Here is a 56,176-nt window from a genome sequence, read left to right on the forward strand (position 1 = left end):
GGCCACCAGATTAACGGGGTTGATGGCTGCCGCATCGTTGATCCTGCGAGCCACCACCTCACCCAGGCAATGAGTCAGCGTGCTGAACCACTCAGGGCGGGCATCATGATCAAAGGAGAGATTACGCCAGCCTTCCTGGCGCTGGTCCAGAAACTGCGGCAGGCTCAGGGGCTCGCCAAAATTGACCCACACCTGACCGAAGCGCTTGCGCAAGGCCCCTACGGCCTTGAACACATCAAAGATAGATTCCTTCTTCTTGGTCGCTCCCCGCAACTCGCCCAGGTAAGTGCGGCCTTCAAAGACCCGCTCGTAGCCAATGTACACTGGCACGAACACCAGCGGACGACGGGAGTCCCGCAAAAAGCTGCGCAGGGTAATGGCCAGCATGCCGGTGCGTGGCTGCAGCATCCGTCCCGTTCGCGAGCGACCGCCTTCTACAAAGTATTCGGTCGAGAAGCCCCGGGAAAACAGGGTGTGCATGTATTCATTGAAGACAGCGGTATAGAGCGCATTGCTCTTGAAGCTACGGCGCATGAAGAAGGCACCGCCACGGCGCAAAATATTTCCCACGACGGGCATGTTTAGGTTGATACCTGCTGCGATGTGTGGAGGCGTCAGTCCATTGTGAAATAACAGGTAGGACAGAAGCAGATAGTCCATGTGGCTGCGGTGGCAGGGCACATAAACGATCTCGTTGCCCTGCGCCACATTCTGGACGCGCTCGATATGATTTACCCGCAGCCCTTCATAGAGCTTGTTCCAGAACCAGGTCAAGATGACTTCAAGGCAGCGTACTACCGGATACGAGAAGTCCGAGGCTATTTCCTGGGCATACTCCAAAGCCTGCTGCTCGGCTTGTGCATGAGATGTGTTCCCATGCCTGGCTTCATGTTCGATTGCCTCACGAACCTGGGGGGCCTGGATCAGGCTTTTGACCAGATTGCGCCGGTGGGAGATATCAGGGCCGATAACTGCCGTTTTCAGGTTGCGAAAGTGCACCCTCAGAATACGCAGCACCATGCGCTGCGTACGCTCCTGTCCTTTGTTCTGGGCAACGAGGCGACTCAGATGGATAGGATCAGAAAACAACACTCGCGTCATGCGGCCCAGGAAAAGGATACGTGCCAGTTTGCGTAGTCGGCCTGCAATGACCCAGTTATCTGTCCAAAGCAACTTCCAAAGGCTTGTTTCACGGTCAGGCGACTGCCCCCAGAACACGCTGACAGGTACGATCTGGGCATCTTCAACTGTGCTTTGGCCAACAGCTTCAAGCAGTCGGGTAAGGCAGGGTGGAACGTTACGCCTGGTAGGACGACCCAGCCAGTCAGGTGAGGGCGTTGTATAGATATAGGCATTCGGTTCGACCACATCCCCAATCGTTACGGGTGTTACCGGACGGGGCAGGCCATTTTTGATGCATTCGGCATCCAGGACGGCCAGATCGCTTAGCGAATGCTCCTGCAGAACATAGATCACCGGCTTGCTGCGGTCGAGCTTGAGGGTTACTGCTGACTGATTGATGGTCTGCGAGCGAACCCAGGTGTACAGCAGGCGTTTGAAGGCAGCAAACAGCATGCGGCGAAAAGGGGAGCGATTCATGACATGTACCTGAAATTCAAGCGAGCAGTGTGCCGTAATGGCCCGATGGCGCAAAGCCCACGATCATCAGACTGAAACACTCGTCAGCAAAACTAAAGAGGCTCAGGCACTGCTTGATTGGCGCTCTTTTTTTGACATTTCGATTACGCAATTTGTTGTTATAAAGCACGAATTTTGTGCTTTCAGCTACGATTAATACGTAATTAGCACCAAAAAAGAGCATAAAGCATTTTAGTGATAAAACCTGTTGCAATTGCCTGGAAACTTTTGCTTTATACGCCGGTACGGCGGAAACGAGCATCAGTTGTTTGGCCTGGAAGGCCATGAGGATGACTCGGATCGGCTGGGGAGCTGTCCTGCAAGGGCACAGATAATAATTGCGAAGCTTGGAGAGTGGTAATGGCTGAACGTGAGACCGGAACCGTCAAGTGGTTCAATGACGCCAAAGGTTATGGATTCATTCAACGTGAGAGTGGCCCGGATGTGTTTGTTCATTACCGCGCCATCCGTGGCGAGGGGCATCGCTCGCTGATTGAAGGCCAAAAGGTGGAGTTTTCTGTGATTCAGGGCCAGAAAGGTCTACAGGCCGAAGACGTCTCCAAGCTTTGAATCCTGAAAAAAAGCCCGTCAGTTGAGCTGACGGGCTTTTTATTACTGGCAAATCTTCAGGTTCGCCAGATGATTTCTTCTATGCCGGCTGAGGTGACTTTTATCCAGCGATCGGCATCATCTTCGCCCTGCTCCTCTTCCCAGCTCCCAGGGGCGCACCGTACCTGGATATCCAGTGCGGCAGCGGCTGCCTTGGCGCAGGCCAGATCGTCTTCCCAGGGGGTTGCATCGCTTTCCAGTAGAAGGCTGTTCCATTTGCCGACAGCTTTGGGTAGCCAGGTTACTGGAATCACAGTGCCCTGGTAGTCGACCGTACACTTGTAGGTTTGCCCCTGCTGGCGCCACTCGCTGCAGGTACCCAGCGCCTGGCTCAGCCACTCGGTAATGGCAGGCTGGTCGGCATCCTTGAGGTAGATTTCAATGTCTGGCTGGCGCATGGTTAATCTCGATAGGGCTTTCAGGTCCGGGTAATCCAATCGTAGCGTACGGCAACGGTGACCTCGAAGGGTTCAGCCAGTACGCGTTCGCGACGCTCGGCATTAACACGCCAACCATGGGGTGTCATGGATAGCAGATCGGCTCGGGCTTCGCGAGTTTCCAGACTGAGGCGAAAATTCAAGGTTTCACTGTCGGCCAATGTCAGCGCCGAAGGTAAGCCCTGCAGGTGCTTGGCCTCGTCGTAATCACGCACATCATCGTACAGCCGCTGGCGCAGTTCGATCAGATGATCACGCGCCGGACCAAGGCGCAGTACGCCGCCGCCGGGCGTCAGCAAGCGTACGGCTTCAGACCAGTCAATCGGACTGAATACGCTGGTCAGGAGCTGGCAGCTTGTGTTGGGCAAGGGGATACGGGCCATGCTGGCAACCAGCCAGTTCACCTGCGGCGCCCGGCGACTCGCCCTGCGTACCGCCTCACGGGAGATGTCCAGCGCGTAACCATCGCTCTGTGGCAGTGCTTCTGCCAGACGCATGGTATAAAAACCTTCGCCGCAACCAATATCGACCCAGCGAGCCGGTGCTTTTTCCTGTGCCAGTTCCGCCAGACGCTGCGCCAGCGGAGCATAGTGGTCAGCATCGAGAAAGCGGCGACGCGCCTCAACCATCTCGGCATTGTCGCCAGGGTCACGGCTTTTCTTGTGCTGTACAGGCAGCAGGTTCAAATAGCCCTGGCGTGCACGGTCAAAACGGTGGCCTTGCTCACAGACAACACCTTGTTGTGCCTCGGTCAGCTGGGCCGAGCAGAGGGGGCAGATCAACATCATGCCAGCAGCCTTACCAGGGTCTGGTAGTACACCTCGGTCAACAAATCCAGGTCACTGGCCAATACTCGTTCATTGACCTGATGGATCGTAGCGTTAACAGGCCCGACTTCAACCACCTGTGTGCCAAGCGTGGCAATAAAGCGACCATCCGAGGTCCCGCCGCTGGTAGAGGCTTCTGTTGTAAGACCGGTAACCGCCTGGATGCTCGAGGCGATAGCGTCCAGCAATTCGCCAGGCTCGGTGATGAAGGGCAGGCCCGAAAGAGACCAGTCAATGTGCCAGTCAAGGTTATGCTTGTTCAGGATAGCCTCAACGCGCGCCTTGAGTCCCTCTTCGGTCGACTCGGTCGAAAAACGGAAGTTGAACAGGGCATTCAGCTCGCCCGGGATTACGTTATTTGCGCCTGTGCCCGAGTTCAGGTTGGAGATCTGGAACGTGGTGGGCGGGAAAAAGTCATTACCGGCATCCCACTGCTCAGCTGCAAGTTCTGCCAGCGCGGCTGCGGCCAGATGAATGGGGTTGCGGGCCAGATGAGGGTAGGCCACGTGGCCTTGCTTGCCACGAATCGTCAACTTGCCGTTGAGCGAACCGCGGCGACCGTTCTTGACGACGTCGCCCAGAAGCGTCGTACTGGAAGGCTCGCCTACAATGCACCAGTCCAGGCGTTCATTGCGTGCACGCAGACGCTCGACAACCGCGCGTGTCCCGTGCAGGGCAGGCCCTTCTTCATCACTGGTAATCAAAAAGGCAATGGCGCCTCGATGGTTGGGATGATCGGCTACGAAGCGTTCGACCGCGATGATCATGCTGGCTAGGCTGCCTTTCATGTCCGCTGCGCCACGCCCCAGGAGCATGCCGTCTGCGTCGACCTGAGCATCGAAGGGGCCTTGTTGCCAGGCCTCGACCGGCCCGGTCGGCACAACGTCGGTATGCCCGGCGAAGCACAACACCGGACCTTCGCCTCCCCGGCGTGCCCAGAAATTATCGACGTTTTCGATACGCATGGGCTCAAGCGCAAAACCTGCTGCTTCAAGCCGCGTCATCATCAGGGCTTGGCAGCCCTCGTCGACCGGTGTGACGGAGGGGCGGCGGATGAGCTCGCAGGCAAGCTCGAGCGTCGGGGTAAGGGTCGTCATGGATGAATCCTGAAGCAGCAAGGGCACGAAAAGTTGTCCATGGTAAAGCAAAACGCCATAAGGAGCGTCGCTCTTCGGTGATCAACAATGCCGTGGCATGTCTTTATACTATTAGCTCGTTGAGTGAGAGCCGTTATGAATATTGATCAACAACGCTTTGGTGGCATTGCCCGCTTGTATGGTAACGATGCGCTCGAGCGTCTGGCTGCCAGTCATGTTGCGGTAGTCGGTATTGGTGGCGTAGGGTCCTGGGCGGCCGAGGCCCTGGCGCGCAGTGGCGTTGGCCGTATCAGTCTGTTCGATCTGGACGATGTCTGCATCAGCAATACCAACCGACAAATCCATGCGCTGGAAGGACAGGTGGGGCGGGCCAAGGTCGATGTGATGGCTGAGCGCATCCGGGCAATCAACCCGGCGTGCGCCGTGCATGCCGTGGCGGATTTCGTCACTCGGGAGACCATGGCGGATTACATCACCTCGGAGATGGATCTGGTGCTGGACTGTATCGATAGCGTCGCGTCCAAGGCTGCTCTGATCTCATGGTGCAAGCGCCGCAAGATCAACATCATCACAACCGGTGGAGCGGGTGGTCAGATCGACCCGACCCAGATTCAGGTCGTCGATTTGAACCGGACCTATAACGATCCGTTGGCATCCCGCGTGCGTTCACTGCTGCGCCGCGACTATGGGTTTTCACGTAACCCCAGCCGGCACTACAGCGTGCCGTGCGTGTTCTCGACTGAGCAGCTGCGTTATCCCAAGCCGGATGGCAGCGTGTGCCAGCAGAAAAGCTTTGTAGGAGAAGGGGTACGACTGGATTGCTCTGGCGGTTTTGGTGCGGTCATGATGGTGACCGCAACCTTTGGCATGGTGGCCGCAGCCAAGGCGGTAGATAAACTGATCGCCAAGCCTTCAAAGCCAAAGACGGTCTAGGCCCTTCGGCTACATTTCCTGCTCGGGTTCCTTTTCAGCGATACCGGGCAGGTGCATGCCGCTCTTGGCCAGCTGTGAGCCTTCCATCTGCGGCTGGGTCACCCAGGTCAGAATGTCGTAATAGCGACGAATATTCTGCACGAAGTGCACCGTTTCGCCGCCTCGGGCATAGCCGTAACGGGTCTTGCTGTACCATTGCTTCTGACTGAGTCGTGGCAGCATGCGTTTGACGTCCAGCCAGCGATTAGGATCCAACCCTTCGTCCTGCGCCATCTTTCGCGCATCTGCAATATGCGCACTGCCAATATTGTAGGTTGCCAGGGCGAACCAGGTCCGATCCGGCTCCTTGATCGACTCGGGAAGCTCGCCGCGAATCTGATTGAAATACCGGGCGCCGCCCTCGATGCTCTGGAAGGGGTCGAGCCGGTTGGACACGCCCATGGCCTGGGCTGTGTTGTTGGTCAGCATCATGAGGCCGCGTACCCCGGTTTTTGAGGTCGCATCAGCCTGCCACATCGATTCCTGATACCCGATGGCAGCCAGAAGCCGCCAATCGACCTCCCGTTGCTGTGCGGCCTTGCGGAAGTGCTTTTCATAAACAGGTAGGCGTTGTTGCAGGTGCTGGGCAAAGGTGTAGGCGCCTACATACCCCAGAACATCCACATGACCGTAGTAGCGCTCCTTGAGGTGCTGAAGTGTATTGTCCTGCTTGGCCTTGTCGATAAAAGCGTTGATGGCTTTCATCAAGGTACCGTCTTCGCGCTCGGCTGTTACCCAGGCGAGGCTTTGCCCATCTCCGAGATCAAAGGCGACGCGCACGTTGGGAAAGTAGACCTGATTCATGGCCAGCTCGTTGGAGTCGACCAGCGTAAGATCGATCTGGCCCTCATCGACCATCTTCAGCAGGTCAGCCACCTCGACCTGATCGGACTCTTCGTAGGTAAGATCCGGCTGCTGGGGTTTGAGCGCGGCCAATTGTTCCGCCTGGCTGCTTCCCTTGAGCACCATGATGCGCTTGCCTACCAGATCGCTTACCTGTGCAGGGCGCCGTGAGCCATTGCGGTAGATGACCTGCGGAACAACGTCAAGATAGGGATGTGAGAAGTGGAACTTCTCCTGCCGTGCCGGGCTGGGCGTCAGGCCTGCCGCTGCCAGGACTGGTCCTTCAGCACTGTCGAGACGGTTGAAAAGATCATCCAGGTTATCTGCAGTTTCGATCTGCAGTTTGAGCCCCATACTGTCGGCGAAGCTTTTCACCAGCTCGTATTCGAAGCCGGTATCACCGTTACGGTCCTGGAAATAGGTCGCCGGGCTGTTGCGGGTAATAACGCGTAGAACACCCTCCTTCTGTATCCGTTCCAGGGTAGAGGGTTGTTTGGGAGGAGCTTCGTCAGGCTCTTCGCACCCCTGGAGCAACAGAAAGATCGCAGTCGCCATGATGCAGGCGATTCGTTTCAGGCAAAGCGCATGGTGTGCAAACATCCACTCAGTATACGCAAAGCTATCCAAGTGCCATACCAGGGGAGCGCCACAGAATTTTCTATTGCCTGGATTCCACTCGTAACCAATTTTTGCTAAGCAAGGCCAAAATATCCGAGTGAAATAGGATCGGTCGCGATGATTCCAGGGTTTCCAAGGGGCGTCTTCAAGTCATCGAGAGGTCGTTATTTCTGGAGCGAAGTGCTTCTCTGGACGGCTGCATGAGTCGGTTTGACGCAGCATTAGCGAAACCTTTGTCGCCTAAAGGTGTCTCGCCGGGTCCTTTGCGGTAGAATACCGGCCCCTGAAATTCCTCTAGCCCCGAGGCTGTCCTACGATGCTGATCTTGCGCGGCGCTCCCGCTCTTTCTTCGTTTCGTCACGGCAAACTGCTCGACCAACTGACCCGTAAAGTGCCGGGTGTTTCCGGACTTTATGCCGAGTTCGCTCATTTTGCCGAGGTGGTCGGCACGCTTACCGCTGAAGAGGAGCACGTGCTTGAGCGCTTGCTCAAATACGGACCCAGTGTTCCGGTACAAGGGCCTGTAGGCCGGCTGTTCCTGGTAGTCCCGCGCTTTGGCACGATTTCGCCGTGGTCCAGCAAGGCCACTGACATCGCCCATAATTGCGGTCTGGCCAAGATCGAGCGCATCGAGCGGGGCGTCGCCTATTATATTGCCGGCGATCTGTCCGATGCCGATGTTCAGGCTGTGGCTGCCACCTTGCATGATCGTATGACCCAGCTCGTACTGGGAGGTCTGGATGAGGCTGAAGCCCTGTTCAGTCATGCGACGCCCAAGCCGCTGACGGTCATCGATATCCTGAATGGCGGCCGTGCCGCGCTGGAAAAGGCCAACAGCGAACTAGGTCTTGCCCTGGCGGATGACGAGATCGATTACCTGGTCAAGAGTTTCCAGGGACTGGGTCGTAATCCCCATGATATCGAGCTTATGATGTTTGCTCAGGCAAACTCCGAGCACTGCCGTCACAAGATCTTTAATGCCAGCTGGGATATCGATGGCGAAGGCCAGGAAAAATCCCTGTTCGGTATGATCAAGAACACCTATGAAATGCACCGTGAAGGCGTCTTGTCTGCCTATAAGGATAACGCTGCGGTCATCGAGGGATTTACTGCCGGTCGTTTCTATCCTGACCCGCAGACTCGTCAGTACAGCGCCAATCAGGAGCCCATTCATATCCTGATGAAGGTGGAAACCCATAACCACCCGACGGCAATTGCACCATTCCCTGGCGCCTCTACGGGTTCGGGTGGCGAAATCCGAGACGAGGGGGCGACCGGTCGTGGTGCAAAACCCAAGGCAGGTCTGACCGGTTTCACGGTTTCTAACCTGAATATCCCAGGTTTCGAGCAACCTTGGGAAAAGCCATACGGCAAGCCCGAACGCATCGTGACACCACTCGATATCATGATCGAAGGGCCATTGGGCGGCGCGGCATTCAACAACGAATTTGGCCGCCCGGCACTGGCAGGTTACTTCCGTACCTTCGAGCAGGCGGTTGAAACCCCACGTGGCGAAGAGGTCCGGGGCTATCACAAGCCGATCATGCTGGCGGGCGGTATGGGTAACATCCGTGCCGACCATGTCCAGAAAGGTGATATCTCCGTAGGTGGCAAGCTGATTGTCCTGGGTGGCCCGGCCATGTTGATCGGCCTGGGTGGAGGCGCTGCCTCGTCGATGTCCACTGGCTCCAGCTCGGCAGACCTGGACTTCGCTTCCGTGCAGCGTGAAAACCCCGAGATGGAGCGCCGCTGCCAGGAGGTGATCGACCGCTGCTGGCAGATGGGTGACAAGAACCCTATTACCTTCATCCATGACGTAGGCGCAGGCGGTCTATCCAATGCCTTCCCTGAGCTTGTCAACGATGCCGGTCGTGGCGGTCGCTTTGAGCTGCGCAACGTACCTAACGACGAGCCCGGCATGAGCCCGCTCGAGATATGGTGCAACGAGTCCCAGGAACGCTATGTGCTGTCCGTGGACGCCGAGAACTTTGAAACTTTCAAGGCCATTTGTGAGCGTGAACGCTGCCCGTTCGCGGTAGTTGGCGAGGCTACTGAAGAGCGTCGTCTCACGGTAGCGGACAGCCATTTTGAAAATAATGCGGTCGACATGCCGCTAGATGTTCTTCTGGGCAAGCCTCCACGTATGCATCGCTCCGCTACTCGCGAGGAAGCGCTGGGTGATGACTTTGACGGTGCTGGCCTGGAACTCAAGGAGGCGGTAGAGCGCGTTCTTCGACATCCAGCCGTTGCCAGCAAGAGCTTTCTGATCACCATCGGTGACCGGACCATTACCGGCCTGGTTGCACGTGATCAAATGGTTGGTCCCTGGCAGGTTCCAGTGGCTGACTGCGCGGTTACAGCGACCAGCTACACCGCCTATACCGGCGAGGCAATGGCCATGGGCGAGCGTACGCCCTTGGCATTGCTGGATGCGGCAGCGTCTGGCCGCATGGCGGTAGGTGAAACACTGACCAACCTGGCGTCGGCGCGTATCGAGAAAATCAGCGATATCAAGCTTTCCGCCAACTGGATGGCAGCTGCCGGACATCCGGGTGAGGATGCTCGCCTGTACGATACGGTAAAGGCAGTGGGTATGGAGCTGTGCCCGGCTTTGGGTATCACCATCCCCGTGGGCAAAGATTCCATGTCCATGAAAACCCGCTGGGAAGAAAACGGTCAAGACAAGAGCGTGACGTCGCCTCTGTCGCTGATCGTGACGGGCTTTGCTCCTGTGCAGGATATTCGTCAGACCCTGACGCCTGAGCTGCGCATGGATAAAGGCGAAACGGACCTAATCCTGATCGATCTTGGCCGAGGCCAGAACCGCCTGGGCGGTTCAATTCTGGCGCAGGTTCATAACAAGATCGGCCACAAGACACCTGATGTGGATGATGCAGAGGACCTCAAGGCTTTCTTTGCAGTCATCCAGGGGCTCAATAAGGACGGGCTCATCCTGTCCTATCATGACCGTTCCGATGGTGGCCTGATCACGACGCTCGTGGAGATGGCATTTGCCGGTCACTGTGGCCTGTCTCTGAAACTGGATGCCTTGGCCGCTACTCGTGATGAACTGACCCGCGCCTTGTTTGCCGAGGAATTGGGTGCTGTGATCCAGGTGCCTCAGGATTTCACATCCGAAGTGCTGGCGCAGTTCACCGCTGCAGGTCTTGAGGATTGCGTGGCGGTCATTGGCCAGCCGGTAAACGGTTACGAGGTCAATATCACCTATAACGAGCAGAACGTCTTCAAGGCCGAGCGCCGCTCGTTGCAGCGTATCTGGAGCGAAACCAGCTATCAGATCCAGCGACTGCGTGACAACGCTGACTGTGCTCAGCAGGAATACGACGCATTGCTCGAAGAGAACAATCCGGGCCTGTCTGCCAAGCTGAGCTTTGATCCGAACGAAAACATCGCTGCACCTTATATCAAGACAGGTATACGGCCTCAGGTCGCGGTTCTGCGTGAGCAGGGCGTTAACGGTCAGGTCGAAATGGCTGCAGCGTTTGACCGTGCCGGCTTTGCCTCGGTAGACGTGCACATGAGCGATATTCTTGCTGGTCGTGTCGATTTGAATGACTTCAAGGGTGTCGTTGCGTGCGGCGGTTTCTCCTACGGTGACGTCTTGGGTGCCGGTGAGGGATGGGCCAAGTCGATTCTGTTCAACGCCCGTGCACGTGATGCGTTCCAGCAATTCTTCGAGCGTACGGATAGCTTTACGCTAGGCGTCTGCAACGGCTGCCAGATGGTCTCGAACCTGCGCGAGCTTGTTCCGGGCAGTGAATTCTGGCCACGCTTCGTGCGTAACCGCTCAGAGCAGTTCGAAGCGCGTATTGCCATGCTACAGGTACAGGAATCGCCATCCCTGTTCTTTGCGGGCATGGCAGGCTCGCGCATGCCGATTGCCATTGCGCACGGTGAAGGCCATGCCGAGTTCAGGGACGCCGCGGCCCTGCAGGCAGCAGATGCCTCTGGCACCGTCTCGTTGCGCTTCGTTGACAACCATGGGCGTGTCACCGAGACGTATCCGGCCAACCCCAACGGCTCGCCGCTGGGTATTACGGGCCTGACCAGCCGTGATGGTCGCGTCACCATCATGATGCCGCACCCTGAACGCGTTTTCCGCGCAGTTCAAAATTCCTGGATCCCGCGTGATTGGCAGGGCGAGGACGGCGGCTGGATGCGCATGTTCCGTAATGCGCGTGTCTGGGTAGACTGATAAGTCCGAGAAGGCCGGTCATACTGTTTCAGGTATGACCGGCCTTTTTGCATCTGGAGGATTTATGTACAAGTTATGCTTCTATGTGCCAGGCAGCCATCTGGAGTCCGTCAAGGACGCGGTATTTGCTGCAGGAGGTGGTCGCATCGGTAATTACGAGGCGTGCTGCTGGCAGGTCTTGGGAGAGGGGCAGTTTCGCCCATGTGCTGGAAGCAACCCTTTTCTAGGGAAGATTGGCGAGCTGGAGCGCGTGGCAGAATGGAAAGTAGAGCTGGTCGTGACCGATGACTATGTAAAGCAGGCTGTCGAGGCGTTACGCAAAGCCCATCCCTATGAGACGCCAGCCTATGAGGTGTGGCAGCTGGCGTCATTCTAGGTCAAGGCCGAACGTTGTGACTCCTGTGCTTCAAGGTGTGTACCGGAGCTTCAGGGGCGTATCTCGATCAACGTACCGTCCTTGACCAGCGTCCAGATTTCACGCATATCCGCATTGGTTAGTGCAATGCATCCATTCGTCCAGTTCAGCGAAGAGAAATACCACTCCGGGTATTCTTCATCGATAGGGGTGCCGTGAATCATGATCATGCTGCCCGGTGGCACGCCTGCTGCTTTTGCGCGTGCCAGGTCCTGTGCATTGGGGTATGAGATGTGCATCGACAGGTTGAACTTGTCGCTCGTCTTTCGCCAGTCTATCCAGTAGAAGCCTTCTGGCGTGCGCTGATCGCCTTCGCGAAACTTGGGGCCCTTGGGGAATTTGCCCAGTGATACCCGGTAGGACTTGATGGTTTCGCCCTTGCTGAGCAGCTCAAGCTTGTTCATCGACTTTATGACTAGCACCTTGTCGATTGTCCGCCCATCAAGTGTTGTTGTCGTGCTGGCAAGGCAGAGGGTAGAGAAAAACAGGCAACAGAAAGCAGTAAGCCAATACATCCGGCGCATTTGAAAAATAATCCCTAGCTAAGCGACTGCAGAAAGCAGCCAAGGCGTGCTGCTGTTCACTCTGTATATATCAGCTGGAACTAGCGTTCCAGCATGGGTGCGATGCCTTCATGATGCACTGAATAGTGACCGGTTCGGCGATCAGCAAAAAAGCATTCTAGGGTACGCGCAATGGTCGGAAAAGCGAGTGACGACCAAGGGATATCTGCTTCGTCAAACAGGGCTGTTTCCAGGCTTTCTTCACCAATGCCAAACGACCCGCCGACAAGCTCGCCGCGGAACAGCATATAGACCTGATTGATATGGGGCAGGTCGAATAAGGTATAGAGCTTGAGGTTGCCGACGTTAGCGCAGGCTTCCTCCCAGGTCTCACGGGCGGCGGCCTGTTCGATCGTTTCGCCGTTTTCCATGAAGCCGGCCGGGAGTGTCCAGTAGCCGCGGCGAGGTTCAATGGCGCGGCGACATAAAAGTACTTTATCTCCCCAGACGGGCAGGCATCCCGCCACAATGCGAGGGTTCTGGTAGTGCACCGTGTGGCACTGTGTGCAGATGTAGCGAGGGCGCGTATCCCCCTCGGGAATGCGCTGAACCAGCGTGCCGCCGCAATAGTTACAGAATTTCATGATGCCTCCTCGTCGTCCTGCCATCTTGCGAGGAGCTAAGGCTGCAAGCAAGGGGTTGGGCAAGCTGGATATTCCATGCCATGATGCCTCAAGAGTAAGCGTGTGGAGAAAGCATCGTGGATGAGTTGCTCCATCGATTGCGGCATTATCGACCGCGTCACCTGGAGACTGATCGTACACACCCCGAAGCCGCCGTATTGTTGCCTATTATTCGAGGTGATGATCCTGAGCTGGTTCTGACGCTGCGCGCCAGCAATCTGTCGACGCATGGGGGAGAGGTCGCATTACCAGGTGGGCGACGTGATCCGGAAGATCCGGACCTTATTCATACAGCGCTGCGTGAGGCGTATGAGGAGATTGGTCTGCCGCCGGGGCTGGTTGAAGTAGTCGGGCCGTTGAGCCCCTTGATTTCTTATTACGGGATCAAGGTAACGCCTTATGTCGGCATTATTCCCGATTACGTGGAGTACACGCCCAACGACGCTGAAATCGCAGCCGTATTTACGGTTCCGCTCAGCTTTCTGTGCGAAGTGCCTCCAGAGGTCACGCCGAGGATCGATGAGCAGGGGCGACGTTCCTATATCCCAAGTTATCAGTACGGTGAGTATCGGATCTGGGGCCTGACGGCTGCCATTATCGTGGAGCTGGTCAACCTGCTTTATGATGCCGGCATTTCGCTTCATGAGCCGCCTCATTCAGTTGAGAAATGATGCCTTTTGATGCACTTCTGCCATCAGGCCAAGTAGAATTCATGCCAACGATACGTTATCAGGCCGCTGCCTGTACGAGATGACAGCCTTGGACATGAATGAAAACGAAAAGCCTGTTCGCTCTCCCTGCGTGCAAGTCTGTGTGCTGGATGAGGCCGATATGTGCACAGGATGCCAGCGCACCGCTCAGGAAATATCTCAATGGGGACGTATGACCAACACCGAGCGGCGTAGGGTCTTGCAGCTGTGTGAGGAACGTGCCTGCGCCGCTGGCCACTATTTCTAAGGGCACCTCAGATAGCGATCGAGTGCGTTGTCGCTATGGGGCGGCCCGGTTAAACCCATGACTGTATACACCAGAGGATGCTGCATGACCCAGATAGGAACTCCATTGTCACCTACCGCCACTCGCGTTCTGTTATGTGGCTCTGGTGAGCTTGGTAAAGAAGTTGTCATCGAGCTACAGCGTTTGGGTGTGGAGGTCATTGCCGTCGATCGTTATGCCAATGCACCGGCCATGCAGGTAGCCCATCGTAGTCATGTCATCAATATGCTGGATGGCGCCGCGCTTCGCGCGATCATCGAGCAGGAAAAACCTCATTACATCGTGCCCGAGATCGAGGCAATTGCCACGGCAACCCTCGTTGAGCTGGAGGGTGAAGGGTATACCGTCGTGCCTACTGCACGCGCTGCGCAGCTGACCATGAACCGCGAAGGTATTCGCCGTCTGGCTGCGGAGGAGTTGGGTTTGCCCACTTCACCGTATCACTTCGCGGACACCTTTGAAGAGTATGCCGCTGCCGTCGAATCTGTAGGCATGCCCTGTATCGTGAAGCCGATCATGAGCTCCTCCGGCAAGGGGCAGAGCGTTATCAAGTGCAGCGAAGACATTCAGGCCGCCTGGGATTATGCTCAGGAAGGCGGACGAGCGGGTAAGGGACGCGTCATTGTTGAAGGCTTTATCGACTTTGACTATGAAATCACCTTGCTGACAGTCCGTCATGTCAATGGAACATCGTTCTGCGAACCTATTGGTCATCGTCAGGTAAAAGGTGATTACCATGAGTCCTGGCAGCCGCAAGCGATGAGTCCCAAGGCACTTGCTGAGTCCGAGCGTGTCGCCAGGGCGGTTACCGAGGCGCTGGGCGGGCGTGGTCTGTTTGGTGTTGAGCTGTTTGTCAAAGGCGATCAGGTGTGGTTCAGTGAAGTCTCTCCACGTCCCCATGATACAGGCTTAGTAACGCTGATTTCTCAGGATCTCTCTGAGTTTGCCCTTCATGCCCGTGCCATTCTGGGATTACCGATACCGGTCATTCGCCAGTTTGGTCCATCAGCCTCTGCCGTACTGCTGGTTGAAGGACAATCTACCCAGACAAGTTTCGGCAATCTGGGTGCAGCGCTAAGTGATCCGGATACGGCCCTGCGCCTGTTTGGCAAGCCTGAAGTGGCAGGGCAGCGCCGAATGGGCGTGGCACTGGCTCGAGATGAGTCGGTGGAAGCGGCCCGTGAAAAGGCGACCAAGGCGTCGCAAGCCATCAGCGTAACGCTTTAATCCTTCGGGACGACAGCCCTGCCTGCACAGGGCTGTCGCTTGATTACAATTCCCGATCTCGTGTTTCCTTAAGGCACAGTACGGCAATCAAGCTGATCAGCGCCGCTGCGGAAACATAACCTCCTACCCAGCTCAAGCCTCCGGTATCGGCTAGCTTCTGCGCAATATAAGGCGCTACCGAGGCACCCAGGATACCGCCAAGGTTATACGCGGCCGAGGCGCCGGTATACCTGACGTGGGTGGGGAAAATCTCCGGTAACAGCGCACCCATGGGTGCGAACGTCATGCCCATGAGAAATAGCTCCAGCGCTAGGAAAAGCGCAATGCTACCTGTTGAGCCATGGGTAAGCAGCGGCTCCATGGCAAAGCCTGACAGCAGGGCGGCGGCTGCACTGATTGCCAGAACTGGTTTGCGGCCATAACGGTCGGCAAGCCAGGCCGACAGAGGTGTAGCCAGAGTCATGAACAGAACGGCAAAGCACAGGAGCCCTAGAAAGCCCTCTCGGCTGAACCCTAGTGTTTTAACGCCATAGCTCAGCGAAAACACCGTTGAGATATAGAACAGCGCATAGCACACCGCCATGGATAAGGCGCCCAGCAGCATGGGATGCCAGTGCTTGGTAATTGCTTCGGTTAATGGAAGACGTAGCTTTTCGTGTCGCTCCATGGCTTTGGCAAACACTGGCGTTTCACTCAGTTTGAGGCGGACATAAAGACCAACCATTACCAAGGCGGCGCTCAGGATGAAAGGAATTCGCCAGCCCCAGGCCTTGAATTGCTCGTCCGATAGCAGCACGGCCAGCGCGAGAAACAAGCCGTTAGCCGCAAGAAAGCCGATAGACGGGCCCAGCTGAGGAAACATGCCAAACCAGGCTCGCTTGTTCTTCGGCGCATTTTCCGTTGCCAGCAGCGCGGCGCCACCCCATTCTCCGCCCAGCCCAAGCCCTTGGGCGAATCTGAGAACGCACAACAGCACGGGGGCCCAGCCACCTATGCTGGCATAGCCAGGGAGCAGGCCGATCAGCGTGGTCGAAACACCCATCAAGAGGAGCGAAGCCACTAGAGTGGATTTTCGACCAATCCGATCGCCGAAATGGCCAAACAGTGCAGAGCCGAGAGGACGGGCCAGGAAAGCGATGCCAAAGGTGATGAATGCGCTGAGTGTTTGCGCAATCGCAGATGTTTGTGGAAAGAACACCGGGCCGATGACGAGTGCGGCGGCGGTAGCGTAGACATAAAAATCGTAAAACTCGATAGCCGTGCCGATAAAGCTTGCCGTTGCGATACGGACTGTAGAGTTTGCAGGCGCGGCAGGCGAAACAGGTTCCGCCTCGTAGGTTGCAGTAGCAGTCATTGGATGTCCCAGGCGCTGTCGTTTTTTATGGCCTGACTCGTACGCTTGCCCGGGTAGGGCACAGGTGCGTAATCATCCGGTGCGGATGTGAATCGTTAGCCTGTTATGACGCGGCTCTATCGGCGAGGGGGTAACCGCAGAGAGAGACGTTTAGCTGGGTAAGCCTTTGGATTATGGACAAGCCTTGCCGTTTCCGGCAAGGCTTGCGAGGGACGAGGTGCCTATGAGGCGATCTTCAGATATGCAGGATGAATTCACGCACCAGCTTGCTGCCGAAATACGCGAGCATCAACAGGCAGAAGCCGGCCAATGTCCAGCGGATGGCCTTGTGTCCACGCCAGCCCATGCGATGACGCCCCCACAGCAGGACGCCAAACAGGACCCACGCCACACAGGACAGAACCGTCTTGTGTACCAGGTGCTGGGCAAGCATGTCTTCGAGAAACAGCCAGCCGGAAATCAGGGACAAGGACAATACAGCCCAACCCGCCCACAGAAAACCAAACAGCAGGCTTTCCATGGTTTGCAGAGGGGGGAAGCTCCGGATCAGCCCCGATGGGTGCTTGTTCTTGAGCTGCCTGTCCTGAATCAATAGCAGCAACGATTGAAAAACAGCCAGTGTTAACAGACCGTAGGCAACAATCGAGAGCAGTACGTGGGTTAATATGCCCGGTGTAATATCGATCGGTTGAACAGTGCCCGACGGTAACACGTCAGCCAGGAGCGTCGTGATGGCTCCTAGAGGATAAATCAGTACCAGTAATGTCTGTAGCGGCATGCGGATGCAGCCGAGCAGAATCAAAAGTATGGCTACCGCCGCGATCAGGCTGGACGCATCAAAAAAGTCCAGCGAAAGACTGCTGGGTAGAATCAGCTGAATGAACAAGGCCGCGCCATGGGCGAGCAACGCTACTACGCCCAACGAGACCAAAAGGGTATTGTTGGGACGCTTGCGCGTGGTCAGACACACACTTTGATAGGCCGTGGCGACACTATAGAGAAGGGCAGCCGTCAGGCTGGGCAACAGGGATGACATAAATCCTTGAATCACTGAGCCGAAAGCAGATGAGTTTGGCACAGATGCCAGTGTTCAAGGAAGACTGTAGACGATGCCAGCCGACGTCCTCTTCGTTATACTTCACAACCTGCCGCCAGTTTTGGACGCATTTGCATGTTTGAAAACCTGACAGATAGACTCTCACAGAGCCTTCGCCATATCACTGGCAAGGCAAAATTGACCGAAGACAACATCAAGGACACGCTGCGTGAAGTGCGCATGGCGCTCCTTGAGGCGGACGTGGCGTTGCCGGTCGTCAAGGATTTCGTCAATAAGGTCAGGGACCGTGCCGTAGGCACTGAAGTCTCCAAGAGCCTCACTCCTGGCCAGGCCTTCGTGAAAATCGTTCGAGCCGAGCTCGAAGAGCTGATGGGGGCTGCAAACGAAGATCTGGCTCTCAATGTCTCTCCACCGGCCGTTATTCTCATGGCCGGTCTGCAGGGTGCAGGTAAGACCACTACAGCAGGCAAGCTGGCGCGCTTCCTGAAAGAGCGCAAGAAGAAAAGCGTTCTTGTTGTCTCTGCTGACGTCTATCGTCCTGCCGCGATCAAGCAGCTGGAAGCCTTGGCTCATGAGGTCGGCGTTACGTTCTATCCCTCCGATATCAGCCAAAAGCCTGTTGCGATCGCCGAAGCCGCTGTGCGTGAAGCCAAGCTCAAGTTCATTGACGTCGTAATCGTGGATACCGCTGGTCGTTTGCATGTCGATGCAGAAATGATGGCTGAAATCCAGCAGGTTCATGCCGCGATCAAGCCTGCCGAAACGCTGTTTGTTGTAGATGCCATGACGGGTCAGGACGCGGCTAATACCGCCAAGGCCTTCAATGACGCGCTTCCCTTGACAGGCGTCGTGCTGACCAAGGTCGACGGTGATGCCCGTGGCGGTGCGGCATTGTCCGTGCGAGCCATTACAGGCAAGCCGATCAAGTTCCTGGGTATGGGAGAAAAGAGCGAGGCGCTGGATCCTTTCCATCCTGATCGTATTGCTTCCCGTATTCTGGGTATGGGCGATGTGCTCAGCCTTATCGAGCAGGCCGAGCAGAACCTGGATAAGGAAAAAGCCGAAAAGCTGGCCAAGAAGCTCAAGAAGGGCAAAGGGTTCGATCTGGAAGACTTCCGTGACCAGCTTCGCCAGATGAAGAGTATGGGCGGCCTTGGCTCGCTTATGGACAAGCTTCCTACCATGATGGGTGGTGTCAATTTGTCCCAGATGGGAAATGCTCAGGGAGCAGCCGAAAAACAGTTCAAGCAGATGGAGGCTATTATCGACTCCATGACGCCTGCTGAGCGCCGTGATCCAGAAACGATCAGCGGCTCGCGTAAGCGTCGAATCGCCATGGGTTCCGGAACCCAGGTACAAGATGTAGGCCGCCTCATCAAGCAGCATAAGCAGATGCAGAAAATGATGAAAAAGGTGACCTCCAAAGGCGGCTTGTCAAAGCTTATGCGTGGCATGGGTGGCATGTTCCCAGGAGGAATGCCCAAGCTGTAAATCCCCAGGTTGCTGCCGTTGGGCGATCAGCCCTGCATAAGATAGGGAAAAAGAGTTTGCAATCGCTCGGATTATCCTTAGAATATGCGGCCTTTCGGGCCTGAGGCCCAGCGTGCGTAACATTTGTAAAGCACCGACTACAGGAACAAAGTTCACATGTTAACCATCCGTCTTGCCCGTGGTGGCTCCAAGAAGCGCCCCTTCTATCACCTGACCGTGACCAACAGCCGTAACGCCCGTGATGGTCGTTTCGTTGAGCGCATCGGCTTCTTCAATCCGGTTGCTTCCGGTAATGAAATCCGTTTGTCTGTTGACTCCGAGCGCGCTAGCTACTGGCTGAGCCACGGTGCACAGCCGTCTGAGCGCGTTGCTCAGCTGCTCAAGGACTCTGCTAAGGCAACTGCCTGAAATTTATGAGTCAGACGCCTGCGCCTGAAGAGGACCTGGTTGTCCTCGGTAAGATTGTCTCGGTGTATGGCGTGCGTGGCGAAGTGAAGGTCTATTCCTTCACCGACCCCTTGGACAATCTGCTGGAGTATCGTCATTGGACGCTGCGTCGTGATGGCGAAATCCGCAAGGTAAGTTTGGTAAAGGGCAGCCTTCACGGCAAAGTCCTGACGGCCAAGCTTAAAGGTCTGGATGATCGCGAAGAGGCACGAGCCCTTTCAGGGTTCGAAATTTGTGTGCCTCGCCATGAGCTTCCAGGCCTGAACGAAGGTGATTACTACTGGTATCAGCTCGAAGGGCTGAAAGTGATCAACCAGGAAGGGCAGATGCTCGGCGTGGTGGATCATCTGCTTGAGACTGGTTCCAACGATGTCATGGTGGTAAAGCCATGTGTCGGCAGTCTGGACGATCGCGAACGCCTGTTGCCCTATGTTTTGGAGCAATTCGTCAAGTCGATTGATCTAGTGGCAGGTGAGATGCGGGTTGACTGGGACGCGGATTTTTAAATCATGCGTGTCGACGTCATCAGTATCTTTCCTGAAGTATTCACAGCCGTCCGTGATTTCGGAATTACCGGTCGTGCGGTCAAGCAGGGGTTACTTCAACTCAATTGCCTGAATCCACGGGACTATACCGAAGACCGGCATCAGACTGTTGATGATCGTCCTTTTGGGGGTGGTCCCGGCATGGTGATGAAAATTCAGCCATTGGAGCGGGCATTGAATGATGCACGCAGCAAGGCTGAGGGCTCGGTAAAAGTAATTTACCTTTCCCCTCAAGGGCGACAGCTGTCGCAGCAAGGGGTAAAGAAGCTGGCGAAAGAAGAACACCTCATTCTGATCGCTGGTCGTTACGAAGGTATCGACGAGCGCTTTATTGAAGCGCACGTTGATGAAGAATGGTCGATTGGTGACTATGTGCTGTCTGGCGGCGAGCTGCCAGCAATGGTCCTGATCGATGCGGTGACGAGGCTACTGCCTGGAGCGTTGGGGCATGTAGATTCCGCCGAGCAGGACTCGTTTACGGACGGTCTGCTCGATTGTCCTCATTACACTCGACCTGAGGTGTATGAGGGACGGCGGGTACCTGATGTGCTGCTCAGTGGTAATCACGAGCATATCCGGCGTTGGCGTTTACAGCAGTCCCTTGGAAGGACCTATAAACGGCGCGCTGATCTTCTGGAAAGACGCTCGCTTTCTGGAGAAGAGCAGAAGCTGTTGGCGGAATTCCTTCGTCAACAGGACGATAGTTAACGTATCGATGGCAGGTCTGACGGCTTGTCTTAGGAGCACACTAGCATGACCAACAAGATTATTGCACAGCTTGAAGCTGAACAAATGAACAAGGAAATCCCGGCTTTCGCGCCCGGTGATACCGTAATTGTTCAAGTAAAAGTAAAGGAAGGCGACCGTCAGCGTCTGCAGGCCTTTGAAGGCGTTGTAATTGGCAAGCGTAACCGCGGCCTGAACAGTGCTTTCACCGTTCGCAAGATTTCCAACGGTGTAGGTGTAGAGCGTACCTTCCAAACTTACAGCCCCATGATCGACAGCGTCAGCGTCAAGCGTCGCGGTGATGTTCGTAAAGCCAAGCTGTACTACCTGCGCGAACTGTCTGGCAAGGCAGCACGTATCAAGGAAAAGCTGGCTTAATTCAGCGATTCCACAAAAAAGCAGCCCTAGGGCTGCTTTTTTGTTGCATGTATGAAAAGTCAGTATGGTGAGTTAGCTAAGCGAGTTCCCAGATGTCCATGACCCCTAGAGAGCAAGAAATCGCACGCCGAACAGAGATGTCTGAAACGCGCGTGGCCAAAGCGGTATTTCCTCCTGATACCAATCATCATCACACGTTGTTTGGCGGGCAGGCGATGGCGTGGATGGATGAAGTCTCTTTCATTACGGCGACACGGTTTTGCCGTTTGCCGCTGGTAACGGTATCGACCGACCGTATCGATTTTAATCACGCCATTCCAGGTGGCTCTATCGTTGAGCTGATTGGTCGAGTGATAAAAGTGGGTAATACCAGCATCAAGGTGGGTGTCGAGGTTTACCTCGAGAGTATGTATAACGAAGGACGTGAACTGGCGATCAATGGTGCGTTTAGCTTTGTTGCGATCGATGAGGATAAGCGTCCCGTCGCTGTTCTGCCGGACTTCCCTCAACACTCCTGAGTTGTAACACTGCTGATGCGAGATCATCCGTACATCAATCGATTTTTGGATGCCTTATGGCTTGAGAAAGGCTTATCCGAACACACGCGTGACGCCTATTCCAATGATTTAGGGCAGTTCAACGCCTGGTTGACGGAGCAGGGCGTTTCGCTTGAAAAAGCTGGTCGAGAGATGATTCTTGATCACTTGGCCTGGCGGCTGGACAAGGGTTACAAGGCACGCTCAACGGCGCGTTTTCTATCGAGTGTTCGTGGTTTTTACCGATATGCGGTTCGTGAAGGACTGATCGATGTTGATCCTACGCTACAGGTCGATATGCCTCGCCTTGGCGCGCCTCTACCCAAAAGCTTGTCCGAGGCAGATGTCGAGGCATTGCTTGCCGCACCGGATACTGATGACCCGCTGGGCTTGCGTGATCGAACCATGCTGGAGGTACTGTATGCAACAGGTCTTCGAGTCAGCGAGCTGGTTGGGTTGACGCTTCAGCAGGTAAATCTGCGACAGGGCTCGATGCGGGTGTTTGGCAAGGGAAACAAGGAGCGTCTGATTCCTTTGGGGGAGGAGGCTATCAATTGGCTGGAGCGGTATGTGAAGGAAGCGCGCGGCCTGTTACAGAACGGGTTGGCATCTGATGTGCTGTTTCCGAGCCTGCGTGGGACTGAAATGACACGGCAGACCTTTTGGCACCGCATCAAGCTGCACGCCCAGGTGGCCTGTATCGATAAGCCGCTTTCACCCCATACGCTGCGCCATGCCTTTGCAACCCATCTGCTCAATCATGGTGCTGACTTGCGTACCGTACAAATGCTTTTAGGGCATTCAAGCCTTTCGACAACCCAGATTTACACACATATCGCCCGGGCTCGTTTGCAGGCTCTGCATGCGGAACATCATCCTCGCGGTTAAATTGTAGGGTCGGCCTCTGTGGTAGGCTGGCAGCTATTGTTCACAGGAGTTATTCATGCGCATTACTCGTTTGGTGCTGGCGGTTTGCCTGGGGCTCGCAAGTACTTTTGCAATGGCTGAATCCGAGCAGGCTATCCGTAAGACCTTGAGTGCATTACAGCCTGATCTGGGTATCGAGTCGATTGGAAAAAGTCCTTTTGAAGGCCTTTATGAGGTTCAGCTCAAGGGCGGGCGTATCCTGTATGCCAGTGCTGATGGGCAATACATCGTTCAAGGATACCTGTACCAGTATAAGGACGGTCACGCCGTTAACTTGACGGAACAGGCTGAAAATGCAGCAGTGGCCAAGCAGATCAATGGTTTGGACAAGCAGCAGATGGTCGTCTTTCCAGCCGTGGGCGAGACGAAAGCTCACATTACCGTTTTTACGGATACCACATGCCCTTATTGCCAGAAACTACACGCCGAAGTTCCCAAGTTGAACAAGCAGGGTATCGAGGTGCGTTATCTGGCATTCCCGCGTCAGGGTTTAAATTCGGCGGGGTATAAGCAGCTTGAGGCAGTATGGTGTTCTAAGGATCGGGCCGAGGCGATGGAGCGCATGTTCGAAGGTAAGGAAATCAAGGCTGCCTCCTGTGATGATCCGGTTGCGAAGCAGTTTACTCTGGGGCAACAGATTGGCATTCAGGGCACGCCTGCCATTATTCTTGCCAATGGACATATGATCCCTGGTTACCAGCCAGCGTCAGAACTGGTAAATGACGCGCTGGCAGCCGGTAAATAGGTATAGTGCAGTCATGACGGCCGAGCTAAGCTCGGCCGTTTGGTCTTGACGATAAGCCTGAGCGATACGTGGCAGCCAAGCGGCGTGCTTGAGGTAAACTCCGTTTCCAAGTTTTTATCAGCCCGGGTGTTCTACCGAGGCCTACAGCAGGGGAATAAAGCGTGAAACCGGTAAAAGTGGGTATTTGCGGACTGGGTACCGTGGGTGGCGGTACTTTCAATGTGCTCAAACGAAACGCTGAAGAGATTGCACGTCGTGCCGGCCGTGGTATTGAAGTAGCACAGATTGCTCAGCGTCGTCCTAATCCCAAGTGTGATACCGGTATTACCCCGATTACCGACGATGTGTTCGCTGTGGTGGATAACCCGGAAATCGACGTGGTGGTCGAGCTAATTGGTGGTTACACAGTGGCCCGTGAATTGGTCATGCGTGCAATCAACAACGGCAAGCATGTGGTTACCGCAAACAAGGCGTTGATTGCAGTGCATGGCAACGAGATTTTTGCCAGGGCGCGTGAAAAAGGCGTCATCGTAGCCTTCGAAGCGTCGGTTGCTGGAGGCATTCCTGTTATCAAAGCTGTGCGTGAGGGCCTTGCGGCTAACCGCATCAATTGGGTGGCGGGAATCATCAACGGTACTGGCAACTTTATCCTGACCGAAATGCGCGAAAAGGGCCGTACGTTCGAAGACGTACTCAAGGAAGCCCAGGCGCTCGGTTATGCCGAGGCGGATCCAACCTTTGATGTTGAAGGTATCGATGCGGCGCATAAACTTACTATTCTGGCATCCATTGCCTTTGGTATTCCGCTTCAGTTCGATAAGGCCTACACCGAAGGCATTACCACGCTGACCACGGCCGACGTTGGTTATGCCGAGGCGCTGGGTTATCGCATCAAGCACCTGGGCGTTGCGCGCAGCACCGAGAAGGGTATTGAGCTACGTGTTCATCCCACCCTGATTCCAGCCGATCGCCTGATTGCCAACGTAAATGGGGTAATGAACGCCGTCATGGTTAACGGTGATGCGGTGGGTTCGACACTGTTTTATGGCGCGGGCGCTGGTATGGAGCCAACGGCTTCCTCCGTAGTGGCTGATCTTGTCGATGTGGTACGTGCCATGACGTCAGATCCGGAAAATCGCGTTCCGCACCTGGCCTTCCAGCCTGACGCTTTGTCCGATCATCCGGTATTGCCTATCGAAGCCTGTGAGAGCGCCTACTACCTGCGTATCCAGGCCAAGGACCATCCAGGTGTGTTGGCCCAGGTGGCAAGTATCCTGTCGGAGCGTGGCATTAATATAGAGTCGATCATGCAGAAGGAAGCCGAGGAACATGACGGCTTGATTCCCATGATTCTGCTGACCCACCGGGTACATGAACAGCATATGAATGAAGCCATCAAGGCGCTTGAGTCACTTGAGGATGTGGTAGGGGCTGTTGTTCGTATCCGAGTCGAACATCTGAACTGATCCAGGCCGGCCGGATGATGGATCCGGCTATCAGCTGCTCTAATTGAAGGTTAAATCGATGCGTTACATCAGCACCCGCGGCAATGCGCCAGCGTTGAATTTCGAAGACGTTCTGTTGGCTGGCCTGGCCAGTGACGGAGGTCTGTATGTGCCGGAAAATCTGCCGCGGTTTACTCAGGAAGAGATTGCTTCCTGGGCTGGGCTGCCTTACCACGAGTTGGCATTCCGCGTCATGCGCCCGTTCGTTGAGGGCAGTATCAGCGATACCGACTTCAAACAGATTCTTGAGGAAACGTATGGTGCATTCGCTCACAGTGCGATTGCGCCGCTGCGTCAGCTCAATGCCAATGAATGGGTGATGGAGCTTTTCCATGGCCCAACCCTGGCATTCAAGGATTTCGCACTACAGCTGCTGGGCCGTCTGCTGGATCATATTCTGCTCAAGCGGGATGAGCGCGTCGTGATCATCGGCGCCACTTCGGGCGATACGGGGTCTGCTGCTATTGAGGGCTGCCGTCGTTGCGAGAATGTAGACATTTTCATTCTGCATCCTCACCAGCGTGTATCTGAGGTCCAGCGCCGTCAGATGACGACCATCCTTGGCGAAAATATCCATAACATCGCCATCGAAGGCAATTTTGATGATTGTCAGGAGATGGTGAAGGTGAGTTTTGCCGATCAGAGCTTCCTCAAGGGCACGCGTCTGGTTGCCGTAAACTCGATCAACTGGGCGCGCATCATGGCCCAGATCGTTTACTACTTCCATGCAGCGCTGCAGTTGGGTGCCCCGGCGCGCTCTGTAGCGTTCTCGGTCCCGACCGGTAACTTTGGCGATATATTCGCAGGATACCTGGCGCGTAACATGGGGCTGCCTGTAAGTCAGCTTGTTGTAGCAACCAATCGCAACGATATCCTGCATCGCTTCATGAGCGGCAACAAGTATTTCAAGGAAACGTTGCACGCCTCGCTATCGCCCTCCATGGATATCATGGTGTCGTCCAACTTCGAACGTTTGTTGTTCGACCTGCACGGACGTAACGGTGTGGCGTTGGCCGAGCTGATGTGCACGTTCAAGGCCACGGGCAAACTCTCTGTTGAAGAAGATCGTTGGGTTGAAGCGCGTAAGCTGTTTGATTCATTGGCGGTAAGTGATGAAGACACGTGCGCTACCATCGCTGATGTCTTCAAGCGTACCGGTGAGGTGCTTGATCCGCATACGGCAATTGGCGTCAAGGCGGCGCGAGAGTGTCGTCGTAACCTGTCTACGCCGATGGTGGTGCTAGGAACAGCACACCCCGTCAAGTTTCCTGACGCGGTCGAGAAGGCCGGTATTGGTAAGGCGCTGGAGCTTCCGGCTCACCTGAGCGATCTATTCCAACGCGAGGAGCGCTGCACTGTGCTGCCTAACGCCATTGAGGCGGTACAGGCTTTTGTCGCTCAACATGGTAATCACGGCAAGCCGCTCTAAATAGCGTTCAGGGGCGGATGCTGTTCTGGCATTCGCTCCTGACCAGCTTTCCCTTGCTCGTTTGATTGACACGCGTACTGCCAGGAGGGCTGCCGTGACTTTGAGCATGCCTACGCTACTTGTGACCAATGTGTATGTACTCGTTCTGCTTGGCGTGCTGATGCTATTTGCATGGGCAAGAGGGAGCCGCGAGGCAACTCTGGGCTTTCTGTGCGTGATGCTATGGTCGGGCGCGCTGGGGCTGGTAATAGGTAGCCTGCGTGGACGAGGAGTGGATGCGTTGCCTATCGTGCTGGGGAACGTGCTTGTTCATGTCTGTTATGCCATGGGGTGGACTGCCATGCGGGCTTTTTCCGGGCGACGAGTACTCTGGCCCGGAGTGTGGGCTGGAAGTGTCCTATGGTTGCTTGCCTGTCTGATTCCCGCCTTTTATGGCTCGCTGGCCGCACGAATTCAACTGAGCTCGCTGGTAATTGTCAGCTATACCGTGTTAGCAGGTTATGAACTCTGGCGCTCCCGGAACGAAAAACAGGTATCGCTGGCGGCCTTGTTCAGTCTGTTTGGATTGCACAGTGCTTTTTATGTCGGTCGTTTCTTTCTGGATCGCTCACTGCCGTTCGCCGGGGAAAGTCATGGAATCGACTTTGCGGCGTTTCTGCTGCTCGAGACCTTGTTGTACAGCATTGGTCTGACGTTTGCGGCGACAGCCATGGTGCAGCAACGAACGGAGAGGCGTTACCGGCAAGCCTCGTTGACGGACTCGCTGACAGGTATTGGCAATCGACGGTCCTTCGTCGAAGATAGCGAAAACATGCTGCGTCACTGCCAGGTTCAGCATAGCCCTGTGACATTGCTACTGTGTGATATGGATAATTTCAAACAGCTCAATGACAGGCATGGTCATCAGGCTGGAGACCAAGCATTAGTAGCCTTTTGTGAGGTGGCCAGGATGCGGCTTCGAAAACGTGATGTTTTTGGTCGTTTGGGCGGCGAAGAGTTTGCGTGCCTGCTACCAGACACCACTACTGAAGCGGCGTATCAAATGGCTGAGCGGATACGGAAGGAATTTGCTTCATGCTCACGGGTAGCAGGGGTTTCCTTGAGTATCAGCATTGGTGTAGCCAGTTCGGCGGAGGCGGGTTATGTGCTTGATTCGCTGATTGCCCTGGCTGATAAGGGATTATATGAAGCCAAGGGGCTCGGCAAGAATCGAAGTGTCATTAGCCAGCCTGTCTGAGCAAGCCACTTTTCAGGCGTTTTCACGGTACACTGGTCAGCTTTACTTTCGAGCGGACATTCATGGCCCTGCAAGCCACGCCTTATAAAGTTGAACTTAACCTGACTGATCTGGACCGCAGCGTCTACGAGAACCTGCGTTTTACCGTTGCTCGTCATCCCTCCGAAACCGAAGAGCGTCTGGCTGTGCGCATCCTGGGGTACGCCTTGTGGTACGGCGAGCAGCTTGGGTTTGGTCGGGGACTTTCCGATGTAGATGAGCCTGCCCTTTGGGAAAAGAGTCTCGATGATCGTGTACTGCATTGGATTGAAGTAGGGCAGCCTGATGCTGAGCGCCTGGTCTGGTGTTCTCGCCGTGCGGAGCGGGTCAGCTTGCTTGCCTATGGCAATTTGCGGGTCTGGCAGAGCAAGGTAGTCGATTCGGTGAAGATGCTGAAGAACCTGAACATTGCAGCGGTGCCTGTTGAGCCGCTGGCTGCATTGGCTACTGATCTGCCACGCTCGATCAGCTGGAGCGTAATGATCAGTGAGGGGACTGTGTTCGTGACGGACGAGCGTGGTCAACACGAGCTTCATCTCGACTGGTTGATGGGTGAGCGTTGATTCATCGGAAAACGCTTTAAAAGCCATGGAAGCAGACGCATCTTGAATCTATCCATGGCTTGAGCTGTCTGGTCGGCCTGTTCTCTATTTCTGTTGTAATACTTGAGTAATCGATGCGTATCGAACTTCGTTCCCTGCCGGATGAATTGCCCGATCTGGGTGATCTTCCGCCGCTACTGACCCGTCTTTATGCCGCGCGTGGCGTGAAGAGTGCTGATGAGCTTGAAAAGGGGCTGGCGCGGTTACATCCCTATCGGTTGTTCAAGGGGATGGATGACGCCATCGGGCTACTGGTCGATGCACTGGCCAAGCGTCAACGCATCCTGGTCGTGGGTGATTTTGACGCTGATGGCGCAACCGCTACCAGTGTGGCGGTTCTTGCCTTGCGCAGCCTGGGCGCCGCTTGGGTCGATTACCTTGTTCCCAATCGCTTTGAATACGGGTATGGGCTGACGCCTGAAATCGTCGCGGTTGCCCGGGAGCGCCAGCCTGACCTACTGGTGACCGTGGATAACGGAATTTCCAGCATAGACGGTGTCGAGGCTGCCAAAGCCGCAGGAATGCGCGTGCTGGTGACCGATCACCATTTGCCGGGCCATGAGTTACCCGCTGCTCATGCGATCGTTAACCCTAACCAGCCTGCCTGTGAGTTTCCCAGCAAGTGCATTGCTGGCGTGGGCGTTATCTTCTACGTGATGCTTGCACTGCGGACGCGGCTGCGTGAAGAGGGCTGGTTCGATGCGCTGAACATCAAAGAACCTAATCTGGCTGAGTTGCTGGATCTGGTTGCGCTGGGCAGTGTTGCCGACGTGGTCCCGCTGGACGCCAATAACCGGATTCTGGTCCATCAGGGATTAGCTCGTATACGTGCCGGTCGCGCTCGTCCGGGGCTTAGAGCATTGCTGGAGGTAGCTGGGCGGCAGCCGGGTAAGATTACTTCTACTGACCTGGGATTCATTCTGGGGCCGCGCCTGAATGCGGCTGGGCGGCTGGATGATATGTCGCTTGGAATCGAGTGCCTGCTGTGCGAGGACGAAGCCCTTGCACGGGACATGGCTGTCCAACTGGACCAGCTCAATAAGGATCGAAAACTGATCGAGCAGGGCATGCAGCGTGAGGCCTTGGCGCAGCTCAAGGAATTGCCCAAGGATGATATGCCGTTCGGGTTGTGCCTGTTTGATCCCGAATGGCATCAGGGCGTCATTGGTATTCTGGCGTCTCGTCTCAAGGAACGTTACCACCGGCCCACGCTGGCCTTTGCCGATGCCGGTGACGGCATGCTCAAGGGCTCGGCACGTTCGGTTCCGGGGTTTCATATCCGTGATGCGCTGGATGCTGTTGCGGCGCGTCATCCTGGGCTAATCACTAAGTTCGGCGGGCACGCCATGGCAGCGGGGCTGTCACTGCCTCAGGAGAATTTCGGTGCGTTTGCTGCCGCTTTCGATGCGGAAGTCAGACGGCATCTAGTCGAGGATGATCTGACAGGGCGTTTGCAGTCGGATGGTTCGCTGGAAACTTGCGATTTTCAACTGGAGATTGCACGTGCACTCAAGCATGCCGGCCCCTGGGGGCAGCATTTCCCCGAGCCGATGTTTCACGGTGTGTTTGAAGTTGTGCAGCAGCGTATTGTGGGTGAGCGGCATTTGAAGCTGGTCTTGAAGAGTGAGTGCGGAAGCATCCAGCTGGACGGCATTGCGTTCAACATCAATCGCGAGATCTGGCCGAATCCGCAAATTCGCTGGGTCGAAGCCGCCTACCGCCTGGATGTGAACGAATTTCGTGGTCAGGAAAGCGTGCAGCTGATTGTGGTTCACCTGACGCCAAAGTGAAGTAATAGGCCTCATAAAAATAGTTGCATTGCTATCGAAATGATCATTCCGGCAAAGTAAGGCTCTAATAGATTCAAGTCCTTGTGCCGAGAGCGATCATGAGCAAACTTTTTGAGCCTTTTACCCTTCGCCAACTGACGCTTCCGAATCGCGTTGTGGTTTCCCCCATGTGCCAATATTCGAGCGAAGACGGTTTCGCCAATGATTGGCACTTGGTCCACCTGGGCAGCCGTGCCGTTGGTGGCGCGGGTCTGGTCATCAGTGAAGCTGTTGCCGTTACGCCAGAAGGTCGTATTACTCCACAGGATCTGGGTCTATGGAAGGACGAGCAGATCGAGCCGCTGCGCCGCATTACTCAATTCATTCAGTCACAGGGCGCGCTACCAGGTATCCAGATTGCCCATGCGGGGCGTAAAGCCAGTACGTGGCGTCCTTGGGAAGGCAAGCACGGCAGCGTTCCTATCGCTGAAGGTGGCTGGGTTCCCGTAGCTCCGTCAGCGATAGCCTTTGACCCTCAGCACACACGTCCTACCGAGCTGGATGCTGAGGGTATTGCCGGTCTCACCAAAGCCTTTGTCGCAACAGCCGAGCGCGCATTGGCTGCCGGGTTCAAGGTTGCGGAAATCCACGCGGCCCACGGTTATCTGCTACATCAGTTTCTTTCACCGATTTCAAACCAGCGTAGTGATCAATATGGTGGCAGCTTCGATAACCGTATCCGTTTCCTGTTGGAGGTTACACAAGCCATTCGAGCCGTCTGGCCTGATGAGCTGCCTGTCTTTGTTCGGTTATCAGCAACCGATTGGGTCGAAGATGGCTGGAATGTGGACGAGACGGTAGAGCTGGCCAAGCGCTTGAAACCCTTGGGTGTCGATCTGATTGATGTCTCCTCGGGAGGTACTGCGGCAAACGCCGAAATCCCGGTAGGCCCAGGTTATCAAACGCAATTTGCAGAGCGGGTCCGCAAGGAGGCTGATATTGCCAGTGGCGCCGTTGGCATGATTACCGATGCGGCCCAGGCTGAGCACATCATTCGTACCGGTCAGGCCGATGTGGTACTGCTCGCACGCGAACTGCTGCGTGATCCGCACTGGCCGCTGCAGGCCGCTGAAGCATTGCGCGACAAGGTTTCCTGGCCCGCACAGTACGTTCGCGCGGCACACCGGGATACGCCCCTTCGCAAGCCGCTATCGTTTGATTGACCCTGTCAGGGCGAGCTTCCAGTAGGTTCGCCCTGTTTAATCCTCCCTCCAAGCGTCCCTGCAATATCTCGCAGCAGAAGAGCGCTCCGCTGCATGAACCATCTGCCGGTGTGTCTTGCCCTAATAGGTATCTGCCATTATCTGGAGAGCAATGATGCAAACACGTGGCCTGCTGGATCAATTACTCAAGACAGGGCAGGACATGCTCGCCAAGCAGGGCGGCCTGTCCGGTGCACTTGGAAAGTTGAATCAAGGTAATGCGAAGTCTCAAACCCCTTCGTCGAAAGACCCTCTGGGCGGCATGCTGTCGAGTGCGGGCGGCGGAGCGCTGGCCGCCAGTGTGTTGGGGATGCTTTTGCGCGGCAAGGGCGCCAGCCGTATGGGAGGTGGCCGGATGGCCAAGTATGGTGGGTTGGTCGCGCTGGGTACGCTGGCCTATCAGGCTTATACAAACTGGCAGAAAAGCCAGGCCAATGCGCCTCAGGTCGAGCCTCAGACAGTGGATCGTGCGCCGGAAGGAAAGGTGGAGCAGCACAGTCAGGCCATTCTGAAGGCACTTATTGCGGCAGCCAAGGCAGACGGGCATATCGATGATCAGGAGCGTAAGCTCATTGATGACGAAATGAATCGACATGCAGGTGATCCTGAGCTTCAGAACTGGCTGCGTCAGGAAATCAATAAGCCGCTGGACCCTGCCGAAATTGCTGCCAGCGCCAAGACGCCGGAAATGGCTGCCGAGATTTACCTGGCAAGCCTGTTGATGGCCGATGATCAGCAAGTGATGGAAAAGGCCTATCTAGACGAGCTGGCGCGTCATCTGAACCTGGATCCCGCCCTCCGGGCTGAGTTGGATAGCAAGGCCAAGGGCTGATCATGTGTCCGGGCCGTCTTGCTCGGCGGCCTGGCCCATCAAGACATGTTGGTGTTGCTCGCACAGGCCAACCAGAAAATCCCAGACAACGCGCAGCCGCACCGTTCGATGAAGTTCTCGGCGCGATGATATCCAGTAGTGCCGAATGACGCGCTCCTGCGGCAGGACTGGTATCAACAGGGGATCGCGGCTTCCCAGGTAGTAGGGAAGGATGGCAATGCCGATTCCCGCCTGAGCCGCCATTTGCTGAGCCAGCACGCTGGTGCTCCGGAACGCTACTTGCGGGTGCTTGCACATTGTCTGGAGAAAAAGCAGTTCTTTGGTGAATATCAGGTCGTCTACGTAGCCAATCCAGCGATGGCGGGAGAGATCTTCCCGTGAGTGAAGGGGAGGCGCTTTTTCCAGATAAGCTGAACTGGCGTACAGTTGGAGACAATAGCTGCTGAGTTTTCGAGCGATGACCAGATCAGCGCTGGGCCGTTCGAGCGTAACGGCAATGTCCGCCTCCCGGTTAGTAATGCTGACAAAGCGGGGAACCGAGACCAGCTCGATTTCAAGGCCCGGATAGCGCTCCAGTAAGGTTGCCAGCCGCCCGGCCAGGAAGCCCGTGCCCAGTCCTTCCGTCACCCCAAGGCGAACCTGGCCCAGGGGATTTACGCTACAGGTCATTTCTTCCTGCGCCAGAAGGGCGGATTCCTCCATGGCCTCGGCATGCTTGAGTAATGCCTGACCGGCTGGTGTGAGCTGATACCCCTGGGTGTGCTGAACGAGAAGCTGCGTGCCCAGGGTGCGTTCGAGCGATTCGATGTGCCGAGCGACGGTCGTGTGGCTGGTTCCCATACGCCTGGCCGCGGATAGCAAGCGCCCGCTGCGCTGTAGCTCCAGAAAGAAGCGGAGGTCGTCCCAGTTGAACATTCGCGTGACTCCTCACCTAGGTAACTGCTGTGCATTTTTGAACAACGGGTGCCTGAAAATGATTGTTCTTGTTCTGAAATACTCCGTCTAGCATGAAGAGCAATAACAAGTACAACAAGAGCAGATGTTCTGATGACCACTCTTCCGAATTCATACGACTATGTCATCGTTGGCGCAGGTCCTGCCGGTTGCCTGCTGGCCAATCGGCTATCGGCTGATCCTTCGGTTCGCGTGTTGCTTCTAGAGGCGGGCGGCCGTGATACCTATCCCTGGATTCACATTCCTGTCGGCTATCTCTACTGTATCAATAATCCCCGTACTGACTGGTGTTTCAAGACCGAGCCCGAACCTGGTCTCAACGGGCGGGCGCTGGGTTATCCGCGCGGCAAGGTGATGGGAGGTTGCTCTTCTATCAACGGCATGATTTATATGCGTGGTCAGGCGCGTGACTATGACGAGTGGGCGGCTGCGGGTAATGCCGGTTGGGGTTGGAAGGATGTCTTGCCGCTATTCAGGCGCATGGAGAATCACTACGCAGGAGCGTCTGAGCTGCATGGGGCGGGTGGTGAGTGGCGCGTCGAGCAGCAGCGCCTGAGCTGGGATATTCTCGAAACATTCCGTCGCGCAGCGGCAGAGTCGGGCATTCCTTCGGTCGAAGACTTCAATACGGGTGACAATGAGGGCTGTGGTTTCTTTCAGGTCAATCAACGTAGCGGAGTTCGATGGAACGCAGTCAAGGCCTTTCTCAAGCCTGTCCGGCAGCGAGCCAACCTGACGATCGTGACCAATGCCGAGGCGGATCGGGTCATCCTGGAGGACGGACGGGCCCGTGCCGTTCAGGTCGTACGGAAGGGGCAATTGCAGCGCTTTATCGCGCGTCGGGAAATTATCCTGTGCAGCGGTGCCATAGGCTCTCCCGCCATCTTGCAGCGCTCGGGTATTGGCCCGCGACCGCTATTGGAGCGGCTCGGGATTGGTGTTCAACATGAACTGCCCGGCGTTGGTGCAAACCTTCAGGATCACCTGCAGTTACGTCTGATCTACAAGGTCTCGGGTATTCATACGCTCAATCAAATGGCCAGTAGCCTATGGGGTAAGCTGAACATGGGCCTGCAGTACGCATTCGGACGCCGCGGCCCGCTGGCCATGGCGCCGAGCCAGCTGGGTGCTTTCGCTCGCTCCGAGCCGAGCCAACCGTCTGCCAATCTGCAATACCATGTTCAGCCATTGTCGCTGGATCGCTTCGGCGAGCCGCTGCACACCTTTCCAGCATTCACGGCCTCAGTGTGCAACCTGCGGCCAGAGAGCCGGGGGCGAGTGGAAATTCGTTCGGCAGAACTAGATGCTGCGCCGCTGATCCAGCCGAACTATCTCAGCCAAGAGGCGGATCTCAAGGTCGCTGCCGATGCTATTCGTCTAACACGACGTATTGTCGGCTCGCCGGCCCTGGCACCTTATGCACCGGAAGAGTACCTGCCGGGTCCGGACTTTCAGACAGAGGAGCAGCTAAGAATGGCTGCCGGCAGTATTGGTACTACCATCTTTCATCCTGTGGGGACCTGCAAGATGGGGGCAGGTCCCGAGGCGGTCGTGGATGCTCAGTTGCGCGTTCATGGAATACCGGGGCTACGTATTGCCGATGCGTCGATCATGCCCACTATCGTGTCGGGTAATACCTGCTCACCTACGTTGATGATCGCGCAGAAGGCGGCCGAACTGATAGTGGCAAGCCAGCGAGACGAGCGGCGGCTGATCCATGCTGCCCAGACGATCCGACGTGAGCCGGAGCGGCTGGCAATCTGAGCAACACAAGGCAATCTCAACGAAGGCAGTACCGCTTGAACAGGCCGTATGAGGTTCTGGCGTCCCGCAGTGAATAACAATGACAACAGACACTGAGACCCCACGAGGGTCGGGAGACAAGCATGGCAGAATATGCCCAGGCCAGCGGCTACAGCCGCACCGTCAGCAGCACCCGTGAAGAGCGCAAGGTTATCTTTGCCTCTTCTTTGGGGACCGTGTTCGAGTGGTATGACTTTTTTCTTTATGGCGCCCTGGCGGCCGTGATCAGCAAGCAGTTCTTCGCAGGTGTCAACGAAACTACCGCCTTCATCTTTGCCCTGCTGGCTTTTTCGGCGGGCTTTCTGGTCAGGCCGTTTGGTGCACTTGTCTTTGGCAGGCTAGGCGACAAGATCGGCCGCAAATATACATTTCTGGCAACCATCCTATTGATGGGTGTTTCTACCTTTGGGGTTGGATTGTTGCCTACCTATGCCTCCATCGGACTTGCCGCCCCCATTTTGTTAGTTACGTTGCGATTGCTTCAGGGGCTGGCGCTGGGTGGCGAATATGGAGGAGCCGCCACTTATGTGGCTGAACACGCACCGGCTGGCAAGCGGGGTAGCTATACCAGTTGGATTCAGTCAACAGCAACCCTTGGGCTTCTGCTTTCGCTACTGGTCATTCTGGTCTGTCGGAAGCTGACCGGTGACGCATTCGAAACCTGGGGCTGGCGCTTGCCGTTCCTGTTTTCGATTGTGCTGTTGGGTATCTCAACCTGGATTCGTCTGTCGATGCACGAGTCCCCGGCGTTTCTCAAAATGAAGTCCGAAGGCAAGACGAGCCATTCTCCTATTAGGGATTCGTTCACCCGCTGGAGCAATTTGCGCGTTGTGTTGATTGCGTTATTCAGCATCAATGCCGGCCAGGCAGTAACTTTTTATACCGCGCAGTTCTACGTCCTGTTCTTTCTGACGCAAATGCTCAAGATGGACGCCGCCCTGGCTAATACGCTGCTTATCATCTCGATTGTCATCGGTGCGCCTTTCTTTGTCTTTTTTGGTTGGCTGTCCGATAAGGTCGGTCGCAAGCCGATTATGATGCTAGGACTGCTGCTGGCAACGGTTTGCTATTTTCCAATCTTCAAGGCTTTGGGGCATTACGCCAATCCGGAGATTGATATGGCCAGCCGGCAGGCACCGATTACCGTCGAGGCGGATCCTGCCACCTGTACCTTCCAGTTCGATCCTGTCGGCAAGGCACGCTTCGACAGTCCGTGCGATCGGGTCAAGGCACTTCTGGTAAAGCGCGGCCTGCCTTATCAGACCGCTGAAGGTGCCGCTGGCAGTGAGATCGTCGTACGGGTAGGGCAACAGGAAGTACGCGGTTATGATGCGGCTACCCTGAGCGCAGCAGTGGACGCAGCCGGTTATCCACAAAAGGCTGATCCGGCGGCCATCAATCAGGGCATGGTCGTGCTGTTGATCGTTGCGCTGATTTTGATCGCTACCATGACGTATGGTCCATTGGCAGCATTGATGGTGGAACTGTTTCCGACCCGTATCCGATATACCTCGCTATCGCTGCCATACCATGTTGGCAACGGCTGGTTCGGCGGTCTGTTGCCTACCGTGTCCTTTGCGCTTGTCGTGTATACCGGCGATATTTTTTATGGCCTGTGGTATCCAGTGCTTATTACTGGGGGCAGTCTGGTGGTAGGCCTGCTGTTCCTGCGTGAGACCCGTCATGTCGATATTCACGCAGATTAAGCGCACTCAAAGGTCTGGGCTGTGTAGGCCGCGCTGTAAACTGTGCCGCCTGTATCGGATGTCGTACCGGTAGGCGCCAAGCGGCATGAGTCGACCGGAGCCTGCAGCAGTGCTTTTCCATGCTGCTGTAGGCCATTCGGAGGGGCTGAATAACGGAGGGACGAACAAACACCCGCAAAGGCTGCCGGATCGGAGCCGGTTGCAGTATACTCGCAGGCTTTTCCACGTTTTCCGCGAGTGATTGCCAGCCATGGAAATCAACCCGATTCTGAACAGTATCAAAGACCTCACCGGACGTACCCAGACCATTCGGGGGTATCTTTGACTACGATCATAAAAAAGATCGTTTGACCGAAGTTGAGCGCGAGCTCGAAGATCCAAGTGTCTGGAACAAGCCTGAGTACGCTCAGAGCCTTGGCAAGGAGCGCGCCCAGCTGGCTCAGGTAGTCGAAACCCTTGATGAGCTTTCCGGTGGTCTGGCCGATGCAAACGATCTGCTGGAAATGGCTGCCGAGGAAAATGACGAAGGCGCTGTCAACGATGTGGCCACCGAGGTCGAGCGCTTGCGCGAGATTCTCGAGAAGCTCGAGTTCCGTCGCATGTTCAGTGGCGAGATGGATCCGAACAATGCCTACCTCGATATCCAGGCTGGCTCCGGCGGCACCGAGGCTCAGGATTGGGCCAATATGCTGCTGCGCATGTACCTGCGCTGGGCTGACAAACACGGCTTCGAGACGACCATCATGGAGCTCTCCGAAGGTGAAGTGGCAGGTATCAAGGGCGCAACCGTTCATGTGAAGGGTGAGTATGCGTTCGGCTGGCTCAAGACTGAGATCGGCGTACATCGCCTGGTTCGCAAGAGTCCATTCGATTCGGGCAACCGCCGCCACACGTCGTTTACAGCCGTCTTCGTTTCGCCGGAGATCGATGACAACATCGAAATCGAGATCAACCCAGCCGACCTGCGGATCGATACCTACCGTTCCTCCGGCGCGGGTGGTCAGCACGTTAACACCACGGACTCGGCGGTGCGTATCACCCACGTGCCCACCAACACGGTGGTCAGCTGCCAGAACGAGCGCTCCCAGCACGCCAACAAGGACACCGCCATGAAAATGCTGCGGGCCAAGTTGTATGAGCAGGAAATGCAGAAACGTACGGCCGCTTCCCAGGCGTTGGAAGACTCCAAGTCCGATATCGGCTGGGGCCACCAGATCCGCTCCTATGTACTCGACCAGTCTCGGATCAAGGATCTGCGTACCGGCATCGAGAACAGCAACTGCGATGCGGTACTGGACGGCGACCTGGACGAGTTTATCGAGGCCAGCCTCAAGCAGGGCCTGTAACACTACCTTAAACGCCTTCTCCGACAGGAGAGGGCTGATCCCGTGATGGAAATACCCAGACCATGAGCGAACAACCTTTAGACCAACATGCCCAAGAGCAGGAACACAACAAGCTGATTGCCCAGCGCAAGGAAAAGCTTGCAGCCCTGCGCGCCGAGCAGCGCATCGCGTTCCCGAATGACTTCCGCCGCGACAGCTACTGTGCGGATCTGCAGAAGGCCTATGAAGGCAAAAGCAAGGAAGAGCTGGCCGAAGCGGGCATCAAGGTCAAGATTGCTGGCCGCATCATGCTCAACCGCGGTGCGTTCATGGTTCTTCAGGACATGACCGGCCGGCTTCAGGTTTATGTAGACCGCAAGAAGCTGCCAGCGGAAACGCTGGAAGCCATCAAGACCTGGGATCTGGGCGATATCATCGCGGCCGAGGGCACACTGGCCCGCTCCGGCAAGGGCGACCTGTATGTAGACATGGACAATGTTCGTCTGCTGACCAAGTCTCTGCGTCCTCTGCCTGACAAGCATCACGGCCTGACCGATACCGAGATGCGCTACCGTCAACGCTACGTCGACCTGATCGTCAACGACGACGTCCGCCATACGTTCCGTGTACGCTCGCAGGTGATCGCTCACATTCGCCAGTTCCTGCGGGATCGTGACTTCCTCGAAGTCGAAACGCCCATGCTGCAGACCATTCCAGGCGGTGCGGCGGCCAAGCCCTTCGAGACGCATCACAATGCGCTGGATATCGATATGTTCCTGCGTATTGCTCCAGAGCTTTATCTGAAGCGCCTCGTAGTAGGTGGCTTCGAGCGCGTGTTCGAGATCAACCGCAACTTCCGTAACGAAGGCGTATCGACTCGGCATAACCCCGAATTCACCATGCTTGAGTTCTACCAGGCGTATGCCGATTACGAAGACAACATGGACCTGACCGAGGAATTGTTCCGCGAGCTGGCCATGGCGGTTCTGGGTACCACCGATGTGCCATACCAAGGCAAGGTCTTCCACTTCGGTGAGCCGTTTGCACGCTTGTCCGTGTTCGACTCGATCCTGAAGTACAACCCTGAGATCAGCGCTGATGATCTGCGCAACATCGAGAAAGCACGTGCGATTGCCAAGAAGGCCGGTGCGGACGTCAAAGGCTTCGAAGGGCTTGGCAAGCTACAAACCATGATTTTCGAAGAGCTGGTCGAGCACAAACTGGAGCAGCCTACGTTCATTACTCAGTATCCGTTCGAAGTCTCTCCGCTGGCCCGTCGTAACGACGACGATCCAAGTGTGACTGACCGCTTCGAGCTGTTCATCGGTGGCCGTGAAATCGCCAACGCCTATTCCGAGCTTAACGATGCGGAAGACCAGGCTGAGCGCTTCCACGCTCAGGTGGCCGATAAGAACGCCGGTGATGACGAAGCCATGCATTTCGATGCCGACTTCGTGGCGGCGCTGGAGTACGGCATGCCGCCAACGGCAGGTGAGGGCATCGGTATCGACCGTCTGGTCATGTTGTTGACCGACTCTCCGTCGATCCGTGACGTAATTCTGTTCCCGCATATGCGCCCGCTGTAAGCAGTTGCTGTAAACAAAGAACCGCCTTTATGGCGGTTCTTTTATTTCTGGCGTACCGAGATCTGTCGAACCGCCGTCTACCCAGGCAGTCGATACGCTATCCTGCATACGTCAGGGTTTGTCTTCCCTGTAATGAGGTGGGCATGAATTCACGCAAGGTGAAAAACCAGTACCAAGAGACGATTCGCACGCTTTCCGATCGTATCGTGGCGGCCCAGGCCCCCATCCGGATTCTCGATGCGGTGAAGTGGGATGATGAGGTCAAACAGCGCTTTCTCGATGGCAAGGGCAAGATGCTACCCCTGGTGGATCGCGCCTACTATGAGCAGCGGCCGTTGGGGTTTGACCCGGATGAGGTCAAGGGCGAGTTTCAAAGCATCGAGCGGGAAGTGACCCGGCACCTGGGGCAATTCAGCCCGGTGGGGCAAATCATGCGGCGTATGTGCCGTGAGTACCGCATGGTCGTGCGGATGCTTCAGGCGCGAGGGACGCGAGATTTTGGCCTGATCTCCCAGGAACTCTATGGGGCAGCGTCCGATGCCTTTCATGCCGGTGACCCGACTCTGGCGGATCTAGGCATGATGATGTCGGACTATCTGAACAACATTGATAAGCGCAGCGATCTCAAAGACGAGCCCAAGACACTCAGCGCCAAGGAAGCTGCACCGATGCTGCAGCAGCGCCTGAATGCAGTATTTGGAGAAGACGAAGGCACTATCCGTGTGTTCGAATCAGATGGAATCGTTGCCGACGCTGCCGCAGGCGCGGATTACATCAAGATCCGGGCGGACGCCATGTTCAACGAACGTGATATTCGTGCGTTGGAGGTTCATGAAGGGTTGGTCCATGTTGGGACAACACTGAACGGTCAGAATCAGCCGATCTGCACCTTTCTCTCGAAAGGACCGCCATCGTCCACCGTTACGCAGGAAGGCTTGGCTATCCTCATGGAGGTCATTGCCTTTACTTCTTACCCTTCACGCCTGCGCAAGCTAACCAATCGTACCCGTGCTATTCACATGGCAGAGGAGGGTGCTGATTTTCTGGATGTCTTCCGCTTCTATGAGGAGCAGGGTTACAGCCTGGAGGATGGTTACCAGAATGCCAGTCGCGTATTCCGCGGTTCTACGCCTTCCGAGTTACCGTTTACCAAAGACCTCTCCTATCTCAAGGGCTTCATTCTCATCTACAACTATATTCAGCTGGCCGTTCGTAAGGGCAAGGTAGAGCAGATTCCCCTGTTGTTTTGTGGCAAGACCACCCTGGAAGACATGCGCATTCTGAGCCAGCTGGTTGAAGAGGGTCTGGTCGCGCCGCCCAAATACCTGCCGCCCCAATTCCAGGATCTCAATGCCTTATCGGCCTGGATGTGTTTTTCCAACTTCCTGAACCATCTCAGCCTGGATCGAATCGAAGCGGATTACGCCAATATCATTTGACCACGCCGACGCCTTGTGTCGGCTTACAGGAGTAAGCCATGCCCAGTCATGAGATCGATTACCGCATCATTGGCGAGTCCATGCAGGCGGTGGAAATCGGACTTGATCCCGGCGAGACCGTTATCGCCGAGGCAGGTGCCATGACTTATATGGAGGAGGATATTGATTTCACCGCCCGCATGGGGGACGGATCCGGCGGGGTGCTGGGCAAGCTATGGAGCGCTGGTAAACGCATGATGGGCGGCGAATCGCTATTCATGACGCACTTCACCAATGAGGGGAAGCGCAAGCGTCATGTGGCTTTCGCTGCGCCTTATCCAGGACACGTTGTGCCGGTTGACCTCTCAGCTATTGGCGGTACGCTTTTCTGTCAGCGCGATGCCTTCCTCTGTGCTGCGCTAGGTACGCGTGTAGGCGTAGCGTTTACCCGCCGCCTAGGGGCCGGCTTCTTTGGTGGTGAGGGTTTCATTCTGGAAAAGCTGGAGGGTGATGGTCTGGCCTTCATGCACGCGGGCGGTACGGTCATTCGCAAAGAGCTCAATGGGGAAACGCTCCGGCTTGATACCGGGTGTCTGGTTGGTTTCACCGAAGGTATCGATTACAGCATTGGCTTGGCAGGCGGCCTACGCAGTATGCTGTTTGGCGGTGAGGGCTTGGTATTGGCAACTCTAAAAGGACACGGCTCCGTATGGGTCCAAACGCTCCCTTTTTCACGTCTCGCTGAGCGCGTCTATGAAGCAACGACCAAGGCGCAAGGCGAGAAAGGCAGTGAATAGCCATCCATCGCTCGTAGAGGTTTGAATGAAAATTCGGGTATGGCGAGGGGATATTACCGCGTTGGATGTTGATGCCATCGTCAACGCGGCGAATAAGCGTCTGCTAGGCGGGAGTGGCGTTGATGGCGCGATTCACCGGGCAGCGGGTCCTGAGCTCTTGGAGTATTGCCGACGACTGGGCGGATGCCCGGTTGGAGAGGCCAGGCTTACGCCTGGTTTCAATCTTCAGGCCCGCTTCATCATTCATACCGTCGGGCCGGTTTGGAGCGGAGGCAATTCAGGTGAACCCGAGCAGTTAGCGCGGTGTTATCGAAACACGTTGGCGCTGGCTGAAAGTATCGATGCCCGTACCCTGGCCTTTCCTGCGATCAGCTGTGGTGTCTATGGATATCCTGCGGAGCAAGCGGCACGCGTTGCGGTATCCGTTCTCCAAGAGCCCAGACCGGAAGGCAGCTCGGTTCGTGAAGTCATCCTCGTAGCGTTCTCCACTGAAATGGCAGAGGTATTAACTAACGCTACGCTCATTGATTGATCACCCGCCCATAAAAAAGCCCGGTATTAGCCGGGCTTTTAGGACGGTCACCTATTACATGCGTGGTGCAACCGGATTCGCGTCGTTGGAAATAGTAACCTCTACGCGACGATTCATGGCGCGATCAGCTGCGGTAGAGTTGCTAGCTACCGGGAATGCCTTGCCATAGCCTCGGGTTACGATGCGATTAGGCGATATGCCCATGCTGACCAGCGCGGTCTTGATAGCATTCGCACGACGCTCGGACAGCTGCTGGTTGTACGAGTCGGAACCTGTGCTATCAGTGTAGCCTTCAACAATGACCTGGCGTTCTGGGTTCTGCTGCAGGAAGCTGGCTAGCTGCTGAACGTTGGTCATGCCTGCGGGCTTAAGTGTGGCCTGGTTCAGATCGAATAGTACGTTGCCAAAGGTTACGACAGTACCACGATCCGTCTGCTTGGCGTTAAGCTGGCTTTGCAGCTGCTTGAGCTGCGCAGTACGGGCATCCAGACGAGCCTGGGTACGCTGTGCGTCAACACCTTGCAACTGCTGCTCGGTCATGCGCAGCTTGACAGTTTGCATGGCCAGTTGAATGCGCTGGTTGGCCAGGTACGCTAGTTGGTCGACCTTCTCCTGCTTGTCGCCTTCACGGTAAGCGCGGCTGGCCTTGTCTACCCAGTCACCAGCATCCTTGGTTTCCAGCGCAGCCAGCTGAGAGGACTGAGGCTGGGATTGTAGTGCTGCATAGTCAGCCTGGGCCTTCTCAAGGTTCGGGTTTGGTGGAGTCGAACAGGCAGCTAGGGCGATGCTCAGGGCAGATACGGCAGGGATAAGAAACTGTTTACGCATAACATTCATCCTTTAGGCATAAGACGGGAATAGGGGATGGGTCAGCTTATTGCTGGCGTTGGTTCTGCTTTTGCTGCAGCTCGCCGTTGATCATCCCTTCCTCGCGGATCTGCTGAATGCTCTTCTGAGCGTCCTGGAGGGCTGCATCAGCCTTGGCAGCCTGAGTCTTGCGAGTTGCCAGACGTGCGTCCCACTCGGCCTGCTCGGCCAATTGCTTGGCTTTTTCGTAGTTCTTTTCGTTCAGTGCTGTTTGAGCCTGTGTCCACTTGTCCTGGGCAGACTTGGTTTCCAGCGGAGCGTACTGATTGCCGCCACCACTTACCGCTTCATTGACTGCGGATTGAGTAACGGCCATCTGCTCACTAGGCGGATCACCTGCGCAGCCGGTCAGGATCAGTGCACTGCCTAGCGCCAGTGCAGCGAATTTCAGACCACAGGCCTTCTGTATCGATTTCTTGGCAGTCAATGTATTCATAGGGCTCAGCTCCATTAATAGTCCAAACAGCTAAATTGTTCCCTGGCTGACAGGGTGGCCGAGGCCTTTTATTACCTTCGCTATTTATCGGATCGAAGGTTATTGACAAAAAGCCTCTCATTTACTGGCTAACGTATGGACCGCTTCAAGTCACGAAATGTTCATCCCTTGTCTAAAAATCCATAGCACGCTAAGCGGTAAAACGGCATTTCAATCCAGCTAATGGCTTGTTCTGGCTAGGGTTATTGTGCGTCTAGCGATCATGTGGACGAATCGTTTTTGTTGAGCTCAGCCAGGTGCTTCTTCGACAGTTCCAGAAAGCGTGGCGTAGGGCCAACATCTTCATAAAGTGGATCACCCAGCTCGTCCGTTGCTACGACTCGCTGTCCCTTGACATAGGGAAAGCTGGCTTCAAGCTCCTCTAGCGCCGCGCCTACCAGCTCAGCCAAGAGTTCTTCTACGCTACGCTTTGGATACATTTCGTGGAGGGCATGCAACCGGGCCGCGGATTCAAGGTCCAGAACCAAGTTGTAGTGTGCGTGGGCCATACGGCCTGTAGCGTTCTGCTCCCATTCCTGTACGAGCTCGCTGATCTTCATGAGAATCTCCTTCGGCTGACCGTTTCGTTGCAGTTCTACAAAAGCTAGACAGCAGAGTGTCGTACGAGGTCCCTGGCGCAGGTGTGCTAGAACAACAAAGAGAACAACGAAAGAGGGATAAACATGGTCGTCGAGATTGATGTTCGTCTGCGGGAAGATGTTCACCGACTGGGAGAGCTGTTAGGGCAGACCATTTCCGATCAGTATGGTCCTGCCTTTCTGGAAAAGATCGAGCGTATCCGAAAGGGCGCGAAAGCTTCGCGTGGCGGGTCGCTCCGTGGCGAAAGACAGCTGTCCGAGACGCTCAATTCGCTGGATGAGTCCGAGCTGCTACCAGTTGCCAGAGCCTTCAATCATTTCTTGAACCTGGCCAATATCGCCGAGGAGTATCACCGTATCCGTCGGCGTAGCGCTGGCGAGCCGGCACCGCTGGAAGACCGGGTGCTCCAGGAAGTTCTGTCCCGGCTCAAACAGGCGGGGCACACTGGGCCAAAGCTTGCCGAGCAGCTGTCTCAGCTGAGTGTCGAGTTGGTTCTCACGGCGCATCCAACGGAGGTTGCTCGCAGAACGCTGATTCAGAAGTACGAGGAGATTACCGAACAGCTGGCCGCCCAGGATCACGATGATTTGACGGCTGCCGAGCGGCACGAGGTGCAGCAGCGACTGCGCCGCCTCATTGCGGAAGCCTGGCATACCGAAGAGATTCGCCGACAGCGGCCCACGCCTGTCGATGAGGCCAAATGGGGATTCGCAGTTATTGAAAACTCCCTTTGGCATGCAGTACCCAGACTGCTGCGACAAGTAGACGAAACCTTACAGGAGGCTACTGGAGAACGTCTGCCGTTGCTGGCAACGCCTGTTCGATTCGCTTCCTGGATGGGCGGCGATCGTGATGGGAATCCGAATGTAACGGCTACGATAACGCGCGAAGTGCTGCTGTTGGCACGCTGGATGGCGGCCGACTTGTACATGCGTGATGTAGACCGTCTTGCATCGGAGCTTTCCATGCAGCGTGCCTCGGCTGAACTCATGGCAGAGGTCGGTGATACACCTGAGCCGTACCGCGCCCTGCTCAAGCAACTACGCGAGCGACTCAAAGCCACGCGCGACTGGGCTGCCCGAGCCGTTCATGAGCCTCATATCCCCAGCACAGGGGTGCTTGAGCATAATGAAGAGCTCCTGGGGCCTCTCAAGCTCTGCTATGAGTCGCTCCATGCTTGCGGAATGGGCGTTATCGCTGACGGGCCGTTGTTGGATGCGTTGCGTCGCGCTACTACCTTCGGACTTTTTCTGGTGCGGCTGGATATCCGTCAGGATTCGACCCGTCATGCGTCAGCCATGAACGAAATTACAGAATATCTGGGGCTTGGCAGCTATGCCGACTGGGATGAAGCGCGTCGGCTGACGTTTCTGGAGACCGAGCTTTCCAATCGCAGACCCTTGCTGGCACCGGATTACACGCCCTCAGCAGATACTGCCGAAGTGCTTGCAACCTGCCGTGTAATTGCCGAGTCACCTGCAGCAGCGCTGGGGTCCTATGTGATATCGATGGCGGGCTCAGCGTCAGATATCCTGGCCGTGCAACTCTTGCTCAAGGAAGCAGGCGTACGTCGACCCATGCGGGTGGTACCTTTATTCGAGACACTGGATGATCTTGATCATGCAGGCGAGGTCATTGAAAGCCTGCTGGCGCTGCCGGGCTATCGCGAACGGCTTCAGGGGCCCCAAGAGGTCATGATCGGCTATTCCGACTCGGCCAAGGATGCAGGAACCCTGGCTGCGGCCTGGGCGCAGTATCGTGCCCAGGAAGCCTTGGTAGACATCTGCAGCCGGCAGGGTATCGAACTCATCCTGTTCCATGGGCGCGGAGGCACGGTGGGACGCGGTGGCGGTCCTGCCCATGAGGCGATCCTTTCGCAGCCGCCAGGTTCGGTCTGCGGCCGTTTCCGGGTAACGGAGCAGGGTGAGATGATACGCTTCAAGTTTGGTCAGCCCGATATCGCGCGGCAGAATCTCAACCTTTACCTGGCTGCTGTCTTGGAGGCTACATTACAGCCGCCTCCAGTCCCTGAGCCGGAGTGGCGGGCTGACATGGATCGTCTGGCTGCAGACAGCCTGAAGGCTTATCGTGGCGTGGTGCGGGAGCATCCTCAGTTTGTTGACTACTTCCGCAGGGCTACGCCTGAGCAGGAACTGGGCCGTCTGCCCTTGGGCAGCCGCCCGGCGAAGCGTCGTGAGGGCGGGGTGGAAAGCCTGCGTGCCATCCCCTGGATTTTTGCCTGGACACAGACCCGCCTGATGTTGCCTGCCTGGTTGGGCTGGGAAACAGCGTTGGCTAGGGCCTTGGAGCGGGGTGATGAACAGCGGTTACAGCAGATGCGTGAGCGCTGGCCGTTCTTTCGTACTCGCATCGATATGCTGGAAATGGTTTTAGCCAAGGCTGACGGAGACATTGCCCGGCTCTATGACGAGCAGTTGGTGCCGGAGCAGTGGCGTGCGCTAGGGCAAGAGCTCCGCGACCTGTTGTCGCAGGCGGAGCGCTCTGTACTGCGTCTGACCGGCCAGGCCGAGCTGCTGGCTCACAACCCTCAAACGCGGGCGTTCATTGCCGTACGTAATATCTACCTTGATCCGCTACACCTGCTTCAAATCGAGCTGCTGGAACGTTCTCGACAGGCTGGAGAGGGCACGGCAAGCCCCCTGGATCAGGCCCTGCTGGTCAGCGTTGCAGGCATTGCGGCAGGCCTTCGCAATACGGGTTGAGGGCCGGTTCTGTTGTTTGAAAACGTCCTGTCTGCTCCTCATGAGCGAGCAGCAGGACGGTCAGCCAGGCAATCCTTCCATTTCATCTGGAAAGCACGAATAAATCCCTGCGACTTTTAGTGGCTTGTGCCCCCTCGTGATGCTGTGTATTTTGAATCCCCTTGACCGTCAAACGGCCAAATAAAACATCGAGACAGCCTGAGGATCGCAATGGCTCTGTTGAGCGGGCCACTTCAAGGCAAGTCCTGGATACCATCATTTAAGGAGCGACGTGCATGCGCGTGATACTGCTAGGGGCGCCCGGTGCCGGTAAAGGTACTCAGGCTCGGTTCATTACCGAGAAGTTTGGCATTCCGCAAATTTCCACTGGGGACATGCTGCGTGCTGCCGTCAAAGCCGGGACTCCGCTAGGTCAGCAGGTCAAAGGCGTCATGGACAGTGGTGGCCTGGTTTCCGACGAAATCATTATTGCCCTGATTTCCGAGCGTATTCTGGAAGCCGATTGCTCCAACGGCTTCCTCTTTGATGGTTTCCCTCGCACCATTCCACAGGCCGAGGCGCTGAAGAATGCTGGCGTCACCATTGATCACGTGCTTGAAATTGCCGTGGATGATGAAGAGATCGTCAAGCGTATGTCGGGTCGTCGCGTACATCCGGCTTCAGGTCGTGTGTACCACACGCTCTACAATCCGCCGAAAGTCGAAGGTAAAGACGACGAAACCGGAGAAGATCTGGTTCAGCGTGAAGATGACAAAGAAGAAACCGTACGTAAGCGTCTCGATCTGTACCATTCCCAGACCAAGCCGCTGGTAGACTTCTACCAGAAGCTAGCAGATGCTGAAGGTACGCCGAAGTGCAGCCGGGTTGAAGGTGTCGGGTCGGTCGAATCGATTACGGCCAAGGTACTCGAAGCGCTCAAGTAAAGGCGTTTCCATCTGTTGCCAAACGGTCCTTTCAGGGCCGTTTTTGGTATCTGAAGGGAAAATGCAAAAAAGCAAAAGCCAGCCTCTCAAATAAGAATAGTTGAACTCCTCTGTCTTGCGCTCAGTCCTAATAAGGCACACAACGAAATTAGGAGAACGCTATGAGCAGCACAACAGATAAGATCAAAGGCACTGCGAACGAAGTAGCGGGTAAAGCCAAGCAAGGTGTAGGTGAGGCCACCGATAATCAGAGCCTCAAGAATGAAGGCGATACCCAAGAGATCAAGGGTAAAGGCCAAAAGGTGGTTGGCGATGTCAAAGATGGCGTCAAGAAAGCCGGCAACTTGTAAGCATTAGAGATTCGATCAACGGCCATCTTCGGATGGCCGTTGTCGTTTCTGGAACTTATACTGGCAGACTTTGCTGTTTTGTCTGGATACCACCGATGCCTACGTTGTTGGCCATTGATACTGCTACCGAAGCTTGTTCTGTTGCGCTCCTCCATGAAGGAAGCGTCATGTGCCGCTATGAAGTGATTCCCCGTATGCATGCACAGAAAGTGCTGCCCATGGTTCAAGAACTCATGGCTGAATCAGAACTTGCGCTAACGGCCATAGACGCCATCGCATTCGGTCGCGGTCCTGGCGCATTTACCGGCGTGCGTATTGCGATTGGTGTTGTTCAAGGCCTGGCTTTCGGTCTGGACCGGCCAGTGCTGCCGGTATCCAATCTGGCTGCACTGGCGCAGCGGGCTTATCGTGAGCGAGGCGTTAATCAGGTAGCCGCCGCTATCGATGCACGTATGGATGAGGTCTACTGGGGTTGTTATCGCTTGGAGCAGGAGGTGATGCAACTGGTTGGAGTTGAAGCGGTGCTTCCTCCCGAGCAGGTGCAGCTTCCAGCAGGCAGTGCAGGAGAATGGTTTGGGGCTGGTACAGGATGGGGGTATGTTGGCCGCATAGCCGCTTCTGTTGCCGAAACGGATGGTAATCTTCTGCCCCATGCCAAGGATATCCTGACCCTGGCGACGTATGCATGGAGTCAGGGAGGCGCCGTACCAGCAGAAGAAGCGCAGCCTGTCTATTTGCGTGATCAAGTTGCCATGCCTAAGCAGCCACGCTGATCCGGCCTCGACAGCAACAGGCGACAGGCGGTAAAACCTTGTGTGTATTACTGAGGTCAACAGATGAACTGCTGATTTCATCGACCGTATGGTATTTGAGATAGTTTGCTAAGCGCAGGTGATCTCATACAGTGGCGATACTGGCAAAAGGGCATTAATCATGCGTATCGATAGCTACACTTCCTCTTACTCATTAGATCGTCCTGGTCGTAATCGGGCGGACAGCTCGTATCATGAGATACAGAATGAGGAAGAAGTCCGTCGTGAGCAGCCCGCTACGGGTAATGTTTCCTCGCAGGGGTTGGGTACTGCGCCACTGATTCGCAGAGTCGAGTCAACGCAGCCAGATGATGAAGTGACCAGTGATGCTCAGCTGCTGACAGCGCGGGAATATGTTCTCTATGAACAGCCGATCAGCGCCCGTAGCGCACGGGCCATTGCCAGTTACGATAGCATTGCCATGCTGCCACGAGATACCGGGGCCGCTCAGGTAGTAGGCCTGGACTTTTATGTCTGAAGCTTGATGCTGCCTTATTATATTGGTTGCCCATCATGGAGTGATCCTCACTGGCGAGGTTCACTCTATCCAGCATCTACACGATCCTCGGAATTTCTTCCGCGCTATGCTCAGGTGTTTAATGCGGTAGAGGGAAACACCACGTTCTATGCCGAGCCCTCTGTCGAGACGGTATCGAGATGGGCTGAGTTGATGCCGGATCACTTTCGCTTCTGCGCCAAGTTTCCTCGCGAGATCAGCCATGACGGTGATCTAAGAGCCTGCTTATCCCATGCGCATTCCTTCATGCAGCTGCTGGTCCCGTTAGGGAGGCGTGTCAGCCCATACTGGCTTCAGTTTTCTTCAAACTTTGGTCCGAATCGACTGGCCGAGCTGGCTGATTTTCTGGATGCACTGCCTTCCTCAGGGCGAATAGCAGTAGAGGTGCGACATGACGATTTTTTCAGCAAGGGTATGGCTGAGCGTGAGCTCAACAATTTGCTGATGGCCAGAAATGTCGAGCGTATCGGACTGGATTCCCGTGCCTTGTTCAGTAGCGAACCGGTCTCCGATGTCATTCGTGACGCGCAAGCCAAAAAGCCTCGCGTGCCTGTCCGTGTTCCTGCTTTTACCCAATCACCACAGATCCGCTTCATTGGTCGGTTGGAACTTGAGGCCAATGATATCTATCTAGAACCTTGGGTGAATAAATTTGCAGAGTGGATCAAGGAAGGGCGTACCCCTTACATATTTCTGCATACACCTGACAACCGTCATGCTCCTGAACTTGCCATGCGTTTTCATGCGCAACTGCAGGAGCGCTTGCCGGAACTACCGCCATTGCCAGTCATGGCTGAGCCTGTCGAGCAGCTAGGCTTGCTGTAAGCCAGATCATATACGCCAGTCATGACCGCTCACTGTCAGGACAGGTATGCGTTACGTCTTTGCTCTAATGTGCTTGATCATTCTGGTGGCCGGGATCGGTCTGGCCTATGACTGGATCCGTGTTCCGCCTCAATGGAATCCATTTAAGCCGCTTGATGTGCGACAGCCACCCAATTTTCTGACCCGATACAAGCTGATGAGGCTGCAACACGATCCTGAGCTATGCGCACAGGCGTTGCAGACGTCACCGCTGCGCTACGCCCAGATGCCTGCTAATGCCGGGACCAAGCAGTGCCCGCTGGAGAATGTCGTTAGGGTGCAACGCTCCAATGTAGCCTTCAGCGGCAGTTTCCTTGCGACATGTCCTTTAGCAACAGCCTACGCCTTGTTTGAACTGCACACGTTACAACCAGCAGCAGAGGCCGTTTTCGGGCAGCGTGTCGCCAGTGTCGAGCATTTTGGAAGTTTCGCCTGCCGCAATATCTATCATCGTGCCAATGCCCGTCGTAGTGAGCATGCTACCGCCAATGCGTTGGACTTGGCTGGCTTTCGCCTGGAGAGCGGACAGCGCATTACCGTAGCGCGTGATTGGAAAGGGGACGATAGCAAGGCACGGTTCTTACATTTGCTTCGAGAAGGAGCCTGTAAATCCTTTAACACGACGCTGTCTCCAAATTACAACGCGGCGCACCATGACCACTTTCATCTCGACATGGGGGGCTTCCATGTGTGCCGTTAAGCGTGCCTATCCGGCAGCGCTCTGGCAAAATGCGGGCTTTGTTTCTTGATTGACCTTGTCATGATTACTGATCCAAGTGCTGTCGCCGTTTCCATCCAACCGCTTGATGCCGCATGGCAGGGACAGGCAGATGCCTTGGGCTTGCAGCTAGGCCTGCCTGTCACTCAAGCGCCTGAGACGGATTTTGTGCTTCAGTTGGGGGAGTCGGGTCTTCAACTGGTTCAGCGTGGCCCAGATGCGCCAGGACCGGTGCGGGTTGATCTTTTGGAAGGTGCAGCAGCGCATCGGCGACGGTTTGGAGGCGGCAGTGGGCAGATGATTGCCAAGGCTGTCGGTGTTGGCACAGGCATACGTCCGAGTGTACTCGACGCCACGGCCGGCCTTGGCCGTGATGCCTTCGTTCTGGCGACGCTGGGCTGCGCGGTCACATTAATCGAGCGCCAGCCCTTGATTGCTGCTCTGCTTGAGGACGGTCTAAGGCGTGCAACAGGCGACGAGGAAGTCGGCGCTATCGTGGCGCGCATGACCCTTCTCAAGGGAAATGCCATTGAGCTGATGCGGAAGATGGATGAGGCTCCTCAGGTGATCTACCTCGATCCCATGTTTCCCCATCGTGATAAGTCGGCGCTGGTAAAAAAGGAAATGCGCATTTTTCGTCCCTTGGTAGGTGATGATCCTGACGCACCAGCCTTGCTTGAGGCTGCCCTCGGGTTGGCCAGTCATCGCGTGGTGGTGAAGCGTCCACGCAAGGCGCCTCCTATCGAGGGGGCGAAGCCCAGTTATAGTCTGGATGGCAAATCCAGTCGCTACGATATTTATCCCAAAAAGGCGTTGGGCAAGGGCTAGTCGCTAGTCAGTCGCTCGGCGCATCCAGAGCCGGTAGACCGGTTGTGCCAGGAAAAGAACCAGCAGCAGCCGAAGCACCTGCATGGCGGTGACCAGCGGTACCAGCAAATGCAATGCTTCGGCGGTCAGGCTCATCTCGGCGATACCTCCAGGTACCATCCCCAGCAAAAGCGAGCGGGCATCGAGTCCGGTCAACCAGCCCAGTCCCATTGCAATAGGGGTGGCAATGAGGATGGCCAAGCAGGTAGCCAACACCGTGCGTGCCATGAAGGCGGGCGCCTGGCGAAAGAAGGGGCGATCGAAATAGCATCCTAGTGAGCTGCCAATGAGCCACTGGCCGATGTCCCCCGCTCCTGCAGGTAAGCCGATATTCAAATTGAATGTCACGCTGGCTGTAATGCTGGTCAGGAGAGCGCCCAATTGCCAGGCGTTTGGCAGTCGCAGCTTTTGAAAGATGAATGCCAGACCGGCACCGGCCACCATGATGGGCAATAACCAAGAAAAACTGACTTCAATAGTGTGCGAAACAAGAGCATGCTCGCCACCAAATAAATACTTGTAAGCTGCCGGAACGCTTAACAGCACAAACACCATTCTCAGGCTCTGAGCAGCGGCCACTCGAGCCAGTACGGCGTCATTGCGTTTGGCCAGATTGACCATTTCATTGGCGCCCCCAGGCATGCTGGCAAAAAAAGCAGTTGCACGGTCCTCGCCGCCGCGTCGTAATAAGACGATGCCTATCACACTGGCGGTGACGGTCAGCACCGTGCCAAGCACAATGATCAGCGCGTGCGCTGCAATTTGCTCAACAATGGTCTGGTTGAAGTGCAGTCCAATGCCTGTGGCGATCACCCATTGGCCTCCTTTGCGCGCGTGAGGCATTTCCTGAGTCAGCCAGCCACAGCAGCGGATAGCGATAACTCCAAGCAGTGATCCGATCATCCAGGGAAGGGGCCAGTGCGCGAGACTGGCCAAGTATCCTCCGGCCGCTCCGGCCAGGGGAGTCATCCACCAGGGCCGGAGCGAGACGATCAACGTGTGACAGAAACGCTTCACTGTTTGGTTTTTGCCTTTATCACGCGTTGGCCAAGTTGGCTTTACGGCGAAGAGAGCGACGACGCCAGATGCGAACTATCGGCAGGATCAACATGACGATGACCAGCAGCCATACGATTTGGCTGATGCCACTGGACCATAGAATGTCCATGCTGCCATTGGAGATCGAAAGCGCCCGGCGCAGGTTCTGCTCCATGAGGCCGCCCAGAATGAAGCCCAACAGCAGCGGCGACAATGGGAAGTCCAGCTTGCGCAGGATGTATCCAATGATTCCGATGATCACCATGAGGATCAGGTCAAACGTTGTCGCATGCACGGCATAGACGCCAATTGACGTGATGATGGCAATGATAGGGACCAATGCCCAGTTCGGCACGGCCAGGATCTTGGTGAAAACCTTGATCATGGGTACGTTCAGGATGAGCAGCATCACGTTGGCAATGAACAGCGAAGCGATCAGACCCCAGACCAGCGTAGGCTCGTTCTGAAACAGAAGCGGGCCAGGAGTGATGTTGTACAGCGTAAGGGCGCCAATCATGACTGCTGTCGTTCCCGACCCTGGAACACCCAGTGTCAGCATAGGGATCATGGCGCCACAGCAGGACGCACCGATCGCGGTTTCTGGCGCAGCAAGGCCGCGAAGGTCTCCTTTGCCAAACTCACCCTTTTCACCAGCCATGCGCTTTTCAGTCATGTAGGCCAAGGCACTGGCCAGCGTCGCACCCGCACCGGGCAATACACCCATGACAAAACCGCCAACAGCGCAGCGAAGGTTGGTCAGAAATACCGACTTGGCTTCCTTGAAGTTGAACAGCATGCGACCTGTTGCCTTGACAGCTTCCTGGCCATGGTGGGTTTTCTCAAGCAACAATAACACCTCGCTTACCGAAAACAGGCCCAGGACCAGCACAACAAACTGGATGCCGTCTGCCAGATGGATGCTGTCAAAGGTGAAGCGATAAACACCACTGTTGGCATCAATACCGATGGCCGCCAGGAAAAGCCCTAGCAACGAGGCGACCAGCGTTTTGACGGGTTTGTCACCCGCCATGCCTGCCAGACAGACAATGGCAAAGACCATCAGCACGAAGTATTCAGCTGGGCCAAAGGCAATTGCCCATTTAGCCAGCAGCGGGGCAAACAGTACCATGCCGCATGTCGCCACGAAGGCGCCAATAAAGGAGCTCCAGGCCGACAAGGACAGGGCTACGCCGGCCAATCCTTTACGAGCCAGCGGATAGCCGTCCAGGGTGGTCATGAGCGTTGATGCTTCGCCCGGGATGTTCAGTAGAATCGACGAAATACGTCCGCCATATTCACAGCCAAGGTAAACCGCTGCCAAAAGAATCAAAGCGGATTCAGGCGGCAGACCTAGCGCAAACGCTACCGGGATCAACAGGGCCACCCCGTTGATAGGGCCTAAGCCTGGGAGCAGGCCAACCACGGTTCCGATCAGCGTACCGATCAGGGCGATAATAAGGTTGGTAGGCGTTAAGGCAACACCAAAGCCTTGGGCAAGAAAATTCAGGGTTTCCATCTTAGATCTCCAGGCCGTCTAGGATGCCCAAGGGCAGTGGAACGTCCAGAATGCGATCGAACAGGATGTATAGGCAGATGGACATGACAATGCTGGTCACGAGGCTGGGCAACCAGCGCCCGCCATAGAGTCGAGCAAACAGAAAGCCTGCAACGATGCTGCTGGGAACAAAGCCGAATGGCTCGAACAGCAGGGCGTAAGCCAGTAGCAGCAGAACGCAGCTGACTACCTTGCGCGCAGTCGGTGCATCCATGGGTTGTTCGTCATGGGCGTGATCAATTGGCGTAGGCTTGATCAGAAGGTAAGCCAGCCCTGCTGACATCAGTCCCAGCATCAACATGGGGTAGGCGCGGGGGCCGACCGGCTCGTAAGAGAACGGTGCCTGATAATCCAGGGCAAGGTACATCATGACCAGGCCGGCAATTAGCCAGACGCCCAGAAAGAGACGTTGAAAAAGCATGGCATTTCCCTCGGACGCTCCGCCTGCGCGGAGCGTCAGGTAGTGTTATTGGATCAGGCCAAACTCTTTGGCCATGCCCCGGTACTTGGCAACTTCTTTCTGTACGTAGGCATCCAACTCACTGCCAGTCATGGCAAATGGGAAAAGCTCACGCTGGTCGCGTAGTTTGGCAAAGTCATCCGAAGCCAGCAGTTTGTCGAAGGAGGCTTTCCACCAGTTATAGTCTTCATCACTGACTTTCGGGCCGAGGTAATAGCCGCGCACTACAGGCCATACGATGTCGTACCCCTGCTCGCGAGCGGTGGGGATGTTGGCCATGGCAGGCTCATCCAAACGGTTTTCGGAAAAAACCGCCAGGATTCTCATATCACCGCTCTCGATGTGAGGCATGGAGTCAGAAATATCCGTACTGCCTACTTGAATATGCCCACCCAGCAGAGCCGTTGCGATCTCGCCACCGCCTTCCAGTGAGACATAGCGGAGGTCACGCGGATTGATACCCGCAGCCTTGGCAACGAGGGCGGTCTGCATCCAGTCCTGGCTACCGACGGTTCCGCCAGAGCCAATGACCACTTTGCCTGGATCCTTTTTAAGCGCTTCGACCAGATCGCCAAGGGTCTTGTAGGGGGAATCATTCTTTACGGCGATGGCACCGTAACTGGTTCCTACCGCTGCCAGCCATTTAACGGCCTTTTCATCGAAGCGGCCAAACTTGCCCTGTGCCAGGTTGAGCAGGGAGCCGCTTGAGAACGCAACGATCGTTCCGCCTTCCTTGGGTCGTTGTGCCACGACGGTATTGTAAGCTACTGCGCCTACACCTCCTGGCATGTAGGTAACCCGCATAGGTTTTTCTAGCAGCTTGGCGTTTACCAGCGCGCTCTGGGCAAGTTTGCAGGTCAGGTCGAAACCACCGCCTGGAGAGGCTGGTGCAATACATTCAGGGCGTTTGGGTTCAGCTTGCAGCTGTGTAGAGAGCATTGCTGCAACAGCAGCGATTGCCAGGGGGCGTAGGGATAGGGCCATGGTTATCTCCTTTTGTTTTTATAGTGCGGAACGGCAACGGAGCAGCGTGATTCCATTGCTGAAGCAATCTTGCGTCAGTTAAAAACTGATACGTAAACAGGTAGCGAGCCTGGCGGCTGGCGAAGTGCGTAAGTAGGGTAGGGCGGAAGAGTTTCCGACGAGGCGAGTACGCGACGGGTCTGCATGATGGGATTCCGTATTGTTGTTTTTGTAAGGCCTTTGGTGCGTATAAGGCTTATTAACCTGATCGTAGTGGCACAAGCTTTCACGAAGCTTTCAATCTGAAAGGATCTAGACCATTTATCAGTCGCTCTGGGTACACTGAGACGATCTAACACGA

Annotated in this window: 55 protein-coding genes (1 of these 55 cut by a window edge); 37 read left to right on the forward strand and 18 right to left on the reverse strand. The window is 55.8% G+C overall.

The window, feature by feature from the left end; all coding sequences use genetic code 11:
- Both plsB and AC4LF3_RS06170 read right to left on the reverse strand, forming a co-directional pair.
- On the reverse strand, positions 1–1,599 hold the 5' portion of the coding sequence (plsB, locus tag AC4LF3_RS06165) for a glycerol-3-phosphate 1-O-acyltransferase PlsB (protein ID WP_491834953.1). 903 nt of this gene lie to the left of the window's left edge; 1,599 of the gene's 2,502 nt are visible here — the first part of the coding sequence; it begins with the start codon at positions 1,597–1,599; its stop codon lies beyond the left edge, outside the window.
- A gap of 16 nt (positions 1,600–1,615) precedes the next feature.
- Entirely contained in the window at positions 1,616–1,924 is a 309-nt protein-coding gene (locus AC4LF3_RS06170; RefSeq protein ID WP_074827643.1) for a hypothetical protein, read from the reverse strand.
- 74 nt (positions 1,925–1,998) lie between these two features.
- Between AC4LF3_RS06170 and AC4LF3_RS06175 the strand changes: the two genes are divergently transcribed.
- A complete protein-coding gene (locus tag AC4LF3_RS06175; RefSeq protein WP_010797575.1) occupies positions 1,999–2,208 on the forward strand; it encodes a cold-shock protein in 210 nt (69 codons plus the stop codon).
- 56 nt (positions 2,209–2,264) lie between these two features.
- On the opposite strand, the gene AC4LF3_RS06180 is transcribed toward AC4LF3_RS06175, so the two are convergent.
- The 3 genes from AC4LF3_RS06180 to dapE are packed head-to-tail and all read right to left on the reverse strand — an operon-like array spanning position 2,265 to position 4,608.
- On the reverse strand, positions 2,265–2,645 hold the full coding sequence (locus tag AC4LF3_RS06180) for a hypothetical protein (protein WP_019366583.1): 381 nt from the start codon (positions 2,643–2,645) through the stop codon (positions 2,265–2,267).
- A gap of 20 nt (positions 2,646–2,665) precedes the next feature.
- Complete coding sequence (locus AC4LF3_RS06185; RefSeq protein WP_491836255.1) at positions 2,666–3,469, reverse strand: putative RNA methyltransferase; 804 nt, start codon at positions 3,467–3,469, stop codon at positions 2,666–2,668.
- Entirely contained in the window at positions 3,469–4,608 is a 1,140-nt protein-coding gene (gene dapE, locus AC4LF3_RS06190; protein ID WP_074827635.1) for a succinyl-diaminopimelate desuccinylase, read from the reverse strand. The genes AC4LF3_RS06185 and dapE overlap by 1 nt, the downstream gene beginning before the upstream one ends.
- A gap of 135 nt (positions 4,609–4,743) precedes the next feature.
- On the opposite strand from dapE, the gene tcdA reads away from it, so the two are divergent.
- A complete protein-coding gene (gene tcdA / locus AC4LF3_RS06195) occupies positions 4,744–5,541 on the forward strand; it encodes a tRNA cyclic N6-threonylcarbamoyladenosine(37) synthase TcdA (RefSeq protein ID WP_286787047.1) in 798 nt (265 codons plus the stop codon).
- A 9-nt stretch (positions 5,542–5,550) separates the two neighbouring features.
- Here the strand turns inward: tcdA and mltF are convergent, their stop codons facing one another.
- Positions 5,551–7,023 (reverse strand): membrane-bound lytic murein transglycosylase MltF, encoded by a 1,473-nt coding sequence (gene mltF, locus AC4LF3_RS06200; protein ID WP_491836256.1) that lies wholly within the window; start codon positions 7,021–7,023, stop codon positions 5,551–5,553.
- A gap of 334 nt (positions 7,024–7,357) precedes the next feature.
- Between mltF and purL the strand changes: the two genes are divergently transcribed.
- Together purL and AC4LF3_RS06210 are read left to right on the forward strand one after the other, a co-directional pair.
- Positions 7,358–11,257, forward strand: coding sequence for a phosphoribosylformylglycinamidine synthase (purL, locus tag AC4LF3_RS06205; RefSeq protein ID WP_491834954.1), 3,900 nt, complete (start codon positions 7,358–7,360; stop codon positions 11,255–11,257).
- 64 nt (positions 11,258–11,321) lie between these two features.
- Positions 11,322–11,633 carry a YqfO family protein gene (locus tag AC4LF3_RS06210; RefSeq protein WP_122043140.1) on the forward strand — a complete coding sequence of 104 codons (312 nt, stop codon included), beginning with the start codon at positions 11,322–11,324 and terminating at the stop codon, positions 11,631–11,633.
- 50 nt (positions 11,634–11,683) lie between these two features.
- Here AC4LF3_RS06210 and AC4LF3_RS06215 read toward each other — a convergent pair whose 3' ends face one another.
- Together AC4LF3_RS06215 and AC4LF3_RS06220 are read right to left on the reverse strand one after the other, a co-directional pair.
- Positions 11,684–12,187, reverse strand: a complete 504-nt coding sequence (locus AC4LF3_RS06215; RefSeq protein ID WP_037030094.1) for a L,D-transpeptidase family protein — start codon at positions 12,185–12,187, stop codon at positions 11,684–11,686.
- 89 nt (positions 12,188–12,276) lie between these two features.
- Positions 12,277–12,819: an NUDIX hydrolase gene (locus AC4LF3_RS06220; protein ID WP_010797584.1), complete on the reverse strand. Its 543-nt coding sequence runs from the start codon at positions 12,817–12,819 to the stop codon at positions 12,277–12,279.
- 113 nt (positions 12,820–12,932) lie between these two features.
- Here AC4LF3_RS06220 and AC4LF3_RS06225 point away from each other — a divergent pair, with 113 nt between their 5' ends.
- The 3 genes from AC4LF3_RS06225 to purT all read left to right on the forward strand — a co-directional run bounded on the left by AC4LF3_RS06225 (position 12,933) and on the right by purT (position 15,081).
- Positions 12,933–13,529 (forward strand): CoA pyrophosphatase, encoded by a 597-nt coding sequence (locus AC4LF3_RS06225; RefSeq protein WP_197872740.1) that lies wholly within the window; start codon positions 12,933–12,935, stop codon positions 13,527–13,529.
- A gap of 94 nt (positions 13,530–13,623) precedes the next feature.
- A complete protein-coding gene (locus AC4LF3_RS06230) occupies positions 13,624–13,815 on the forward strand; it encodes a DUF1289 domain-containing protein (RefSeq protein ID WP_073450372.1) in 192 nt (63 codons plus the stop codon).
- A gap of 84 nt (positions 13,816–13,899) precedes the next feature.
- On the forward strand, positions 13,900–15,081 hold the full coding sequence (purT, locus tag AC4LF3_RS06235; RefSeq protein WP_434135934.1) for a formate-dependent phosphoribosylglycinamide formyltransferase: 1,182 nt from the start codon (positions 13,900–13,902) through the stop codon (positions 15,079–15,081).
- 43 nt (positions 15,082–15,124) lie between these two features.
- On the opposite strand, the gene AC4LF3_RS06240 is transcribed toward purT, so the two are convergent.
- Complete coding sequence (locus AC4LF3_RS06240; protein ID WP_491834955.1) at positions 15,125–16,435, reverse strand: MFS transporter; 1,311 nt, start codon at positions 16,433–16,435, stop codon at positions 15,125–15,127.
- Positions 16,436–16,670: 235 nt separating this feature from the next.
- The gene (locus AC4LF3_RS06245; RefSeq protein ID WP_010797588.1) at positions 16,671–17,471 is read right to left on the reverse strand and encodes a cytochrome C assembly family protein; all 801 of its coding nucleotides are present in this window, start codon (positions 17,469–17,471) and stop codon (positions 16,671–16,673) included.
- 135 nt (positions 17,472–17,606) lie between these two features.
- On the opposite strand from AC4LF3_RS06245, the gene ffh reads away from it, so the two are divergent.
- From ffh to AC4LF3_RS06320, 15 genes are all read left to right on the forward strand, one after another.
- On the forward strand, positions 17,607–18,983 hold the full coding sequence (ffh, locus tag AC4LF3_RS06250; RefSeq protein WP_491834956.1) for a signal recognition particle protein: 1,377 nt from the start codon (positions 17,607–17,609) through the stop codon (positions 18,981–18,983).
- A gap of 156 nt (positions 18,984–19,139) precedes the next feature.
- Positions 19,140–19,391 (forward strand): 30S ribosomal protein S16, encoded by a 252-nt coding sequence (rpsP, locus tag AC4LF3_RS06255; RefSeq protein WP_010797590.1) that lies wholly within the window; start codon positions 19,140–19,142, stop codon positions 19,389–19,391.
- A gap of 5 nt (positions 19,392–19,396) precedes the next feature.
- Complete coding sequence (rimM, locus tag AC4LF3_RS06260; protein ID WP_010797591.1) at positions 19,397–19,936, forward strand: ribosome maturation factor RimM; 540 nt, start codon at positions 19,397–19,399, stop codon at positions 19,934–19,936.
- Between the two features lie 3 nt (positions 19,937–19,939).
- Complete coding sequence (gene trmD / locus AC4LF3_RS06265) at positions 19,940–20,683, forward strand: tRNA (guanosine(37)-N1)-methyltransferase TrmD (protein WP_491834957.1); 744 nt, start codon at positions 19,940–19,942, stop codon at positions 20,681–20,683.
- A gap of 45 nt (positions 20,684–20,728) precedes the next feature.
- Positions 20,729–21,079 carry a 50S ribosomal protein L19 gene (rplS, locus tag AC4LF3_RS06270; protein WP_010797593.1) on the forward strand — a complete coding sequence of 117 codons (351 nt, stop codon included), beginning with the start codon at positions 20,729–20,731 and terminating at the stop codon, positions 21,077–21,079.
- 98 nt (positions 21,080–21,177) lie between these two features.
- The gene (locus AC4LF3_RS06275; RefSeq protein ID WP_404627796.1) at positions 21,178–21,597 is read left to right on the forward strand and encodes an acyl-CoA thioesterase; all 420 of its coding nucleotides are present in this window, start codon (positions 21,178–21,180) and stop codon (positions 21,595–21,597) included.
- A 15-nt stretch (positions 21,598–21,612) separates the two neighbouring features.
- Positions 21,613–22,503 carry a site-specific tyrosine recombinase XerD gene (xerD, locus tag AC4LF3_RS06280; protein ID WP_372238859.1) on the forward strand — a complete coding sequence of 297 codons (891 nt, stop codon included), beginning with the start codon at positions 21,613–21,615 and terminating at the stop codon, positions 22,501–22,503.
- Between the two features lie 55 nt (positions 22,504–22,558).
- On the forward strand, positions 22,559–23,287 hold the full coding sequence (dsbC, locus tag AC4LF3_RS06285) for a bifunctional protein-disulfide isomerase/oxidoreductase DsbC (protein WP_010797596.1): 729 nt from the start codon (positions 22,559–22,561) through the stop codon (positions 23,285–23,287).
- A 161-nt stretch (positions 23,288–23,448) separates the two neighbouring features.
- Positions 23,449–24,753 carry a homoserine dehydrogenase gene (locus AC4LF3_RS06290; RefSeq protein ID WP_010797597.1) on the forward strand — a complete coding sequence of 435 codons (1,305 nt, stop codon included), beginning with the start codon at positions 23,449–23,451 and terminating at the stop codon, positions 24,751–24,753.
- 58 nt (positions 24,754–24,811) lie between these two features.
- A complete protein-coding gene (gene thrC / locus AC4LF3_RS06295; RefSeq protein ID WP_491834958.1) occupies positions 24,812–26,221 on the forward strand; it encodes a threonine synthase in 1,410 nt (469 codons plus the stop codon).
- A gap of 94 nt (positions 26,222–26,315) precedes the next feature.
- Positions 26,316–27,458, forward strand: coding sequence for a GGDEF domain-containing protein (locus AC4LF3_RS06300; protein WP_491834959.1), 1,143 nt, complete (start codon positions 26,316–26,318; stop codon positions 27,456–27,458).
- Between the two features lie 62 nt (positions 27,459–27,520).
- Positions 27,521–28,060 carry a YaeQ family protein gene (locus AC4LF3_RS06305; protein ID WP_010797600.1) on the forward strand — a complete coding sequence of 180 codons (540 nt, stop codon included), beginning with the start codon at positions 27,521–27,523 and terminating at the stop codon, positions 28,058–28,060.
- A gap of 113 nt (positions 28,061–28,173) precedes the next feature.
- Positions 28,174–29,889 carry a single-stranded-DNA-specific exonuclease RecJ gene (gene recJ / locus AC4LF3_RS06310; RefSeq protein WP_404627779.1) on the forward strand — a complete coding sequence of 572 codons (1,716 nt, stop codon included), beginning with the start codon at positions 28,174–28,176 and terminating at the stop codon, positions 29,887–29,889.
- Between the two features lie 98 nt (positions 29,890–29,987).
- Positions 29,988–31,091 carry an NADH:flavin oxidoreductase/NADH oxidase gene (locus AC4LF3_RS06315; RefSeq protein WP_491834960.1) on the forward strand — a complete coding sequence of 368 codons (1,104 nt, stop codon included), beginning with the start codon at positions 29,988–29,990 and terminating at the stop codon, positions 31,089–31,091.
- 154 nt (positions 31,092–31,245) lie between these two features.
- Positions 31,246–31,962 (forward strand): tellurite resistance TerB family protein, encoded by a 717-nt coding sequence (locus AC4LF3_RS06320; RefSeq protein ID WP_491836257.1) that lies wholly within the window; start codon positions 31,246–31,248, stop codon positions 31,960–31,962.
- Here the strand turns inward: AC4LF3_RS06320 and AC4LF3_RS06325 are convergent, their stop codons facing one another.
- Positions 31,963–32,877: a LysR family transcriptional regulator gene (locus AC4LF3_RS06325; RefSeq protein ID WP_312270112.1), complete on the reverse strand. Its 915-nt coding sequence runs from the start codon at positions 32,875–32,877 to the stop codon at positions 31,963–31,965.
- Between the two features lie 132 nt (positions 32,878–33,009).
- On the opposite strand from AC4LF3_RS06325, the gene AC4LF3_RS06330 reads away from it, so the two are divergent.
- From AC4LF3_RS06330 to AC4LF3_RS06360, 7 genes are all read left to right on the forward strand, one after another.
- Positions 33,010–34,680, forward strand: coding sequence for a GMC family oxidoreductase (locus AC4LF3_RS06330; RefSeq protein WP_491834961.1), 1,671 nt, complete (start codon positions 33,010–33,012; stop codon positions 34,678–34,680).
- Positions 34,681–34,802: 122 nt separating this feature from the next.
- Positions 34,803–36,425: an MFS transporter gene (locus tag AC4LF3_RS06335; protein ID WP_010797606.1), complete on the forward strand. Its 1,623-nt coding sequence runs from the start codon at positions 34,803–34,805 to the stop codon at positions 36,423–36,425.
- Positions 36,426–36,675: 250 nt separating this feature from the next.
- A protein-coding gene (gene prfB, locus AC4LF3_RS06340; protein ID WP_100217761.1) for a peptide chain release factor 2 occupies positions 36,676–37,771 on the forward strand; the annotation gives its coding sequence in 2 pieces (ribosomal slippage) (positions 36,676–36,747 and positions 36,749–37,771; 1,095 coding nt in all).
- Between the two features lie 62 nt (positions 37,772–37,833).
- On the forward strand, positions 37,834–39,336 hold the full coding sequence (gene lysS / locus AC4LF3_RS06345) for a lysine--tRNA ligase (protein WP_286787062.1): 1,503 nt from the start codon (positions 37,834–37,836) through the stop codon (positions 39,334–39,336).
- 143 nt (positions 39,337–39,479) lie between these two features.
- On the forward strand, positions 39,480–40,775 hold the full coding sequence (locus tag AC4LF3_RS06350; RefSeq protein ID WP_491834962.1) for a flavohemoglobin expression-modulating QEGLA motif protein: 1,296 nt from the start codon (positions 39,480–39,482) through the stop codon (positions 40,773–40,775).
- A 38-nt stretch (positions 40,776–40,813) separates the two neighbouring features.
- Positions 40,814–41,551, forward strand: a complete 738-nt coding sequence (locus AC4LF3_RS06355) for a TIGR00266 family protein (protein ID WP_010797610.1) — start codon at positions 40,814–40,816, stop codon at positions 41,549–41,551.
- Positions 41,552–41,576: 25 nt separating this feature from the next.
- Positions 41,577–42,083, forward strand: a complete 507-nt coding sequence (locus AC4LF3_RS06360) for an O-acetyl-ADP-ribose deacetylase (protein WP_150347771.1) — start codon at positions 41,577–41,579, stop codon at positions 42,081–42,083.
- A gap of 54 nt (positions 42,084–42,137) precedes the next feature.
- Here the strand turns inward: AC4LF3_RS06360 and lptF are convergent, their stop codons facing one another.
- From lptF to AC4LF3_RS06375, 3 genes are all read right to left on the reverse strand, one after another.
- On the reverse strand, positions 42,138–42,911 hold the full coding sequence (gene lptF, locus AC4LF3_RS06365) for a lipotoxin F family OmpA-related lipoprotein LptF (RefSeq protein ID WP_010797612.1): 774 nt from the start codon (positions 42,909–42,911) through the stop codon (positions 42,138–42,140).
- A gap of 46 nt (positions 42,912–42,957) precedes the next feature.
- The gene (locus tag AC4LF3_RS06370; protein ID WP_026004043.1) at positions 42,958–43,401 is read right to left on the reverse strand and encodes a DUF4398 domain-containing protein; all 444 of its coding nucleotides are present in this window, start codon (positions 43,399–43,401) and stop codon (positions 42,958–42,960) included.
- Between the two features lie 245 nt (positions 43,402–43,646).
- Positions 43,647–43,985, reverse strand: a complete 339-nt coding sequence (locus tag AC4LF3_RS06375) for a hypothetical protein (RefSeq protein WP_010797614.1) — start codon at positions 43,983–43,985, stop codon at positions 43,647–43,649.
- A gap of 123 nt (positions 43,986–44,108) precedes the next feature.
- Here AC4LF3_RS06375 and ppc point away from each other — a divergent pair, with 123 nt between their 5' ends.
- From ppc to AC4LF3_RS06415, 8 genes are all read left to right on the forward strand, one after another.
- Positions 44,109–46,748 (forward strand): phosphoenolpyruvate carboxylase, encoded by a 2,640-nt coding sequence (ppc, locus tag AC4LF3_RS06380; protein WP_150347770.1) that lies wholly within the window; start codon positions 44,109–44,111, stop codon positions 46,746–46,748.
- A gap of 275 nt (positions 46,749–47,023) precedes the next feature.
- Positions 47,024–47,671, forward strand: coding sequence for an adenylate kinase (adk, locus tag AC4LF3_RS06385; RefSeq protein WP_010797616.1), 648 nt, complete (start codon positions 47,024–47,026; stop codon positions 47,669–47,671).
- A 161-nt stretch (positions 47,672–47,832) separates the two neighbouring features.
- A complete protein-coding gene (locus tag AC4LF3_RS06390; RefSeq protein ID WP_010797617.1) occupies positions 47,833–48,021 on the forward strand; it encodes a CsbD family protein in 189 nt (62 codons plus the stop codon).
- 95 nt (positions 48,022–48,116) lie between these two features.
- Entirely contained in the window at positions 48,117–48,794 is a 678-nt protein-coding gene (gene tsaB, locus AC4LF3_RS06395; RefSeq protein WP_491834963.1) for a tRNA (adenosine(37)-N6)-threonylcarbamoyltransferase complex dimerization subunit type 1 TsaB, read from the forward strand.
- A gap of 160 nt (positions 48,795–48,954) precedes the next feature.
- On the forward strand, positions 48,955–49,311 hold the full coding sequence (locus AC4LF3_RS06400) for a hypothetical protein (protein ID WP_010797619.1): 357 nt from the start codon (positions 48,955–48,957) through the stop codon (positions 49,309–49,311).
- A 6-nt stretch (positions 49,312–49,317) separates the two neighbouring features.
- A complete protein-coding gene (locus AC4LF3_RS06405; RefSeq protein ID WP_313551966.1) occupies positions 49,318–50,175 on the forward strand; it encodes a DUF72 domain-containing protein in 858 nt (285 codons plus the stop codon).
- A gap of 46 nt (positions 50,176–50,221) precedes the next feature.
- Positions 50,222–50,914 carry an extensin-like domain-containing protein gene (locus tag AC4LF3_RS06410; RefSeq protein WP_491834964.1) on the forward strand — a complete coding sequence of 231 codons (693 nt, stop codon included), beginning with the start codon at positions 50,222–50,224 and terminating at the stop codon, positions 50,912–50,914.
- Between the two features lie 60 nt (positions 50,915–50,974).
- Entirely contained in the window at positions 50,975–51,760 is a 786-nt protein-coding gene (locus tag AC4LF3_RS06415) for a class I SAM-dependent methyltransferase (RefSeq protein WP_010797622.1), read from the forward strand.
- Positions 51,761–51,763: 3 nt separating this feature from the next.
- Here AC4LF3_RS06415 and AC4LF3_RS06420 read toward each other — a convergent pair whose 3' ends face one another.
- From AC4LF3_RS06420 to AC4LF3_RS06435, 4 genes are all read right to left on the reverse strand, one after another.
- On the reverse strand, positions 51,764–52,768 hold the full coding sequence (locus AC4LF3_RS06420) for an AbrB family transcriptional regulator (RefSeq protein ID WP_491836258.1): 1,005 nt from the start codon (positions 52,766–52,768) through the stop codon (positions 51,764–51,766).
- 67 nt (positions 52,769–52,835) lie between these two features.
- The gene (locus AC4LF3_RS06425) at positions 52,836–54,353 is read right to left on the reverse strand and encodes a tripartite tricarboxylate transporter permease (protein WP_010797624.1); all 1,518 of its coding nucleotides are present in this window, start codon (positions 54,351–54,353) and stop codon (positions 52,836–52,838) included.
- A gap of 1 nt (position 54,354) precedes the next feature.
- The gene (locus AC4LF3_RS06430; protein WP_122043119.1) at positions 54,355–54,813 is read right to left on the reverse strand and encodes a tripartite tricarboxylate transporter TctB family protein; all 459 of its coding nucleotides are present in this window, start codon (positions 54,811–54,813) and stop codon (positions 54,355–54,357) included.
- A 45-nt stretch (positions 54,814–54,858) separates the two neighbouring features.
- On the reverse strand, positions 54,859–55,842 hold the full coding sequence (locus tag AC4LF3_RS06435) for a Bug family tripartite tricarboxylate transporter substrate binding protein (protein WP_173869112.1): 984 nt from the start codon (positions 55,840–55,842) through the stop codon (positions 54,859–54,861).
- Between the last annotated feature and the right edge of the window lie 334 nt (positions 55,843–56,176).

Source organism: Pseudomonas sp. C2.3V (assembly GCF_058536325.1).

What these genes read in the sequence shown, in the direction of transcription:
- AC4LF3_RS06170 (WP_074827643.1), bottom strand. Translation starts at nt 1,924, where the DNA reads ATGGCCTTCCAGGCCAAACAACTGATGCTCGTTTCCGCCGTACCGGCG.
- AC4LF3_RS06175 (WP_010797575.1), top strand. Translation starts at nt 1,999, where the DNA reads ATGGCTGAACGTGAGACCGGAACCGTCAAGTGGTTCAATGACGCCAAA.
- AC4LF3_RS06180 (WP_019366583.1), bottom strand. Translation starts at nt 2,645, where the DNA reads ATGCGCCAGCCAGACATTGAAATCTACCTCAAGGATGCCGACCAGCCT.
- AC4LF3_RS06185 (WP_491836255.1), bottom strand. Translation starts at nt 3,469, where the DNA reads ATGTTGATCTGCCCCCTCTGCTCGGCCCAGCTGACCGAGGCACAACAA.
- dapE (WP_074827635.1), bottom strand. Translation starts at nt 4,608, where the DNA reads ATGACGACCCTTACCCCGACGCTCGAGCTTGCCTGCGAGCTCATCCGC.
- tcdA (WP_286787047.1), top strand. Translation starts at nt 4,744, where the DNA reads ATGAATATTGATCAACAACGCTTTGGTGGCATTGCCCGCTTGTATGGT.
- mltF (WP_491836256.1), bottom strand. Translation starts at nt 7,023, where the DNA reads ATGTTTGCACACCATGCGCTTTGCCTGAAACGAATCGCCTGCATCATG.
- purL (WP_491834954.1), top strand. Translation starts at nt 7,358, where the DNA reads ATGCTGATCTTGCGCGGCGCTCCCGCTCTTTCTTCGTTTCGTCACGGC.
- AC4LF3_RS06210 (WP_122043140.1), top strand. Translation starts at nt 11,322, where the DNA reads ATGTACAAGTTATGCTTCTATGTGCCAGGCAGCCATCTGGAGTCCGTC.
- AC4LF3_RS06215 (WP_037030094.1), bottom strand. Translation starts at nt 12,187, where the DNA reads ATGTATTGGCTTACTGCTTTCTGTTGCCTGTTTTTCTCTACCCTCTGC.
- AC4LF3_RS06220 (WP_010797584.1), bottom strand. Translation starts at nt 12,819, where the DNA reads ATGAAATTCTGTAACTATTGCGGCGGCACGCTGGTTCAGCGCATTCCC.
- AC4LF3_RS06230 (WP_073450372.1), top strand. Translation starts at nt 13,624, where the DNA reads ATGAATGAAAACGAAAAGCCTGTTCGCTCTCCCTGCGTGCAAGTCTGT.
- purT (WP_434135934.1), top strand. Translation starts at nt 13,900, where the DNA reads ATGACCCAGATAGGAACTCCATTGTCACCTACCGCCACTCGCGTTCTG.
- AC4LF3_RS06240 (WP_491834955.1), bottom strand. Translation starts at nt 16,435, where the DNA reads ATGACTGCTACTGCAACCTACGAGGCGGAACCTGTTTCGCCTGCCGCG.
- AC4LF3_RS06245 (WP_010797588.1), bottom strand. Translation starts at nt 17,471, where the DNA reads ATGTCATCCCTGTTGCCCAGCCTGACGGCTGCCCTTCTCTATAGTGTC.
- ffh (WP_491834956.1), top strand. Translation starts at nt 17,607, where the DNA reads ATGTTTGAAAACCTGACAGATAGACTCTCACAGAGCCTTCGCCATATC.
- rpsP (WP_010797590.1), top strand. Translation starts at nt 19,140, where the DNA reads ATGTTAACCATCCGTCTTGCCCGTGGTGGCTCCAAGAAGCGCCCCTTC.
- rimM (WP_010797591.1), top strand. Translation starts at nt 19,397, where the DNA reads ATGAGTCAGACGCCTGCGCCTGAAGAGGACCTGGTTGTCCTCGGTAAG.
- trmD (WP_491834957.1), top strand. Translation starts at nt 19,940, where the DNA reads ATGCGTGTCGACGTCATCAGTATCTTTCCTGAAGTATTCACAGCCGTC.
- rplS (WP_010797593.1), top strand. Translation starts at nt 20,729, where the DNA reads ATGACCAACAAGATTATTGCACAGCTTGAAGCTGAACAAATGAACAAG.
- AC4LF3_RS06275 (WP_404627796.1), top strand. Translation starts at nt 21,178, where the DNA reads ATGACCCCTAGAGAGCAAGAAATCGCACGCCGAACAGAGATGTCTGAA.
- xerD (WP_372238859.1), top strand. Translation starts at nt 21,613, where the DNA reads ATGCGAGATCATCCGTACATCAATCGATTTTTGGATGCCTTATGGCTT.
- dsbC (WP_010797596.1), top strand. Translation starts at nt 22,559, where the DNA reads ATGCGCATTACTCGTTTGGTGCTGGCGGTTTGCCTGGGGCTCGCAAGT.
- thrC (WP_491834958.1), top strand. Translation starts at nt 24,812, where the DNA reads ATGCGTTACATCAGCACCCGCGGCAATGCGCCAGCGTTGAATTTCGAA.
- AC4LF3_RS06305 (WP_010797600.1), top strand. Translation starts at nt 27,521, where the DNA reads ATGGCCCTGCAAGCCACGCCTTATAAAGTTGAACTTAACCTGACTGAT.
- recJ (WP_404627779.1), top strand. Translation starts at nt 28,174, where the DNA reads ATGCGTATCGAACTTCGTTCCCTGCCGGATGAATTGCCCGATCTGGGT.
- AC4LF3_RS06315 (WP_491834960.1), top strand. Translation starts at nt 29,988, where the DNA reads ATGAGCAAACTTTTTGAGCCTTTTACCCTTCGCCAACTGACGCTTCCG.
- AC4LF3_RS06320 (WP_491836257.1), top strand. Translation starts at nt 31,246, where the DNA reads ATGCAAACACGTGGCCTGCTGGATCAATTACTCAAGACAGGGCAGGAC.
- AC4LF3_RS06325 (WP_312270112.1), bottom strand. Translation starts at nt 32,877, where the DNA reads ATGTTCAACTGGGACGACCTCCGCTTCTTTCTGGAGCTACAGCGCAGC.
- AC4LF3_RS06330 (WP_491834961.1), top strand. Translation starts at nt 33,010, where the DNA reads ATGACCACTCTTCCGAATTCATACGACTATGTCATCGTTGGCGCAGGT.
- AC4LF3_RS06335 (WP_010797606.1), top strand. Translation starts at nt 34,803, where the DNA reads ATGGCAGAATATGCCCAGGCCAGCGGCTACAGCCGCACCGTCAGCAGC.
- lysS (WP_286787062.1), top strand. Translation starts at nt 37,834, where the DNA reads ATGAGCGAACAACCTTTAGACCAACATGCCCAAGAGCAGGAACACAAC.
- AC4LF3_RS06350 (WP_491834962.1), top strand. Translation starts at nt 39,480, where the DNA reads ATGAATTCACGCAAGGTGAAAAACCAGTACCAAGAGACGATTCGCACG.
- AC4LF3_RS06355 (WP_010797610.1), top strand. Translation starts at nt 40,814, where the DNA reads ATGCCCAGTCATGAGATCGATTACCGCATCATTGGCGAGTCCATGCAG.
- AC4LF3_RS06360 (WP_150347771.1), top strand. Translation starts at nt 41,577, where the DNA reads ATGAAAATTCGGGTATGGCGAGGGGATATTACCGCGTTGGATGTTGAT.
- lptF (WP_010797612.1), bottom strand. Translation starts at nt 42,911, where the DNA reads ATGCGTAAACAGTTTCTTATCCCTGCCGTATCTGCCCTGAGCATCGCC.
- AC4LF3_RS06370 (WP_026004043.1), bottom strand. Translation starts at nt 43,401, where the DNA reads ATGGAGCTGAGCCCTATGAATACATTGACTGCCAAGAAATCGATACAG.
- AC4LF3_RS06375 (WP_010797614.1), bottom strand. Translation starts at nt 43,985, where the DNA reads ATGAAGATCAGCGAGCTCGTACAGGAATGGGAGCAGAACGCTACAGGC.
- ppc (WP_150347770.1), top strand. Translation starts at nt 44,109, where the DNA reads ATGGTCGTCGAGATTGATGTTCGTCTGCGGGAAGATGTTCACCGACTG.
- adk (WP_010797616.1), top strand. Translation starts at nt 47,024, where the DNA reads ATGCGCGTGATACTGCTAGGGGCGCCCGGTGCCGGTAAAGGTACTCAG.
- AC4LF3_RS06390 (WP_010797617.1), top strand. Translation starts at nt 47,833, where the DNA reads ATGAGCAGCACAACAGATAAGATCAAAGGCACTGCGAACGAAGTAGCG.
- tsaB (WP_491834963.1), top strand. Translation starts at nt 48,117, where the DNA reads ATGCCTACGTTGTTGGCCATTGATACTGCTACCGAAGCTTGTTCTGTT.
- AC4LF3_RS06400 (WP_010797619.1), top strand. Translation starts at nt 48,955, where the DNA reads ATGCGTATCGATAGCTACACTTCCTCTTACTCATTAGATCGTCCTGGT.
- AC4LF3_RS06405 (WP_313551966.1), top strand. Translation starts at nt 49,318, where the DNA reads ATGCTGCCTTATTATATTGGTTGCCCATCATGGAGTGATCCTCACTGG.
- AC4LF3_RS06410 (WP_491834964.1), top strand. Translation starts at nt 50,222, where the DNA reads ATGCGTTACGTCTTTGCTCTAATGTGCTTGATCATTCTGGTGGCCGGG.
- AC4LF3_RS06415 (WP_010797622.1), top strand. Translation starts at nt 50,975, where the DNA reads ATGATTACTGATCCAAGTGCTGTCGCCGTTTCCATCCAACCGCTTGAT.
- AC4LF3_RS06420 (WP_491836258.1), bottom strand. Translation starts at nt 52,768, where the DNA reads ATGACTCCCCTGGCCGGAGCGGCCGGAGGATACTTGGCCAGTCTCGCG.
- AC4LF3_RS06425 (WP_010797624.1), bottom strand. Translation starts at nt 54,353, where the DNA reads ATGGAAACCCTGAATTTTCTTGCCCAAGGCTTTGGTGTTGCCTTAACG.
- AC4LF3_RS06430 (WP_122043119.1), bottom strand. Translation starts at nt 54,813, where the DNA reads ATGCTTTTTCAACGTCTCTTTCTGGGCGTCTGGCTAATTGCCGGCCTG.